Origin of the sequence: Lentzea fradiae (assembly GCF_900100955.1) — a bacterium.
GTDB lineage: Bacteria > Actinomycetota > Actinomycetes > Mycobacteriales > Pseudonocardiaceae > Lentzea > Lentzea fradiae.
Window position 1 is genome coordinate 1 of sequence record NZ_FNCC01000013.1, and the last position, 57,193, is coordinate 57,193.

The window sequence follows — 57,193 nt, forward strand, 5'->3', positions numbered from 1 at the left end:
TATCCGGTATTAGACCTCGTTTCCAAGGCTTATCCCAGAGTACAGGGCAGGTTACCCACGTGTTACTCACCCGTTCGCCGCTCGTGTACCCCGAAGGGCCTTACCGCTCGACTTGCATGTGTTAAGCACGCCGCCAGCGTTCGTCCTGAGCCAGGATCAAACTCTCCAATAAGGACTGTGTTTGATCGCTCCAGACGGAATATGTCTGGCAATCTGGTATTACTACTCAAAGGAATACTCCTGACGAGGAGTATTCATATTACTGGCTGTGTTTCGGCACGCTGTTGAGTTCTCAAAGAACACGCGCTCATCATCACGCTCCGCCATGCGGCGGCCCGATCCGAGGCTGTGTCGTACATAAGCTTGTGTTTGAAACTTCCGACGCCCTTGGCCTCTGAGCTCAGACGAGCTACCGGCTGGGTCTTCGTCGTTTCGAGGTTACCCACTCTACCACACTGGGTGGAAGCTTGGTTCGTGACCTCCGCCGCACTCCGTTCCGGTGTTCCCGGCCCGTTCCGCGCTGGCAGAGAGAAAGTTACACGCACGCCAACCCAGGGTCAAATCGGGGGCACCGCAGCCACCCGCGGCTAGAAAACCGCAGGTCAGCGGCCCCGTGCAGGACCCAGGACCACGCTATCGCAGCCCGAATCCCGGCACACTGTGACCGCCGTCACGTTCAGAAAGATCGAAGGCCGCCGAACCCGAGGGGGTTCGGCGGCCTTCAGCGACCGGTAGTCGCAGGTCAGGGCTGCACTCGCACGCCGGCGTTGTTGCGCTTGCCGCGGCGGAGCACCAGCCACTTGCCGTGGAGCAGGTCCGACGAGGACGGCTTCCACTCCTCGGAGGTCACCTTCTCGTTGTTCACGTAGGCACCCCCCTCGTTCACCGTCCGCCGGGCCGCGCCCCTGCTGTCGGCCAGGCCGGACGCGATCAGCAGGTCGACGATCGTCGGCTCGTCGGCCAGCCGGACCTCGCCGGTCGGCGCCTCGGCTAGTGCGGCCTCCAGGACCGGTGCGTCGAGGTCGCGCAGCTCGCCGCGGCCGAACAGCGCCGACGAGGCGAGGACGACCTGCTGCGTCGCGCGCTCGCCGTGGACCAAGTCCGTGAACTCCTGCGCGAGTCGCTTCTGCGCGGTGCGCAGGTGCGGCTTCTCCGCGGTCTCCTTCTCCAGCGCGTCGAGCTCCTCGCGGGAGAGGAACGTGAAGAGCCGCAGGTAGCGGAGCACGTCGGCGTCACCGACGTTCACGAAGTACTGGTACCAGGCGTACGGCGAGGTCATCTCCGGGTCGAGCCACACGTTGCCGCCGCCGGTGGACTTGCCGAACTTGCGGCCCTCGGCATCGGTGACCAGCGGTGCGGTCAGGGCGTGCACGTGCTTGCCCTCGACGCGGCGGATCAGGTCGACGCCGCCGACGATGTTGCCCCACTGGTCCGAGCCGCCGATCTGCAGCGCGGTGCCGTACTTGCGGTGCAGCTCCAGGTAGTCGTTGGACTGCAGGAGCAGGTAGCTGAACTCGGTGTAGGACATGCCGTCGGTCTGGAGGCGGCGCTTGACCGTCTCGCGCGACAGCATGACGTTGATCGAGAAGTGCTTGCCGACGTCGCGCAGGAACTCGAGCGCGGTGACCTGGCCGGTCCAGTTGAGGTTGTTCTCGACGACCGCGCCCGTGGGCGAGTCGTCGAACTCGACGAACCGCTCCAGTTGGCCGCGGATGCGCCCGGCCCACTCGGCGACGGTGTCCAGCGAGTTCAGCGTGCGCTCACCGGTGTCGCGCGGGTCGCCGATCATGCCCGTGGCACCGCCCGCCAGGACGATCGGCCGGTGGCCCGCCATCTGGAAGCGCTTGAGCATGAGCAGCGGGACCAGGTTGCCGGCGTGCAGCGAGGGCGCCGTCGGGTCGAAACCGCAATAGAGCGTGAGCGGGCCGGCGTCCAGGTCCTTCCGGAGTGCGTCGAGGTCGGTGGACGTCGCGATCAGGCCGCGCCAGGAGAGTTCGTCAAGGATGTGCTCGCTCACGACGGCCATTGTCCCCTACCTGGTCCAACGGGTTTCGGGAAGGTGTGCCGACGGGTACGTCCGTGGGCATGACGGACCCACGTGATGCCGAGTTACGGCGGCCCACCGAGCGCATGCCTCGCGTGAACGAGCCGGTCGTCGAGCAGGTGGTCGAGCGTGACGACGACTACCGCAGGGTGCGGACGGTGCGTGCCGTCTGCGCGGTGATTGATGTCGTGTGCTGGCTGTTCGCGATCGTGCTGTTCGTGCACATCTTCCTGGTGATCGCGGAGGCCAACGCGGGCAACGGGTTCTTCCAGTTCGTCTCGGGGTGGGCCGACGGCGTCACCCTGGGCCTGGACGGCCTGTTCACGCCGGACAACGACAAGGTGGCGACGCTGCTCAACGAGGGCCTGGCCGCGTTGCTGTGGCTGGTCATCGGTGCGTTGCTGACGAACCTGATCAGGCGGCTGGCGTTGCCGGTCGGTCATCGGCGCGCCTGGTACCGCAGGACGGTCCGGCCCTAGCAGAATCACGGGGTGCCGGAGTACGAGTTCGACGTCGCCCCGTCGTTCGCCGACGAGGACCGCGCCCGGGTCTTGCAGGTGGTCGACCGCCTGAAGGACCTGGGCGTATCGGTGTACTACGACGAGGACCAGGCCGTGGAGCGCTGGGGCTTGGACCTCGTCGAACACACCTCCGAAACCTACGGCAGTCGTGTCCGCTACGTGCTTCCGTTCGTCTCACAGCACTACGTCGACGAACGGTGGGCGCGTCTGCAACGCCGCGTGGCGAACGCACGCGCGTTGGAGCAACAAGCCGAGTTCCTGCTGCCGATCCGCATCGACGACACGGACGTGCCGGGACTACTTGCGAGCGTCGGCTACCTGGACGTGCGCGTGCACAGCACCGAGGTCATCGCACAGGCCGTGGTGCAGAAGCTCGCACAGCACCGCGCGTCGTTCACGTCGGCCACGCCGATCACGCCGCAGTCGGTGGCCGCGCTGGCACGGGAGAAGCCGCGCGGCTGGGAGTACCTGCTCTACGTCACCGTTGTGGCACAAGGACTTGCGGAGCTGGAGCAGAAGTACTGGGAGCACTTCCTGCGGTACGCGCCGCGCAACGGTTCCGTCGAACACGGCAACGGCATCTCGCTCATCCGGGACCGCAACGTGCTGCTCGGCGAGATCATCAAGGTCGCGGTGGACACGGTGTTCACGGCGGACACGCAGGAGGCCGCGTTCGGCGGGCCCGGAGTGCCGGGCGACCCCGAACGGATCGTGCACCTCGGTGAGCTGTTCGTGCGGACGTTCGACGAGATCCTGGAATGGGCGCGCGGAATCCACGGCACCAGCTACGCCGACGAACGCGCACGGGCCGCCGCACGCATCCAGGCCCAGTTCGCCGATCAGCAGCTGCGGGCGATGCACGAGGTCGCGCAGAACCTGCGGGAGGTGGCGGACACGCTGGTCGAGCGGTTGACGGCCGGGGAGCAGATCAACGTGACCGTGCCGCTGGTGTTCGAGGTGGATCCGGCTTTGGAGCGGGAGTTCAAGGCGGCGCTGGAGAAGCTGTCACGGTGACTTGCGGCGTTTGCCGCCCCGCTTGTACGTCGACACCGCCGGCGAGTCGATCCAGAACCGCCACGGCACGTCCATCGCCACCGCGACGCCCACCCGCGGCCCGGAGAACACCTCGCCCGCCGGCTCCCCCGCGTACAGGCGCACGGGCGAGTCGGGTGAGGTCAGGTCCACGCCGTTCTGGGTGCGGTCCAGGCCGAGGACCTTGCACAGCCTGGCCGGACCCTTGGCCAGTTCGGCGGCGGAGCGGGAGGCGGGGCGGCGGGAGAACGCGATGTCCTCGCCGGAGACGACCTCGCCTGCCCGGAGCAGTACGGCGCCGGCTACGCCGTCGGTCAGGGAGACGACGTTCGCGCAGAAGTGCATGCCGTAGACGAAGTAGACGTAGAGGTGGCCGGCTGGGCCGAACATCACCTCGTTGCGCGGGGTCTTGCCTCGGTAGCAGTGGGACGCGGGGTCGTCGCCGCCGCGGTACGCCTCCACCTCGACGACGCGGACGCGCACGTCGCCTGCCTCCAGGTACGAGCCGAGGAGGAGCTGGGCGGCATCGACCGGGTCGATGGCCAGCTCCTCCCTGGTCAGCAGCCTAGAAGTCACGTGCTGCCGCGGCCTTGGCCACGAGGGCGTCGAGCTGTTCGCGGACGCGGTCGGGGGCGGTGCCGCCGTGGGCGTTGCGCGAGGCGATGGAGCCTTCGACGGTCAGCACGGACCTCACCTCGGGGGTGAGGGCCGGGGAGATCGCGGCGAACTCCTCGTCGGTCAGGTCCTCCAGGCCGACGCCGCGGGACTCGGCGGTGCGGACGCACGCGCCCGCTGCCTCGTGGGCCACGCGGAACGGGACGCCCTGGCGCACCAGCCACTCGGCGATGTCCGTGGCCAGGGTGAAGCCGGCGGGGGCCAGGGAGGCCATGCGGTCGGTGTCGAACCTGAGGGTGGCGACCATGCCGGCGAAGGCGGGGAGCAGGATCTCCAGCTGCTCGACCGAGTCGAACAGCGGTTCCTTGTCCTCTTGCAGGTCGCGGTTGTACGCGAGCGGCTGGGCCTTCAGCGTGGCGAGCAGGCCCGCCAGGTTGCCGATCAGGCGGCCGGACTTGCCGCGGGCCAGCTCGGCGACGTCGGGGTTCTTCTTCTGCGGCATGATCGAGCTGCCGGTGGACCAGGCGTCGTCGAGGACCGCGAAGCGGAACTCGGCGGTGGTCCAGATGATGACCTCCTCGGCGATGCGCGAGAGGTTCACGCTGACCATCGCGAGGACGAACGCGATCTCGGCGGCGAAGTCGCGGGACGCGGTGCCGTCGATCGAGTTCTCGACCGGGGCGTAGAAGCCCAGGTCGGCGGCCACCTTCGCCGGGTCGAGGCCGAGCGAGGAGCCGGCCAGGGCGCCGGAGCCGTAGGGGGAGAACGCGGCGCGCTCGTCCCAGTCGTGCAGGCGGTCGACGTCGCGCAGCAGCGCGTGCGCGTGGGCCAGCAGGTGGTGCGAGAGCAGCACGGGCTGGGCGGACTGCAGGTGGGTGCGGCCCGGCATCACGGCGCCGAAGTGCGTCTCGGACTGCGCGGCCAGGGCGTCCACGACGTCCAGCACACCGGACGCGACGCGGCGGGCGGCGTCGCGCAGCCACATCCGGAACAGGGTCGCCACCTGGTCGTTGCGGGAACGGCCCGCGCGCAGCTTGCCGCCGAGCTCGGTGCCCGCGCGGTCGATCAGGCCGCGTTCCAGTGCGGTGTGGACGTCCTCGTCCTCCAGCACCGGGGTGAACGCGCCGGACTCGACGTCGGCGAGCAGCTCGTCCAGCGCCTTCTGCATGCCGGCCAGCTCGTCGTCCGTCAGCAGCCCGGCGGCGTGCAGCACGCGGGCGTGCGCGCGGGAACCGGCGATGTCGTACGGCGCGAGCCGCCAGTCGAAGTGCGTCGACAGCGACAGCCGGGCCATCGCCTCGGCCGGTCCCGACTCGAACCGGCCACCCCACAAAGAACTCATTACGGTGCAACTCTCATTTGGCGAACTCAGCTGGCGAAGTCGTAAAGCGATTCTTCCGAACGGGCTACCAGGCCGACCACGCGCCCCTCGTGGAGCGAGACGTCGACCTGGCCGCTGCCGGACGGCAGGGCCATCCGCGCGACCCTGACGGCGACCGATCCCAGGCTGGACCTGACGACGCCGGCGCGGAAGTTGAGCTCGCGGACGGCCTCGGCGACGGAGACGGTCTCGCCGTCCACCGCCACGGGCACGCCCGCGTCGAACGTCAGGACGGCGTGCACCGGTTCATTCATCGCCGGAACCCGTGGCCAGCGCGGCGATCCGCTCGGCCAGCCCGGCGCCGGTGAGCGGCTCGCGGGCCACGACCAGGATCGTGTCGTCGCCCGCGATGGTGCCGACGATCTCGGTCAGCGCCGCCCGGTCCAGGGCGGAGGCGAGGAACTGCGCCGCTCCCGGCGGGGTGCGCAGGACGGCGAGGTTGCCCGACGAGTCCGTGGACATGAGCAGCTCGCCGAGCACGCGGGCGAGCCGGGTGGTGCCGCCCTGGACGCCGCGCACGGGGCTGCCGTCCTCGGGGATGACGTAGACGGGCGCGCCGCCGTCGGGGCCGCGGAGCTTCACCGCGCCGAGCTCGTCCAGGTCGCGCGACAACGTGGCCTGGGTGACCTCGATGCCCTCGGCGGCGAGGAGCTTCGCGAGCTCGGACTGGCTGCGGATGACGAGCTGGCTGACCAGCTCGACGATGCGGCCCTGACGTGCGGTGCGGGTCATGACGAGTGCTCCAGCAACCACACGAGCAGCGCCTTCTGGGCGTGCAGGCGGTTCTCGGCCTCCTGCCACACGAGCGACTGCGGGCCGTCGAGCACGTCGTCGGTGATCTCCCAGCCGCGGTGGGCCGGCAGGCAGTGCAGGACCGTCGAGTCGGGCTTGCCGGTCGCGGCGAGCAGGTCGGCGTTCACCTGGTAGGGGCGGAACGGGCCGACGCGGTCCTTGCCGTCGTTCTCCTGGCCCATCGACGTCCACGTGTCGGTGACCAGCACGTCGGCGCCGTCGACGGACTCGCGCGGGTCGCTGATCAACGCCACCGAGCCGCCGGTCTCGGCGGCGCGCTTCTTGGCGTCCTCCAGGAACTGCGGGTTCGGCACGAAACCGGCGGGCGCGCCGACGCGGACGTGCATGCCCGCCGTGGCGCCGCCCAGCAGCAGCGAGTGCGCCATGTTGTTGGCGCCGTCACCGAGGTAGGTGAGCGTGAGTCCGGCGAGCTTGCCGTAGCGGCGGCGGATGGTCTGGAGGTCCGCGAGCACCTGGCAGGGGTGGAACTCGTCGGTCAGCGCGTTGACGACCGGGATGCGCGACACGGACGCCATCGCCTCCATGCGCGCCTGCGCGAACGTCCGCCAGACGACGGCGTCGACGTAGCCGGACAGGATGCGGGAGGTGTCCTCGATGGTCTCCTCGCGGCCGAGCTGCATCGAGCGGCCGTCGATGATCACCGGGTTGCCGCCGAGCTGGGCGATGCCGACCTCGAACGACAGGCGGGTGCGCGTCGAGTTCTTCTCGAAGATCACGGCGACGGACTTGGGGCCCGCCAGCGGCTTCGCGGTGAACCTGTCGGCCTTGTAGGCGTCGGCGAGGTCGAGGACGGCCGCCTGCTCCTCGGTGGTCAGGTCGTCGTCGCGCAGGAAGTGCCTCGGGTTCACGGCGTCTCCTCGAAGAAGGCGGGGAGCGCGGCGACGAATGCCTGCGCGTCGGAGGTGTCCAGCACGAGCGGCGGGGCGAGCCGCAGCACGTCGGGCTGGATCGGGTTGATCAGGTAGCCGGCCTTCTGCGCGGCCGCCGCGGCCTTCGCCGAGACCGCCTCGCGCAGCGTGACGCCGAGCAGCAGACCGGCTCCCCGCACTCCGGAGATCGCCGGGTGGTGCAGCGCCTCCACCCCGGCCGCGATCTCCTTGCCCACGGACGAGGCGTGCTCCAGCAGGCCCTCCGAGGCGATCGTGTCGAGCACCGCGAGGGCGGCCGCGCAGCACACCGGGTTCCCGCCGAACGTGGTGCCGTGCTGACCGGGGCGGAACAGCTCGGCCGCGGCGCCGAAGCCGATCGTGGCGCCCAGCGGCAGGCCGCCGCCGAGGCCCTTGGCGAGCGTCATGACGTCCGGGACGATCCCGGCCTGCTGGAAGGCGAACCACGTGCCGAGGCGGCCGATGCCGGTCTGCACCTCGTCGAGGATGAGCAGCGCGCCGTGCTCGGAGGTGATCCGGCGGGCCTCCTGGAGGTAGCCGGCGGGCGGGACGAGAACGCCCTGCTCGCCCTGGATCGGCTCGACGATGAAGGCGGCGGTGTCGTCGTCGATCGCGGCCTCCAGCGCGGCGACGTCACCGAACGGGATGTGCGAGACGCCGGGCACGAGCGGTTCGAACGGCGCCTTCTTGCCGGGCTGGCCGGTGAGGGAGAGCGCGCCCATCGTGCGGCCGTGGAAGCCGCCCTCGGTCGCGACGACCTTGGTGCGGCCGGTGCGGCGGGACATCTTGAGCGCCGCCTCGTTCGCCTCGGCGCCGGAGTTGCAGAAGAAGACCTTGCCGGGCTCCCCCGCGAGGTCGAGCAGGCGTTCGGCGAGCCGGAGCGCGGGCTCGTTGACGTAGAGGTTGGACGTGTGCCCGATCTTGGCGATCTGGGTCGTCACCGCCTCGACGACCTTCGGGTGCGCGTGCCCGAGCGCGTTGACCGCGATGCCGGTCAGCAGGTCGAGGTAGCGGTTGCCGTCGGTGTCCCAGACGTACGCGCCCTCGCCGCGGTCCAGCTGCAGCGACGGCGTGCCGTAGTTGTCCATCATGGACTCTTGCCAGCGCGTGGTCATTTCGTGTCCCCCAACACCATCGTTCCGATGCCCTGCGAGGTGAAGACTTCGAGCAGCACGCTGTGGGCCAGCCTGCCGTCGATCACGTGCGCCTGCGGGACGCCGCCGCGCACCGCGCGCAGGCAAGCCTCCATCTTCGGCACCATGCCGCTTTCCAGGCCCGGCATGATCTTCTCCAGCTCGGACGCGCGGATCTCGTTCAGCAGCGACGACTTGTCCGGCCAGTTCGCGTAGAGACCTTCGACGTCCGTGAGCACCACGAGCTTCTCGGCGCCGAGTGCGACCGCCAGAGCACCGGCCGCCGTGTCCGCGTTCACGTTGTGCGGCACGCCGTCGACGTCCGGAGCGACCGACGACACGACCGGGATGCGGCCCGCGCGCACGATGTCGAGCACGGCGTCGGGGTTGACCTCGGTGATGTCGCCGACGAGACCGATGTCGACCTCCTCGCCGTCGACCAGCGCGCCGCGGCGGGTGGCGGTGAACAGCTGGGCGTCCTCGCCGGAGATGCCGACGGCGTACGGGCCGTGCTGGTTGATCAGGCCGACGAGCTCGCGCCCGACCTGGCCGACGAGGACCATCCGCACGACGTCCATCGCCTCGGGCGTGGTGACGCGCAGGCCGCCGCGGAACTCGCTGTGGATGCCGAGCCGGTCCAGCATGGACTTGATCTGTGGGCCGCCGCCGTGGACGACGACCGGGCGCAGGCCGCACAGCCGCAGGAACACCATGTCCTCGGCGAACGCCTTCTTCAGCTCGTCGTCGACCATCGCGTTGCCGCCGTACTTGACGACGACGAGCGCGCCGCGGAAGCGCTGCAACCACGGCAGTGCCTCGACGAGGACGGCCGCCTTTTCCTGTGCGTTCATGAGGAGTACGCGCTGTTCTCTTCGACGTAGTCGTGGGACAGGTCCGTGGTGAGCACGGTGGCCTCGGCGTCGCCGACGTTGAGGTCGATGACGATCTCGACGTCACGGCCGGACAGGTCGGCTTCGGACCGGTCTCGGTCGCGGGTTCCGTTGCGGTACAACGAGACGCCGTTGATGATGATCTGCAGGACGTCCGGGTCGATCTCGGCGTCGGCGCGGCCGAGGGCCATCGCGATGCGGCCCCAGTTCGGGTCGCTGCCGAACAGCGCGGTCTTCACGAGGTTGTCCTCGGCGACCGTCCGTCCGACGAGGACGGCCTCGGCCTCGCTCGCGGCCTGCTTCACGGTGATGCTGATTTCCTTCGTCACGCCCTCGGCGTCGCCCTGCAGCTGCTTGACGAGGTCACCCGCGACCTCGGTGAGCAGCGCGGTGAAGTCGTCGAACGACGGCTCGACGCCGGACGCGCCGGAGGCGAGGACCAGCACGGTGTCGTTGGTGGACGTGCCGCCGTCGACGTCGAGGCGGTCGAACGTCCGCGACGTGGCGAGGCGCAGCGCCTTGTCGAGCTGCTCGCCGGAGATCTTGGCGTCGGTGGTGATCACCGACAGCATCGTGGCGAGGTTGGGGGCGAGCATGCCCGCGCCCTTCACGAACCCGCCGACGGACCAACCCTGTTCGGACGCCTTCCAGGACTGCTTGGGGCGGCTGTCCGTGGTCATCACGCCGGTGGCGGCACGCAGACCGGCCTCGACCGACGAGTCGAGCTCCTTCGCGGCGGTCTCGACGCCCGCGAGGACCTTGTCCATCGGCAGGCGCTCGCCGATCAGCCCGGTGGAGCACACCGCGACGTCGACGGCGCCGGTGCCGAGCACCTCGGCGACCTTCTCGGCGGTGGCGTGCGTGTCCTGGAAGCCCTCGGGGCCGGTGCACGCGTTGGCGCCGCCCGAGTTGAGCACGACGGCGGTGAGCCGGTGCGACTGGACGACCTGCTGTGACCAGAGCACGGGCGCGGCCTTCACCTTGTTGGTGGTGAAGACACCCGCGGCCGAGTCGGACGGGCCGTCGTTGACGACGAGCGTGAGGTCGAGCGCGCCGGATTCCTTGATCCCGGCGGCGATCCCGGCGGCGCGGAAGCCCTGCGGGCCGGTGACGCCCTTGGTGCGGTTCACGGAGCGACTCCAACGGTCGAGAGGCCGGAGGTCTCCGGCAGTCCGAGGGCGAGGTTCATGCACTGGACGGCGGCACCCGCGGTGCCCTTCGCCAGGTTGTCGACGGCGGCCACGACGACGAGCCGGTTCAGGTCGGCGTCGACGGCCACCTGCAGCTGGACGGCGTTCGAGCCCAGGACGGCGTTCGTCGTGGGCCAGAAGCCTTCGGGGAGCAGGTGCACGAACGGCTCGTCCGCGTACGCCTTCTCGTAGGCTTCGCGGACGTCCGCGCCGTCCTTGAGCTGGGCGGAGCAGGTCGCGAGGATGCCGCGCGACATCGGCGCGAGCACCGGCGTGAAGCTGACCGCGATCCGGCGGCCGGCCACGGCGCTCAGGTTCTGGCTGATCTCCGGCGTGTGCCGGTGGGCGCCGCCGACGCCGTACGCGCTGGCCGAGCCCATCACCTCGGACCCGAGCAGGTTCGGCTTGAGCGACTTGCCCGCGCCCGACGTGCCGGAGACGGCCACGACGACGACCTCGTCCTCGATGAGGCCGACGGCCGGTGCGAGCGCCAGCGACGAGACGGTCGGGTAGCAGCCGGGGACGGCCACGCGGCGGGCGCCGACGAGCGCGTCCCGCTGGCCGGGAAGCTCCGGCAGCCCGTACGGCCAGGAGCCCGCGTGCTCGCCGCCGTACCACCGCGTCCAGTCGTCCGCGCTGGTCAGCCGGTGGTCGGCGCCGCAGTCGACCACGACCACGTCGTCGCCGAGCTGCTCCGCGATGGCCGCCGAGTGACCGTGGGGAAGTGCGAGGAAGACCACGTCGTGGCCCCGGAGGACCTCGGCTGTGGTGTCCTGCAGGCGGCGGTCCGCGAGCGGCAGGAGGTGCGGCTGGTGCTTGAGCAGCAGGTCGCCGGCGCTGCTGTGCGCCGTCAACGCGCCGATCTCGACGTCCGGATGACCCAGTAGCAGGCGGAGCAGCTCGCCACCCGCGTATCCGCTGGCGCCCGCGACCGCGATCCTCACTGTCATGCGCATGATTATGCACGGTCATGCAAACTCACTCAACCGAGTGTGGCCACCTGTCCACCCGTTCAGGCCACCTGGCGCTGGGCGCCGTCACCACCGTCGACCATGATGATCAGCGTGAACGGGAAGGTGCGGGACGGTCTGTGGGCGGCGAGCGCCTTCCTGCTGTCCCTCGTGACGCTGGTGGCGCCGTTCGGCAAGCCCGTCCCCTGGTGGGTGGTCGTGGCCTCCGCGGTGTGGTCGGCCGCGCTGGTGCCGCTCAGCGAGCACCGGCCGAAGTGGGCGATCGTGCTCACCGCTCCCCTCAACGCGACCAACAACCTGCTGGCCATCGCACCGGCCGCGCTCGTGGTGTTCCGCGCCGCCCGGTCGGTCCGCTCGCAGGGACAGCTGTGGGCGCTGATCGGCGTCGCGGCGCCGCTGCAGGTGGGCTCCGGCGCCCTCTACTCCTGGTACGCGGCGGAGAGCCTGACCGACTACCTGCTCAACAACGGGTTCACCGTGGTCTTCCTGCTCATCTTCCCCGCCGTGGCCGGTGGGCTGATCGGCCGGCGCAAGCCGCTGACCCAGGTCCTGATGGAGCGCAACGACTACCTGGAGCACGCGCGGGTGCTGACCGCGAACACCGCCAGGTCCGCGACGCGCGCCCACATCGCGAGCGAGATGCACGACATGCTCAGCCACCGGCTCCGGCAGCTCACCGCGCACGCCGCCGCGCTGGAGCGGTCCGCCGCCGAGCAGGCTCCCGAGCTGCGGGAACAGGTCGAGCTGATCCGCAGGACATCCACCGTCGCGATGGAGGAGCTGCGCGAGATCCTGGGTGTCCTCGGCGGGTCGTCCGACGCCGACGAGGACGCGGGCACGCGCGTCGACGTCGAACGGCTCGTGGCGGCGTCGACCGCTGCGGGGCTGTCCGTCTTCCTGGACTGGTCGGGCGACGACCTGGCCGACGCCGACCGGCGGCTGCGCCGGGCGGTCCACCGGATCGTCCGCGAAGGACTCACGAACGTGCACAAGCACGCGCCGTCGGCACGGACCCGCGTCTCGGTGCACGTCGCGGACCGGGTGCGCGTCGAGGTGGCCAGCGACCTGAGCAGCGAACCGAGGGGCGCGGGTACCCGGCGCGGGCTCATCGGCCTGGAGGAACGGGTCGCGCTGATCGGCGGCACGTTCGACGCGCGGCCGTTCGGGGGCAAGTTCCGGGTCGCGGCCGACCTGCCGCTGCACCCGGTGGCGCAGGAGGAGACGGGCGGGCAGGGCGCGGTGACCGAGGCGCCTCCCCCGATCACCGCCGAGGTGCTGACCACGCCGCGCGCGGTGGGCGGCGGCTGTCTCGCCACGCTCTCGCTGGTCCCCGCGGTCCTGACGGCGTTCGTGCTGCTCGCCCTGGCGATCTTCGCCAGGGCCGACATGAGCCGGGAGGAGTTCGACGCGTTGCAGGTCTCCGTCGCGGACGAGGAGGAGGTCACCGACAGGTTCGGCTTCGGCAAGTCCTCCGCCGGTGACGGGTGCCTGCGCTACCGCGTGCGGGACGCGGACGACCTCGACTTCGAGCTGTGCTTCGACCGCGGCGGTGTGCTGACCACGAAGAAGGAGCTGCCGCGGTGAGGTTCGTCTGGCCCGTCCTCGCGTTCGTGACCGGCCTGGTGCCGCTGGTCGCGCCGCTGGCACCGGACCCCCACCCGGCGCTGACGGTCGCGACGGCGCTGTGGACCGCGGCGCTGGTGTGGCTGGCGCCGCGCAAGCCCGTGTGGGCACTGCTGCTGACCGCGCCGCTGTTCGCGGTGAACAACCTGTGGGCGCAGGCCATCACGACGTTCGTCGTCTTCGCCGCGTGCCGTCGCATCACGCCGCTGGGCAGGTTGTGGGCGCTGCTCGGGCTCGTGATCGCGCTGCAGAGCGCGTTCAGCCTGGTGCAGGACCACGGCCCCGGCATGTCCTTCGCGGAGACACTGCTCACCGCGGTCCTCAACTCGATGTTCTTCGTGCTCTTCCCCGCCGTCTCCGGCATGTTGCTGGGTCGCCGCCGTCCGATGGTCCGGGTCCTGCGCGAACGCAACGAGTACCTGGAACGCGCGAGGGCGCTGACCGCCGCGTCCGCCCGTACCGAGGAACGCGCGCACATCGCCGGCGAGATGCACGACATGCTCGGCCACCGGCTCAGCCTGGTCTCCATCCACGCGGGCGCGCTGGAGCTGGCGACCGCCACCAAGGCTCCCCAGCTGCACGACCAGGCCGAGCTGATCCGCACCACGTCGTCGCTCGCGATGGCCGAGCTGCGCGAGATCCTCGGCGTGCTGCGCACCAACCCCGAACCGGAGTCGCTCGACGAGGACACCGGCACCCGGTCCGACATCGCCGCGCTGGTCGAGAGCTCGGTGAACGCGGGGCTCACGGTGTCGCTCGACTGGTCGGGCGACGACCTGCACGACGCCGACCCGCGCACCCGCCGGGCCGTGCACCGCGTGGTCCGCGAGGCGCTGAGCAACGTCCACAAGCACGCCCCCGGCGCCCGTGCGCGGGTGCAGGTCTCGGCCGGCGGCGGACGGGTGCGGCTCCAGGTGCTCAACGGCCCGTCGGCCGCGACCCCCGGCACGGGCACCCGGCGCGGCCTGGTCGGCCTGGAGGAACGCGTCGGCCTGCTCGGCGGCTCGTTCACCGCCGGTCCCCCTGCCGAGGGCGGCTGGCGGGTGGCCGCGGACGTGCCCCTGCGTCCGGCCGCCGCGGCCGACCAGTCCGCGGCGGAGGTCGCCGAGGTGCCGCCCCCGCTCGCGGCCGAGGTGCTGACCGTGCCTCGCGTGCTCGGCGGCGGGTGCCTCGGCCTGTTCGCGTTGCTGCCGGTCACCGGCGCGCTCGTCGTGCTGCTGGTGTTCGCGCTCCTCAACCCGATGGAGATGAACGCGCCGTACTTCGACTCGCTGAAAGTGGGCGTGACCGGCGAGGAAGAGGTGATGAACGAGTTCGGGCCCGGACGGTTCGGCTCGGACGGCTGCACGCGGTACCGGACCTCGCACAACCCGGAGCTGTCCTACAAACTGTGCTTCCGGGACGGCAAGCTCGCCTCCAAGGAGCAGGAACGCACGTAGTCTGCCACCGTGATCCGAGTCCTCCTCGCCGATGACGAGACGTTGATGCGCGCGGGCATCCGCCTGATCCTCGAGAACGACCCCGGGATCACCGTGGTGGCCGAGGCGTCGGACGGCAACCAGGCCGTGGAGCTGGCCAGGAAGCACGACGTCGACGTGGCGCTGCTCGACATCCGCATGCCCGGCGGCGACGGCCTCAAGGCCGCGGAGCAGATCGCGAGGACCGCCCACGTCGTCATGCTCACGACGTTCGGCGAGGACTCCTACGTCGCCCAGGCCCTCAAGGTCGGCGCCACGGGGTTCCTGCTCAAGGACACCCCGCCCCAGGACCTGATCAACGCCGTGCGCAAGGCGGCGGGCGGCGAGCCGATCCTCGCCCCGCAGATCACCAAGCGCCTGATCGAGCGGCACCTCACCACCCCGGACCACGCCACGTCGGCGCGCCGCAAGATCGAGGCGCTCACCGAGACCGAGCGCACCGTGCTGGAGCTCGTCGGCGAAGGGCTGTCCAACACCGAGATCGGCGAGCGGCTCTACCTGGCGACCGGCACGGTGAAGGCGCACATCAGCCGGATCCTGCCCAAGCTGGAGGTCACCAACCGCGTGCAGGCCGCCATCGTCGCCCACGAGGCGGGGCTCACGAGGTCGTGAAGCGGTCCAGCGCCCTGATCTTGTTGGTGGCGTCCAGCGCCGCGACCTTGTACGCCTCGGACAGCGTCGGGTAGTTGAAGACCGTGTCGACGAGGTAGTCGACCGTGCCGCCGCAGCCCATCACGGCCTGTCCGATGTGCACGAGGTCCGTCGCGCCGGTGCCGAACACGTGCACACCGAGGATCTTGCGGTCCACAGTGGACACGAGCAGCTTCAGCATGCCGTACGCGTCACCGACGATCTGGCCGCGCGCCAGCTCGCGGTAGCGGGAGATGCCGACCTCGTACGGGACGGCCGACGACGTCAGCTCCGCCTCGGTGGCGCCGCAGTAGGAGATCTCCGGGATCGTGTAGATGCCGATCGGCTGCAACGCCGTCAGCTCGTGCACCGGCTCGCCGAACGCGTGGTACGCCGCCAGCCTGCCCTGGTCCATCGACGTCGCGGCCAGCGCCGGGAAGCCGATCACGTCGCCCACGGCGTAGATGTGCTCGACGGGCGTGCGGTAGTGCTCGTCGACGGTGAGCCGGCCGCGGCGGTCGGCCTCCAGCCCGGCGGCGCCCAGGTCGAGGTGCTCGGTGCAGCCCTGGCGGCCCGCCGAGTACATGACCGCGGCGGCCGGGATGCGCTTGCCGGAGGCCAGCGTCGTGATGGTGCCGGAGTTCGACACCGAGACGTCCACGACCTTCTCGTCGAAGCGGAACGTGACGGCGAGGTCGCGCAGGTGGAACTTCAGCGACTCGACGATCTCGGGGTCGCAGAAGTCCAGCATCCGCTCGCGCTGCTCGACGACCGTCACGCGGGTGCCGAGCGCGGCGAACATCGACGCGTACTCGATGCCGATCACGCCCGCGCCGACCACGACCAGCGACGACGGGATCTCGGTGAGCGCGAAGACCTCGTCGGAGTCGAGGATGCGCTCCTCGTCGAAGTCCACCTCGGACGGACGCGCGGGCGTCGTGCCCGTGGCGATGACGACGTACTCACCGGTGATCGTCGTCCGGTCGCCGCGGTGGGTTCCCTCCACGGAGACGGTGTGCGGGTCGACGAACCGCCCGAAGCCGTTGAGCAGGTCGATGCCGTTGCGGTGCAGCTGGGCGCGCACGACCTGGACCTCGCGGCCGATCACGTGCTGCGTGCGGGCCATCAGGTCGTTGATGGTGATGTCCTGCTTGACCCGGTAGCTCGCCCCGTACAGCTCGCGCTGGCTCATGCCCGTCAGGTACATGACGGCCTCGCGCAGGGTCTTCGACGGGATCGTGCCCGTGTTCGCGCAGACGCCGCCGATCATCTCCTGCTTGTCGATCACCGCGACGCGCTTGCCCAGTTTCGCACCCGCGATCGCCGCCTTCTGGCCGCCAGGACCAGAGCCGATGACGATCAGGTCGTAGTCGTACGACGTCATGGCGAGCAGCCTACTTCGGCTCGTCCGGTTCCACCCCGGAACGATCGAGAAACAACGGGATCACGGAACGCCCGCGCCGAACGGCACCAGCAGGTCGACCAGCCGGGCCGTGGCGCGGTAGTCGGCGACGCGCTCCGCGAACGGCCGCTGCACGATCCCGCGCACGGTGTCCGGCGACAGGCGCTCGTAGGCCGGGACCGTGTCGTTGCTCAGGAAGTCCCAGCGGTCCTCGCGGTCGGCGTAGTTGAACGCGGGCAGCGGGCCGCCGAGCAGCGGCCGGTACCGCGCGGGCGTCTTGCCGCCCGGCACCGGCATGGGCCCGGCCACGGTGATCGCGTAGGTGACGATCTCTCCGGGAGGCAGCAGCCGGGAGCGCATCCGGTCGAACTGGTCGGCGATCACCAGGTTCTGCTCGCGGAACGAGAACTCCATGACGGCCTGCGCCGGCTCCGCCCACGCCGCGGTGGTGTCCGGGTCGATGATCCCGGCGTCGCGCATCTCCTCGACGGCGGCGATCCCGCCGTGCAGGTAGGCGGCGTGCATCGCGCCGAGGTCCATGAAGATGTGCTTCTGCATCGACATCAGCATCGACGAGAACCAGCGCAGTTCCGGAACGGTGCCGAGATCGAGCATGCCCGCCGCGAACGCGGGCGCGCCGATGTTCGCGAATCCCATCCACCTCAGCGATTGCGGGTGGTCCAGGTAGAGCTTCGCGTAGAAGTCGTAGACCGCGAAGATCACCGAACGGTTCGAGTCGGCGCTGCGCTGCGGATCCCAGTCGGCCAGCCGCACTCCCGCGTCATCGGCGGCGCGCACTATCCAGTACTGCCACAACAACGCTTTGTAGCGCTGCGGGGCGAGGCCCTTCTCCCGGTACGAGACCAGCGCCTGCTCCAGGGCGGCACGGTCGTACGGCAGGTCGGGGTGGACGCCGCCCCGCCTCTCGCCGTTGCCGTTGACCAGCGGCAGATCCAGGTAGCCCACCGAGTCCGCCTTGGTGACACCCATGCTGCCGAGCACGAGCGCCGCCACCACCATAAGCACGCGCATGAACGCGAACTGTATCCGGAACGCGCGTGTTTCCCGTTCACACGTGCGGCGCGTCAAAGGATGCTATGCGAATTCGTTAGCAGTTATGACACGAATGGGGCCAATAATCTCAACAGCGCTACTCCTTATGGCTATACCGTGCGGGCGTGGCACTTGAGGTTCCCTTGATCAAAGCGGTTCGAGCCGGACTCCAGGAGCGCGCGGATTCACGCAAAGCCCCGGAGATGCAGGCGTACATGAAGTCCGCGATGCCGTTCCTCGGCGTGCGGAAACCGGCCCGCGCGGAGCTGCTGAAGACGCTGCCGGTGCCCGACGACCGGGACGAGTGGCTCGACGCCGTGCGGACGTTGTGGCGCGAGGCCACCTACCGCGAGGAGCGCTACGTCGCGCTGGCACTGAGCGGGGACCGGCGCTTCCAGTCACCCGACCTGCTGCCGTGGTTCGACGAGATGATCGTGACCGGCGCTTGGTGGGACTACGTGGACGAGATCGCGTCGAAGCGGATCGGGCCGCTGCTCAGGTCGCACCCGGAGGTCGTACGGCCGTTGATGCTGCGGTGGTCCACCGACGCCGACCGGTGGCGGCGCCGCACGTCGGTGATCTGCCAGCTCGGGGCCAAGGGCGCGACGGACGTGGAGCTGCTCGCGGAGTGCGTCGACGCGAACGTGGCCGATCCCGACTTCTTCCTGCGCAAGGGCATCGGGTGGGCGCTGCGGGAGCTCGCGAAGACCGAGCCCGGCTGGGTGCGGGCGTTCGTCGAGGCCAGGCCGCAGCTGTCACCGCTGTCGCGGCGCGAGGCGCTCAAGCACCTCTGACCGCCTCCCCCTCCGGCCCTCCCGAAGGTAACGCGGGAGTCCCTCGTTTCCTCGTGGGGAACGCGGAGGCCCCGCGTTCCCCACGGGGGAGTCGCAGCTCAGGCGTGCTTGGCGCGGCCGGAGTAGGTGAGCGGGAAGACGAGCTCCGCGCACTCGGCGGGGACGTCCTCCGCCACCTGCACCTGCATGGTCACCTCGACCGCCCCGCCCGCCGGGATCTCCACGACGTCGGTCAGCGGCACGACGGTCAGCACGCCGGCCGGGCACTCCTCGACGCGCTGCTGGGTGGCGTCCAGGGGCTGGCCGGGCACCGCGGAGAGGCTCTCGATGATGATCGCGACCGGGTTCGGGTTGGAGAGGCGGACCGTGCGCTCGCCCTCGGCACCCGGCAGGAGCTCCACGGGCGCGCCGGAGATGTCGTTGATCTCGAACGGCTTGAGCTGCTGCATGCCCGACTCGCCGCTGCTCACGGAGTACGCCATCGCGGGCAGCCGGGGTTCGGGCCAGGTGAGGTGCATGGCCGCCACGACAGCCGCGCCGACCATGAGAATCGTCAACGACACGGCGATCTCAAGGCGCGGACCCAGACTACGCATGGCGCAACTCTCCAGAGTTGTTGCTCCAGGCGGTGGGTTCGCCTCTAGCTCCCCACCGGACCGGCGACCATACTCGCCCGGCGGTTCATCGCTTCGCCCCTCGGCCCAGCGGGCCGCGCCGCCAATCTTGGAGAAGCTTCACCTACTGCGCAAGCGTCTGACGGGCGCCGATTTCCCCTTGTAATCAGGGACTTTCGGCACCTTGACAGCCACGCAGGGCCCTCACCTGCTGGTTTGATTCCAAATCCCGCGAGGCCGGGTTCACCCGAACGAGCGAACTTGACCTACCGAGGCCACTACCGTCCCCGGACGTGTGAAGGCCCGGAACCCGCGCGGGGTTCCGGGCCTTCGCGCAGCGTCACCGATCAGGCACGCAGTGCCGCGCCGAGCCGCTCACCGGCGGCGGCGACGGCGGCGTCACGGGCCGACGTGGCCTCCTCCACCGTCAGCGTCCGGTCCGGCGCGCGGAAGCGCAGCGAGTACGCCAGCGACTTCTTGCCCTCGCCCACCTGCTCGCCCGTGTAGACGTCGAACAGGCGGAGGTCCTCCAGCAGGTCGCCCGCGGACGCGCCCAAGACCTCCGTCACCGACTGCACCGGCACGGAGGCGTCCACGACGAGCGCCACGTCCAGCAGCACCGGCGGGTACGGGGACACGACGGGGGCCGGGCGGTGGTCGTCCAGCGGCAGCGCGTCCAGGTCGAGCTCGAACGCCACGGTCCGCTTGGGCAGGCCCAGCTTCTCGACGACCTTCGGGTGCAGCTCACCGGCGTGCCCGACGGGCCAGTCGCCCACCCGCAGCTCGGCGCACCGGCCGGGGTGCCACGGCAGCAGGTCCGACTGCACGACCCGCAGCGTGACGCCGTACGCCTGACCGACCCGGCGGGCCGCCTCGACGGCGTCCGGCCAGTCGGCCTGACGGCCCTTGCCCCACCAGCCGGCCAGCTCGCGGTGGCCCGTGAGCACACCGGCGACGTGCAGCGGCTGCTGCGGCAGCGCGGCGAGCATCGAGGCCACCTCTGCCTCCGTCGGGCGGCGTTCGACGCCGAGCGACGGGACCGGGACCTGCTGCGCGCGCGGCAGCGTCACCTGGGCGACGTTGTAGAGCGCGACGTCCTTCGCACCGCGGGCGAGGTTGCGCTGCAACGTCTCCAGCAGCCCGGGCAGCAGCGTCGTCGCCAGCGCGTTCTTGTCCGACTCCAGCGGGTTCAGCACGCCGACCGTGTTGCGGCGGACGTCGTCCTCCGCCAGGCCGAACGCGTCGAACACCGCCGGGTCGATGAACGGGAACGGCTTGACCTCGACGAACCCGTCCTCGGCCAGCGTGCGCCACACGGTGCGGCGGCGGCGCTGCTGCTCGGTCAGGCCGCGGCCCGCGGGGGCGGGCGGCAGCACCGAGGGGATCGTGTCGTACCCCTCCAGCCGCAGCACCTCCTCCACCAGGTCGGCGGGCTGCACGAGGTCAGCGCGCCACGTGGGCGGCACGGCCGTGACGATCGTCTGGCCGTCGTCGGAGGTCGTCACCGACACCTGGCAGCCGATCTGGCCCAGGCGGCGGGCCGTGACGCCCCGCGCGTAGCGGACGCCCGCGACGCGGTCGGGCAGGTCGATCGGCATCGACACCGGCTCCGGCAGCGTGGGGGCGCCGACGTCGGTGCGGCCGGGCTTGATCGAGCCCTCGGCGTAGTGGTTGAGCAGCTTCGCGGCCCGCTCCAGCGCGACCGGCGCGAGAGCGGGGTCGACGGTGCGCTCGAAGCGCTTCGCGGCCTCCGACGGCAGCTTGTGCCTGCGGACCGTGCGCGCGATCGACGCGGGGTCCCAGTTCGCGGCCTCCAGCAGGATGTCCGAGGAGTCGTCCCGGACCTCCGTGGAGGCGCTGCCCATGACACCGGCGAGCGAGATGACGCCGGAGTCGTCGGCGATCACGATGTCGTCGATGTCGAGCGCACGCACCGAGTCGTCCAGCGTCGTGAGCTTCTCCCCCGCCAGCGCGCGGCGCACCGTCAGCGCGCCGGAGAGGGCGGAGGCGTCGAACGCGTGCAGCGGCTGGCCCAGCTCGAGCATCACGTAGTTGGTGACGTCGACCGGCAGCGAGATCGACCGCATGCCCGCGAGCATCAGGCGGCGGCGCATCCACCACGGGGTGGGCGCGGTCGGGTCGACCCCGGTGACCCGGCGCGCGACGAACCGCGAGCACGCCGCGCGGTCCTCGATGTGGACGGGCCACGCCTCGCCCTCGGGCTCGGGGATCTCGACGACACCGGGGTCGCCGAACGGCACGTCGAGCGCGCAGGCGATCTCGCGAGCCAGGCCGCGCACCGAGAACGCGTAGCCGCGGTCGGGGGTCGGCGCCAGCTCGATGACGCTGTCGTTCAGGCCGAGCAGCTCCACGGCGTCGTCGCCGGGCTGCGCGGTGCCGGTGGGCAGCACCAGGATGCCGGAGTGGTCGTCGCCGATGCCGAGCTCGTCGGCGGCGCAGATCATGCCCTGCGACACGCGCCCGTACGTCTTGCGCTCAGCGATCGCGAAGTCGCCCGGCAGCACGGCGCCAGGCAGCGCGACGACGACCGAGTCGCCCTCGACGAAGTTCGTGGCACCGCAGATGATCTGGTTGACCTGCTCGGGGCCGACCTCGACCTTGCAGTAGCGGATCGGCTTCTTGAACTCGGTGAGCTCCTCGATCTCCACGACGCGACCGGCGACGATCGGGCCGGTCACGGGACCGAGCGGGCTCACCTCCTCGACCTCGATGCCGATGCGCGTGAACGCGTCGGCGAGCTCGTCGGGGGTGGGGACCTCGTCGAAACCGAGGTGTTCGACCAGCCAGCTGACCGGGACGCGCATCATGCCTCCGTTCCGAAGGGCTGGGTGAAGCGGACGTCGCCCTCGACCATGTCGCGCATGTCGGGCAGCCCGTTGCGGAACTGCAGCGTGCGCTCCAGGCCCATGCCGAACGCGAAGCCGGAGTAGACGTCCGGGTCGACGCCGGTGGCGCGCAGGACGTTGGGGTTGACCATGCCGCAGCCGCCCCACTCGACCCAGCCCGCGCCGCCCTTCTTCTCCGGGAACCACACGTCGACCTCGGCCGACGGCTCGGTGAAGGGGAAGAACGAGGGACGCAGGCGGGTCTTCGAGTCCTCGCCGAACATCGCGCGGGCGAACGCGTCGAGCGTGCCCTTGAGGTGGCCCATCGTGAGGCCCTTGTCGACCGCGAGACCCTCGACCTGGTGGAACACCGGGGTGTGGGTCGCGTCGAGCTCGTCGGTGCGGAACGTGCGGCCGGGGCACACCACGTACACCGGCAGGTCGCGCTCGAGCAGCGTGCGGGCCTGGACCGGGGAGGTGTGGGTGCGCAGGACCAGCTGCGAGTCGCCGGGCTCGATGTAGAAGGTGTCCTGCATCGAGCGGGCGGGGTGGTCCTTGCCGAAGTTCAGCGCGTCGAAGTTGAACCACTCGGTCTCGAGCTCCGGCCCCTCGGCGATCTCGTAGCCCATGGCCACGAAGACGTCGCCGATGCGCTCGGCGAGGGTGGTGATCGGGTGGCGCGCGCCGCGCGGGAAGCGGTCCCACGGCAGCGTGACGTCGACGGACTCCTCGCGCAGCACCCGCTCGTCGCGCTCGGCCTGGAGCACGGCGAAGCGCTCGTCGAACGCGGTCTTGATCGCGGACTGCGCCTGGTTGACCCGCTTGCCGGCCTCCGCCTTCGCCTTGGGGGGAAGGGCACCGATCTCGCGGCGGGCGAGCAGCACGGGCGAGCGGTCACCGAGGTGACCCGGCTTGACCGAGGCGAGCGCCTCGAGGTCGGCCGCGCCGGCGAACGCCTCGCGCGCCTTCCGGACGGCCGCGTCGAGGTTCTCGGCCGACAGCGCCGCGACCTCCTTGGGGTCGTACGGGTCGTTGGCTCCGGACATGGTGGTAGGACAGCTCCCGTCACGGACTTCGGTAGTGAACAGGCCGATCGTAGTAGGTGCGGCGGCCAGCGCTTCCGGACGTTCGGTTAAACGGGGGCGTCGAGCGCTCCTCCGTCTTTAGGATGTCGGCATCATGTCGCACACCTTCCGCGTCGACCTGCGCGGCATCATCGACCTGCTGAGCCACCACCTGTACAGCAGCCCGCGCGTCTACGTGCGGGAACTGCTCCAGAACGCCGTGGACGCGATCACCGCCAGGCGCGAGCTCGACCCCGCCTGCCCGGCCGGCGTGACGATCACCTGCGGCCGCACGCTGACGATCACCGACACCGGTGTCGGACTCACCGAGCAGGAGGTGCACGAGCTGCTCTCGACGCTCGGCCGCACCTCCAAGCGCGACGAGCTGGGCTTCGCCCGCGACGGGTTCCTCGGCCAGTTCGGCGTCGGGATGCTGTCGTGCTTCCTGGTCGCCTCGTCGGTGACCGTCGTCACGCGGTCGGCCCGCGGCGGGCCGGGCGTGCGGTGGGAGGCGGACTCCTCCGGCAACTACACCGTGTCCGCTGTGGACGGTGACGTGCCGGTCGGCACCACGGTCGTGCTGACCGCCTCGCGGGGCAACGAGCACTGGCTCGAAGCCGACGTGGTGGGGCCGCTGGTGAAGGACTACGGAGACCTGCTGCCCGCGGCCGTGACGCTGGACGGCGCGGTGGTCACCCGCGGCGAGCGGCCGTGGGACGACGAGGACGCCGACCTGTCCGCCTACTGCGAGCAGGTGATGGGGTTCACGCCGTTCGAGGCGATCCCGATCGAGGTCGAGGCGGCGGGGCTGACCGGTGTCGCGTTCGTGCTGCCGTCGGGTGTCCACCCGGGAACGCGGCAGACGCACCGGGTGTACCTGAAGCGAATGCTCGTCGGCGACAACGTCGAGGGCCTGCTGCCGGACTGGGCGTACTTCGTGCGGTGCGTGGTCGACGCGTCGTCGGTCAGGCCGACGGCGTCGCGCGAGTCGCTGTACCAGGACGAGATGCTGATGGCGGTGCGCGAGGAGCTGGGCGAGCAGATCCGCGACTGGCTGATCAGGCTGGACGCGATCGAGCCGCGCCGCGCGGGCGAGCTGCTGGCCGCGCACCACCTCGGCATCAAGTCGCTCGCGCGTTCGGACGACGAGATGCTGCGGCTGGTCGAGCGCTGGCTGCCGTTCGAGACCACGGACGGCCCGGTCCCGTTGCGGCAGTTCAAGCGCAAGCACGGCGCGATCCTCTACATCCCCGACGTCGACGAGTTCCACCAGCTCGCCCCGGTCGCCGCCGCGCAGGGCCTCGGCCTGGTGAACGCCGGCTACGCCTACGACCTGGAGCTGCTCAACCGCCTCGGCGCGCTCGACGGCCCGTCCGTCGCGCGCCGGGTGGCGCCGTCGGAGCTGCTGGCCGCGCTCGCCGACCCGGAACCGGACGTCGAGGCGGCGTTGCGGCTGCGGCTGTCCGAGGGCGCCGCGGCGCTCGACCGGCACGACTGCGACGCGGTGGTCCGCGACTTCGACCCCGTCTCGCTGCCCGCGCTGCTGATCACCAACGCCGAGCAGCAGCGCAAGCTCGACACCGAGCAGACCGCGGAGGAGACGACCGACCCGCTGTGGGCGGAGCTGCTCGGCCAGCTGACGGCGGGCTCCTCGTCGTCGCGGGCGGAGCAGCTGGTGCTCAACTGCCGCAACCCGCTGGTGCAGCGGCTGGCGAGGCTGACCGACCCGGCGCTCGTCGAGCTGACCCTCGAATCTCTGTACGTGCACGCCGTGCTCCAGGCACGGCGTGCGATGCGACCGAAGGACACGGCGGCGCTCAACCGCTCGTTCCTGGAACTGCTGGACCGCGCCGTTGGGGGCAAGTGAGCATGGCCGACTTCACCGCGCAGGACGCCGAGCAGGCGTTCCTCGACGCGTACAACATGCCGACGGGCATGCCGAAGCACGAGGCGCTGGAGCGGGTGGCGCGCATGGCCGACGCGCTCGGGCACCTGCCGCTCGGCGTGTCGTGCCGGATCGCGATGATCGACTCCGCGTACTACCTCTCGCGCTACGACCTGATGCTCGCGCCGTTCGCGTGGGCGCGGGCCGCGGAGGAGAAGGACCCGGAGGCGTTCAACGAGTACGAGGTCCACTCGCTGAACTGGTCGCACAAGTGGATCGCCACGGGTCTGCGGCGCGACCCGCGGTTCTCGCTGGAGCAGGTCGAGGCCGTGATCGGGCAGCTCGCGGATCGCTACGGGCGCCTGGGTTTCTCGGCCCAGCCGGTGCACGGCGCGCGGGCGGAGCTCGCCTACCACGTCGGTGACACGACCGGCCTCGCCGAGCACCTCGGCCGCTACCTCGCCACCGAGCGCGGCCCGATGGCCGACTGCGAGGCGTGCGTGGTCGAGGAGCAGGTCTGGATGCTGTCGCGGCTGGGCAGGCACCAGGAGGCCGCCGCGCACGGCTGGGAGGGCCTGTCCGGCCAGACCGGCTGCGCCACCCAGCCGCAGGGCATCCTGTCGGCGTTGCTGTGGCCGTTGCTGGAGATCGGTGACCTGGAACGGGCCGCGCACGCGCACACGACGGCGTACCGGTTGATCAAGGACGACGAGATCACCTCGTACGTGCACGAGCACATCCGGTTCTGCGCGCTCACCGGCAACGTGGCGCGCGGCGAGGAGATCCTGCGGCGGTCGCTGCACAAGGTGACCGCGACCCAGCTGCCCGCCGACGAGATGTCGTTCGCCGAGTCCGCTTCGGTTCTGCTGCGACGGCTCCCGCCCGACGTCGTCTTCGACGTGCCGCAGGTCGGCTCCCTCACCGCGGCCGAGCTGCTCGACCGGTTGTCGGCGCGGGCGCGAGAGCTCGCGAAGGCGTTCGACGAGCGCAACGGCACACCGGCGTGGGAAGGACGGGTGGCTCAGGCGCTGGCGCAGCCCGACTACCCGCACGTCGAGCTGGCCGTGCCCGCCGCGCCGGTGGCCGCGCCCACCGGCGAACCGCTCGTGTCCGGCGACCCGGTGGAGATCGCCGAGTCGATGGTGGCGCTCTACGAGCAGGGCGACTTCGTGACGGCGCGGCGGATGCTCGACTCGCTGCCCGCCGACATGGACCCGTTGCTGCCGCCCGACCTCGCGGCGCACGCGGGCATCCGGCGGATGACGACGGGGCTGGTGCCGTTCGACCTGGAGGCGTTCGACGAGCTGGCGGCGGTGCTGCCGCACGACCTCGCGCTGCGGTACCGGGCCCGCCTCGCGATCGGCCTCGAAGGCGGTCTGGAGCTGGCCGAGCGGTGCCTCGCCGAGGCGACGTCCGACTACACCAGGACGGTCGCGGCACTGACGCTGGCCGAGCTGTACGACCGCACCGAGGCGCACGAGCGGGCGGCGGAGATGATCGCGCTCGTGTCCTCTTTGGACGTTGCGGACCTGCGCGGCAGGGTCGCCGTGGAGACGGCGGAACACCGTGCCCGGCAACAGGACCTCGACGGCGCGCTCACCGAGATCACGGCGGTGATGGCAGGCGAGCTGCCGTTGAACGCGCGGTTCGAGGGCTACCGGCTCAAGCTGCGGCTGGAGACGCTGCTGCGGCGCGTGCCGGAAGCCGTGGCGACGGCGCGGGAGTTCGTGGCCGCGTTCCCGCCGCCGGAGTCCGCGGAGGCGCGCTGGTACCAGGTCGCGGCCATCCAGGAGCTGGACCAGGAAGGTGCCTGCCTGGCCGACCTGCGCGAGGCCGTGGCGATCTCGCGCGCGCACCTGTCCCCCGGCCACACCGCGCACTTCTGCTTCGCGCTGAGCGGTGGCTACGTCCAGACCGACAGGTTCGTCGAGGCGGCCGAGGTGCTGGAGGAGGCGCTGCGGCTGGTGCAGGAGGGCCAGGAAGACCTGCGGCTGCAGATCGTCTTCCGGCTCGGGCAGGTGTGCCGCAAGCTCGGCGAGCTGCCCGCCGCCGAACGGCACCTGCGCGAGGCGGCGGAGCTGCTGCCCGCCGAGGAGACCGCGCGCAGGGCGTTCCTGCTCGACGCGCTCGCGTCCGTGCAGGGCAGGCTGGACAAGCACGACGAGGCGACGGCGTCCTGGCGGGCGGCCGCCGCGCTGTGGCAGCAGGAGGGCGACGTCTCGGAGGCGATCGGCTCGCTGGTCGAGCTGGCGTCGACCCTGCCCGACGACGAGGTGGCCGAGACGACCTCCGCCATCGACGAGGCCGAGGCGCTGCTCGCGTCGCTCGACGACCCGGCGGAGGTGACGCGGCGGCAGGCCGAGATCCTCGCGATCCGCGCGTGGGTGCACACGCAGGCGGGCGAGTTCCCGCTGGCGATGAAGCACTACCGCGACACCGAGGCCCTCGTGACGTCGCTGGGCGACCACAACTGGCGGGTGTTCGTGGTGCTGCGGGCCGCGCAGGTGCTGCTGGGCGCCGACGACGCGGAGGGCGCCGAGGCCGAGGCACGCAGGGCCGCGTCACTGCTGCCCGACGACGCCCAGGTGGGCAACGTGCTCTCGGTGCTGTCGGAAGCGTTGCACCGTCAGAACAAGCCGTCCGGCACGGACCCGTTGGTGCGGGAGCTGACGGCCAGGCTGGACTAGCGTTTCCGCCTGTCGCGCGACGCGCGCAGGTAGCCCATCACCAACGACTCCAGGTCGGGTGCCACCTCCGCCCAGCCAGGTGGCACCGGCCCGGCGTCGCGCAGCAGCACCGTGGCCTGGCGCTGCGTGCGGGTCGCACTGACGCGCGCACCCTCCAGTTCGGACTCACCGGTGACCGGGCCGAGGAGTATCCGGTGCCGTGCCAGCACTTCCTCGACGTCGCCCTCGATCTGCACCCGGCCGGCGTCGACCAGGAGGAGGTGGTCGCACACCTCGCGCAGGTCGGTGAGCAGGTGCGAGGACATCACCACCGTCGTGCCCCGGTCGGCGACCTCCGCCATGAGGATGCGCAACGTCTCGTCGCGGGCCAGCGGGTCGAGGTCGGACAGCGGTTCGTCCAGGAGCAGCAGCCGGGGCAGCCTGCCCAGCGCCAGCGCGATGGCCACCTGGGTGCGGGCCCCCGCGGACAGGGTGCGGATCTCGGCGTTCTCGTCCACCCCGGCCTGCAACGCGAGCACCTCCTCGACCCTGCCGGTGGACCAGCGGTCGTTCATGGACGCGCCGAGACGCGCCATCTCCCGCACCGTGAGGTTGCCGTAGAGCGGCCGGTCCTGCGCCAGGAACGACACGTCCGGGTGGATGCGCCCGCGCACCGGCGTGCCGAACACCCGCAGCTCACCGGTGGTCGGGCGGACGAGACCCGCCGCCATGCGCAGCAGGGTGCTCTTGCCCGCGCCGTTCGGGCCGACCAGGGCGACGACCTTGCCCTCGGGAACCGAGAAGGTGCAGTCTCGGACCGCCCAGCGAGCGCGGTACCGCTTGCCCACGGCCGTGGCGGCCAACGGAGTCATGGTCGTTCCTCGACGGGGTAGTGCTCGTCGCGGACCGCGGAGTACAGGGCGTCGACGTCCTCGACGTCGAGACCGCCCTCCCGCGCGCGGCCCATCCAGCGAGCCAGTTCCTTGCGCAACGGCGCGTCGTCCCCCGCGGTCGCCTCGGAGGACAGCGACTTGGTCACGTAGGTGCCCAGGCCGCGACGGCCCTCCACGAGCCCTTCGCGTTCGAGCTCGCGGTACGCCTTGAGCACGGTGTTGGGGTTGACGGCGGTCGCCTCGACCACCTCCCGCGCCGCTGGCAGCCGGTCACCGGGGGCCAGCAGTCCCAGCCGCAGGGCTTGCTTGACCTGCTTGACGATCTGCATGTAGGTGGAGACCCCCGAGTGCCGGTCGATCCGGAACTCGATCACGTCGGCCAGCATAGGTGCTGCGGTCGCGGGCCCGCTCAGCCTTGCCGGCGCAGGGCCCACACGGTGCCCGCCAGCAGCAGGACCGCGAGCCCTCCGTAGAGCGCCGCGTCGTAGACGTGCGCCAGCCAGGCGCTGCCGTCAGGGATGACGGTCAGGTAGCTCTTCACCGAGCCCTTCTCCGCCAGGCACGCCGTGAAGACGTCCTGCGCGTCCGGCCCTTCCGGGGCCGACGCCTTGCAGGCGTCGATCACCGCGAGGGACTCCCCCTTCGGCACCGGCCGCCCCGCGGCGTCGAGCATGCCCGACTCCAGCTCCAGGCCGCCGTCCGCGCGCAGGTTCACGTCCGAGGTCACCGGGGCCTCCCGCCGCTCGGACGGCACCCACCTGCTCGCCACCCCGGACAGGACGACGCGCAGCGCGACGAACGCGGTGAGTCCCGCGGTCATCGCCACAAGGGTGCGGCGGGTCACGGCGCCGAGGAAGGCACCGAGCAGGAAGGCGACGAGCGCGTACGCTGCCGGGGAGACGTGGTCGATGCCGAAGTTGAAGGGGTTGAACGGACCGTTCAACCGCGGCCCCAGCACGCCGGCGGCGGTCAGCCACCACCACACCAGGTACTGCAGCAAGACCAGCACCACCAGTGCGGGCACCAGTGCGACGACCAGCTTGACGAACATCCACCGGGTGCGGCTCACGGACTGGGTGAAGGCCAGCACGTGGGTGCCCTGCTCCAGTTCCGCGGCGAACAGCGGCGCGCCGAGGAACACGCCGATCAGGGCGGGCAGCACGATGATCAGGAAACGGGCGGCTTCGAAGAGATAGTCCCACTCCGTCACGAACGCCTTCACCGCACCGTCCGGCGCGGGACACTCGTCGAGCGTCGTGACGCACTGCGTGAGCTGCGCGGAGGCGAGCGCGTCGAGCATGTTCGACCGCAGCAGGACGATGACGCCCGCACCGACGACGAGCGCTCCGATGAGCACGAGCAACTGAAGGCGCTGCAACCGCAGCGTGGCCCAGATCATGCCGCTTCCTCCTGTGCCGCCGCGCGCATGTGGTGGAGGACGAGCTGACCGAGCGGGGTGCCGTCGGCGCTGAGCCGGTTCACATCTCCCGCCAGCACGATCCGTCCACTGTGGAGCAGCACGAGATGGTCGCACACCCCTTCGAGCTCCGCCAGCACGTGCGAGGACAGCACGACCGTGATGCCTTGGGTCCTCGCCTCGGCCAGCAACGCGCGCAACACCGCCTCGCGGGCGAGCGGGTCCAGGTCCGCCAGCGGCTCGTCGAGCAGCAGCAGCCGCGGGCGCTTGCCCAGCGCCAGCGCCAGCGCGACGCGGGTGCGCTGACCGCCGGACAGCGTGCCCACCTTCGCGTTCATCGGCACTTTCGCCTGCTCCACCAGGCGCTCGGCGTACCGCTGGTCCCAGGCGGGGTTCGTCCGCGCGCCGAACTCCAGCGTCTCGGCCACGGTGAGCTGCTTGTACAACGGCTTCTGCTGCGCCAGGTACGACACCGCCGGGTGCAGTCCCCTCCCCGTCGGCCGGTCACCGAAGACGGTGATCGACCCGGCCGTGGGACGCGACATCCCGGTGACCAGGCCCATCAGCGTGCTCTTGCCGGCACCGTTCGGACCGACCAGCGCCACGACGCGGTTGTGCGGGATGACCAGGGACACCGGCCGCAACGCCCAGCCCCTGCGGTACTTCTTGCCCACGCCGTCGGTGTGGACGGGAAGCGCCGGTCCGGAGTGACTTCGGGTGCTCACCGCCACCTCCTTTCGAGATCGAGGACAGCACCGTAACACCTTTCACTATTTCACTAGTGAAAGGTGTTACCCATGCCTCCCGGAGGCAACCCCGGCGGTGGGTGCGGCGTCCTACCGCGCGGTCACACCATGCCCTCGCGCAGGAGACGACCGCTCGCGTCGTACGCCCGGCCCACCATCGTCAGGTTCCTGAGGTCGTCCGAATAGGCGCAGAGGTAGACGTCGCCGTGCAGCTCGGCCTTGACCACCTCGCCATCGGCCAGCCGGAACTCCAGAACGGCGACCTCGGGACCGACCCGTCCGACGCCGACGACGCTGTCGTCGGGCAGGAGGACCCCCACACCGCCCGCGAAGTAGCGGTCGTCCGGCGGTCCCACCTTCGCCTTGCTGGTCGTCCAGGCCCCGGTGACCCGGTAGGTGCAACTGACGAGCTCGTCATCGGTGACGCCCACCTCCAGCACCTGGCCCTCCAGCATCCGCAGGACGTGGCGGCGGTAGTCCGGCGGACGCTCGCACCCGTCGCCCATGATCGTCTCGATCGACGGCGCCGTCGGCGTCCCGGCGATGGCATGGACGCCACCCACGCCGTAACCGAAGGCCAGCGTGGCGACCACCGCGAGCCCGACTGGCACGAACCCGGTGATTTTCATGTCTCCTACCAATGCCGGAGGTCCAGGGCGACGACCGCCCGCCGGGGAGAGATCACGCGATGGCCGCGACCGCCTTCTCGTAGGCGACGTCGAACGCCTCGCCGGCCGGGACCGCGATGTCCGGGACCACGCCGACGCCCTCCCAGTTGGTGCCGGAGACCGGGTTGACCGCGCGGCCGTTCGGGATGGACGACTTGAGGTGCGGGCCGACGCGGTAGCGGCTGCCGGGGTGCGCGCCGCCCTTGGTGGTCTCACCGACGAGCGTGGCACGCCCGTTCTGCTGGAGGTCGTAGCTCAGCTCCTCCGCGCCGGAGAACGTGCGGGCGCTGGTGAGGACGTAGACCGGCTTCGTGCCGCCGAACTTCGGGCCCGGGACGTGCGGCAGAGTCCAGAACTGCCTCGTGGAGTCGTCCGGGCGGTTGTAGATGTCGTTGAGGTGCACGGGTTCGTCGAACAGGTAGCTGCAGACGAGCGCGACCGTGTTCGGGTCACCGCCGCCGTTCTCGCGCAGGTCGATGATCAACGCTTTGGTGTGGGCCAGGATGGTCATCGCGGCGATGAAGGCCGGGGTGGCGAACTCGGCCGGGTGCAGGAGGCTCAGCTCCAGCAGGCCGATGTTGCCCTCCAGGCGCTCGACCCTGCGGATGCCGAACGCGTCCTGCTCGGCCGCCCTCCGGTACTCCTCCGGGTCCCACGCCTCGTCCTCACCGGTCTCCGGCACCTCCTCCTCGCTGTGCAGCAACCGGAGGTGCTTGTCCCCGTTGACCGTCTGCATGTCCTCGGTCACGAGCTTGGCGAACCCCTGGTCGTCCAGACCGGAGTAGACGCCCTCGGCGTGCCGGGCGCGCAGGACCTTCGCGACCTCGTCGGCCACGTCGGGGAACACGTAGTAGGAAGCGAGCTGGGAGCAGAGGAGTTCTAGTTCGCGTTCACGCACCGGACGTACGGTAATCGCGCGTCCGGTACGCGTCAGCTCAATTCCGCTGGTCCCGCGCGGAGGCGTAGAGGCACACCGCGGCGGCCGTCGCGAGGTTCAGGCTCTCGGCCGCCCCGTACAGCGGCACCTTCAGCGACGTGTCGAGCTTCGCGACCACGTCGTCGGGCAGGCCGTGCGCCTCGCTGCCGAACACCCACGCCGTGGGCCGGCTCAGCTCACCCTGCGCGGAGGCCGCGACCAGGTCCTGCTCCGCGTAGCCGTCGGCGGCCACGAGCCGCAGACCGGCCCGGCGGCACGCGGCGAAGACCTCGTCCGCGTCGCGGGAGCGGGCGATCGGCAGGTGGAAGAGCGAGCCCGTGGAGGCGCGCACGCACTTGCCGTTGTGCGGGTCGACCGTGTCGCCGGCGAAGATCACCGCGTCCGCGCCCGCCGCGTCCGCCACGCGCGTGACGGTGCCCGCGTTGCCCGGGTCGGAGACCCCGTGCAGCACGGCGACGAGCCGGGGCGTGCCCCCCAGCGCGACGTCGAGGGGCTGCGGCACGACGTCGCAGACCGCGACGAGACCCTGCGGCGTGACCGTCTCCGACAGGGACGCTGCCGCCTTGTCGTCGACGTCGCTGATCCGGACGCCCTGCGACCTCGCCGCCTGCAACAGCTCGGCGTTGCGCTCGGCGGCCGTGGCGGTGACGAACAGCTCGTGCACCGCGCCGCCGGTCCAGGCGAGTGCCTCGCGCACGGCCTGGGCTCCCTCGACGAGGAAACGCCCTGCCTTGTCACGACCCTGGCGGCGCGTCAGGTGGCGAGCAGCAACGACCCGAGGCGTCCGTTCGGTGAACGGAGCTGCCTCGGGTCGGTGTGCTCGGGCGTGCTGGCTCAGGCCCTGTCCCCGGCCGGAGCGTTCACGTCGGCCGGGAGCGCGCCGCGCGCGATCTCGACCAGCGCCGCGAAGGCGGTGGCGTCGGTGACGGCGAGGTCCGCGAGGATCTTGCGGTCGACCTCGACGCCGCCCAGGCGCAGACCCTGGATCAGGCGGTTGTAGGTCATGCCGTTCGCGCGGGCGGCGGCGTTGATCCGCTGGATCCACAGCTTGCGGAAGTCGCCCTTGCGCGCACGCCGGTCGCGGTACGCGTAGTTGAGCGAGTGGAGCACCTGCTCCTTGGCCTTGCGGTACAGCCTCGAGCGCTGGCCGCGGTAACCGCTGGCGAGCTCGAGGGTGGTACGGCGCTTCTTCTGGGCGTTCACAGCCCGCTTGACGCGTGCCACGGGTCCATCCTGTCGATCTCATGGGGAGCGAGGGGTCGGGGCCCTCGCCCCCGAGTTAGCTAGGGGGTGTCGAAGCGGGTCAGAGACCGAGCAGCTTCTTGATGCGCGGCGCGTCGTTGTCCGACACGACGGCGGTGCCGGTCATGCGACGCGTCACCTTGCTGGACTTCTTCTCCAGGATGTGGCGCTTGCCGGCCTTCTCCCGGAGGATCTTGCCGCTGCCGGTGACCTTGAACCGCTTCGAGGTCCCGCTGTGCGTCTTGTTCTTCGGCATTTCCGTCCTCGTCTCGTGCTACCCACCGGGTCGGGGGCGGCCATGCGTCCGGTTCTACTCGGCGGCGGTCTCGGCGCCGTCGGTGTCGACGGCGTCGTCCTGCTTGACCGAACGCGGCTTGATGTTCTTGTGCGGCGCCAACACCATGATCATGTTGCGGCCGTCCTGCTTGGGGTTGGACTCGACGAAGCCCAGCTCCGCGACGTCCTCCGCCAGCCTCTGCAGCAACCGGTAACCGAGCTCGGGGCGCGACTGCTCTCGTCCGCGGAACATGATGGTCACCTTGACCTTGTTCCCGTGGGAGAGGAAGCGGGCCACGTGGCCCTTCTTCGTCTGGTAGTCGTGCGGGTCGATCTTCGGCCGGAGCTTCTGCTCCTTGATGACGGTCAGCTGCTGGTTACGGCGAGACTCACGAGCCTTCTGAGCGGTCTCGTACTTGAACTTGCCGTAGTCCATGAGCTTGCAGACCGGAGGTCGAGCCTGCGCGGCGACCTCGACGAGGTCCAGATCCGCTTCCTGCGCGAGTCGGAGTGCGTCCTCGATGCGAACGATCCCGACCTGCTCGCCGTTCGGTCCGACCAGACGGACCTCGGGCACGCGGATTCGGTCGTTGATGCGCGGCTCGGTGCTCACAGGAGCACCTCGGTTCGAGGGACTTGTCATTCACGTCCTTTGAGACTCGTTTGCGCCAAAGACAAGAGCCCCGTCGTCGATGTCGACGACAGGGCCCGCTTCCGACCGATCGCAAACCTGTCCCTCGGACGCCCGTGCGCCCTGAGCCAGGAGGACCGGACCCGGCCACCTCAAGAAGCGGTGATCGCGGGTGGGAGCGGGGCTCCACTTGCCGCTCTCGCACTAACGAGAGCTGGTCGCGTCGGAAATACTACCAGACGCCGCTGTCAACCCCCGAATCGCGGTCCCGCGACCTCGGCTTGCTTGAATGGGCGGGTGACCGATCCGCTTGACGAAAGCATCCGCGACCTCGGCGACGTCCCCAGCATCGAGGTGATCAGCCGGGCCGCCGTGATGCTGCTGTCCGCCGCCGCGGAGCGCCTGGGCCTCGCCGACCCGGACCCCGACAACTCCCCGCGCCGCGACCTGGACGAGGCCCGCCGCCTGATCACGGGCCTGGCCGGCCTGGTGACGGCGACCTCGGAGTACCTCGGCCCGCACGCGGCCCCGCTCAAGGACGGCCTGCAGTCGGTCCAGCGGGCGTTCCGCGAGGCGTCCGCCGTGCCGGACGAGCCCGGCCAGGGCCCCGGCGAGAAGTACACCGGCCCCGTCTACTGACCTACTGGTCCGCCCTGACCACCACGGGCTCCCACGGCTCCGCCTTGATCTGGAACACCGCGCTGGCCCGCTGGCCGGTCGCGGCCCGGAACGTGACGGCGGAGCCGTTGTGGAGCGGCCCGACGTCGAGGTGCTCCGACGGCGGCTCGTCGTACTGCGAGAGCCCCAGCACCCTGCTGCCCGGCACCACCGAGACGGTGAGCCGCTCGATCACGGCGGGCCCGCCGAAGTAGCTGAGCCGGAACTCGTCCGGCGCGGCCGGCGTGATCGCGAACGTCGGCATCCCGCGCCGCTGCCGCTCGGCCGCGAGCACCTCGGCGATCTCGTTGATCTGCACCGCCGCCTGCTGGGCACTGGCCTGCGCCTCGTCCGCCAGCAGCCGAGCGGCCCCGGCGGCCTCCTCGGCCTTCGCGGTCGCCTGCCGGGCCTCTTCGACGGCGTTCTTGGCCTGCAACGCGCTGGACGTGGCCTGCTCGACGGCCTTGCGCGCCGCCCGCGCCTCGTCCATCGCCTTCTCGGCGGCGTCCTGGGCCTTGCCCGCGGCCTGCGTGGCCTTCTTCGCCTCCCGCGCCTGCCACAACGCGACGGCCGTCGCGCACAGCGCCACGACCGCGGCGACCACCGCGACGGCGTTCACGCCCGCACCCCCAGCGCCAGGAGCTGGCGGCGGGCCAGCTCGTCGATGACGTCGGTGTCGCCCGTCCGCCACGCCACGGCGGGATCGCCGTCGAACTTCGCCAGCTGCCGCGGGCTGAGGCTGGTGAGCGCCCGCAACGCGAGCAGGTCCGGCTTGTCCCTGAGCTTCAGGGTGTTGCCCGCCTTGCGCGCGTAGTGCAGCCGCACCGGCAACCAGGTGATCAGCAGGAACAGGACGGGCACCGCCACGATCGCGGTGGCCAGCCAGAACGCGGAGTCCTGCACGACCGCGATCTGCGCGTTGCCCGCGCTGGTGAGCGTCTCCCCCGCCCTGGTGCCGTTGCCCAGGGCACCGGCCAGGTCACCGCCGACGAGCGGCAGGCCCCTGGCCTTGTCGGCGGCGTTGGTGAAGACGTCGCGAATGCTGCCGCCCGCGTTGACCAGGCCGTCGCCGGGGGCTCGCAGCTCCAGGACCCAGTCGTGGACGGTGGTGGCCACCCAGATCCACACCGCCACCCACGCCACGGCCGAGAGGTCGGCGATCACCTGCCCGGCGAGCCTGACCGGTCTGTCCGCGTACCACTTCATACCGGGGATCGTGCCATGAGGGGGACGGGCGGCCGTGCGAGCGGGGTGCCTCGCCGCCGTGCCGAGTCCACCCGGACGGGAAACAGGCACCCCCGGACCCGAGAGTGCCCGTTTCCCGTTGTGCGGCAATCAGTCGACGACGGCCAGCGCGTCGATCTCCACCAGCAGACCGGCGGGCAGACCGACGTAGACGGTGGTGCGCGCGGGTGCCGGGTCCGTCACGAACTCGCCGTAGACCTCGTTGAGCTCCGCGAAGTGCGCGGTGTCGGTGAGGTAGACGCGGATCATCACGACGTCGTCGATCGACGCGCCACCGGCGGCGAGGACGGCGTTGAGGTTCGCGAACGTCTGGCGGGTCTGCTCGGCGACGGTGGTGCCGACGACCTCGCCGGTCTTGGGGTCGAACGCGACCTGTCCCGCCACCTGCAGGATGTTGCCCTTGCGCACACCCTGCGAGAAGCGGGCCACCGGCTGCGGGGCGTCGGCGGTCTTGATCTCAACCTTGGACAACGGGAACTCCCTCATCTCGGAACATAACCGCATTCGACTGATGCAGCTTCGGCGGTGGCGAGCAGGTCCGGCAGGTGGGCCAGCAGGCCGTCGTAGTCGAGCAGCACCTTCGGCACCGACATCGAGACGGCCGCGAGGACCTCGCCGCGGGCGCCCCTGATCGGGGCGGCGATGCAGTGGATGAAGTCCTCGTGCTCGGAGTTGTCGACGGCGTAGCCGTTGGCGCGCACGCGGTTCAGCTCTGCCAGGTAACCGTCGGGGCCGGTGATGGTGTTCTCGGTGAGCCGCGGGAACTCCATGCGGGCCAGCACCTTCTGCAGCGCCGCGGCGGACAGGTCGGCCAGCAGCACCTTCGCGACGGCCGTGCAGTGCAACGGCGCGCGGCGGCCGATGCGCGAGTACATGCGCATCTGGTGCCGTGACTCGTACTTGTCGATGTAGATGACCTCACCGTCCTCATAGGACGCGAGGTGGACGGTGTGGCCGAGGCGGGAGTTCAGCTCGCGCAACGCCGGTTCGGCGGCGCGGCGGACGTCCCGTTCCTCCAGGGCGCGGTTGGCGAGGTCGAACAGGGCGGTGCCGAGCCGGTAGTGGTGGACGCCGTCGCGTTGCACGAAGCGGTGCGACTCCAGGGTGCGCAGGAGGCGGAGGGCCGTGGACTTGTGCACGCCGATCACGCCGGACAGCTCGTCCAGCGTCTTCGGGCCCGTCGCGAGCTGGCTCACGAGTGTGAGCGCGCGGTCGAGGCTCTGGCTCATCTACACCTCCAGGCGGGCGGACGCCCAGGTCCGCGGGTCGGCGTGCAGCAGCGGACCCGACACGTCGTCGGGCACAGGATCGCCGACGTCCTCCGCGGTGAGCAAAGCGGAGGCCGCCTGCAGGTGGCCCGCGCGCAGCCGGACGGACGGCGTCTGCCCGGCCAGGGTGGCGGCGAGGAACCCCGCCGCGAACGCGTCGCCCGCGCCGACCGGCTCGACGACCTCGACGCGCAGCGCGGGCTCGAAGTGCGACTCGCCGTCCTCCAGCAGCGTCGCGCCCTCGGCGCCCTGCTTGACCACGAGGGACGCCGGGCCGGGCAGCAGCTCCCGCAGCCGTCGCGGGTCGCCGGTCCCCCACACCAGCTCCGCCTCGTCCGCGCCGGCGAGCACGACGTCGGCCTGGTCGGCCAGCTCGCGCAGCACGGCGGGGTCGCGGTCCGCCCACAGCGCGGGGCGCCAGTTCAGGTCGAACGAGATCCGGAAGCCGTGCCGCGGCCTGCGCAGGAGCTCGCGCAGCAGCGCGAGGCACGAGTCGGACAGCGCGGCCGTGATGCCGCTGAGGTGCACCAGCTCCACCTGACCGAGGCCGAGCCGGTCGATCATCTCGACGCCCATGCCGGAGGCGGCCGAGCCGCGGCGGTAGTAGCGCACCGGGCTGCCCTGCGGCGACGCCTCCTTGACGTAGAGGCCGGTCGGTCGGTCCCGGTCGACCCGCACCGCCGAGACGTCGACGCCGAACCCGCCCACCGCGTCGAGGACGGCACGCCCGAACGCGTCGTCGCCGACAGCGCTCGCCCACGACGACCGCACGCCGAGGCGCGCGAGGTGGCAGGCGACGTTGGACTCGGCGCCTCCGACGGCACGGTGCCAGGTGCGCACCAGATGCACGGGACCGGGTTCTGCCGGAACCATCACCACCATGGTCTCGCCGAGGCACACGACACCGCCGACGTGTTCGAACCGCATGCGTGCTCCAGGGGTGTTCGTTGACCGGTGGCGCACCCGAATGCTACACACTCCAGCATCACATCGCGCAATGGGAGTTGCAAAATATGCAACAACTGATGGAGATGGACCTCGCGGCCGTCGCCGGCATCCGCTCCGAACAGGTGAACTGGCGGTTCAAGGGACTGCCGTCGAGCACGTTCGGCAGGACCGTCGGCGAGGTCGCGGACGAGCGCCTCGACCTCTTCGCCGACGAGTTCGTCGGACCGCTCGTCGTGCTGGACGAGGACGCGCTGGCGCACAACCTGACGACCATGGCCGCGTGGTGTGAGGGGCACGGCGTCCGGCTCGCGCCGCACGGCAAGACGACGATGGCGCCGCAGCTGTTCCAGCGGCAGGCCGAGCACGGCGCGTGGGGCATCACCGCGGCCAACGCGTCCCAGGTGCGCGTCTACCGCGCGTTCGGCGTCTCCCGCGTGCTGCTCGCGAACCAGCTGCTCGACCCGGCCGCGCTGCGCTGGCTCGTCACCGAGCTGGACTCCGACCCGCGCTTCGAGTTCAGCTGCTGGGCCGACTCGGAGGCGGGCGTCGCGCTGATGAGCGAGACGCTGCAGGAGCTCCAGCCGGGCAGGCCGGTCGACGTGCTGGTCGAGCTGGGCGCCCCCGGCGGGCGGACCGGCGCGCGCGACCTGGAGACGGCGCTGGCCGTGGCACGGGCGGTGGACCAGAGCCCGGTGCTGCGCCTGGCGGGAGCAGCCGGGTACGAGGGCGCGCTCGCGCACGACGCCTCCACGTCCTCCCAGGCCGTCATCGACGGCTACCTGGCGGACCTGCGCACGCTCGTGCTGCGGCTGGCCGACGCCGGGATGCTCGACGAGCTGGACTCGGCGATCGTCACGGCGGGTGGCAGCGCCTACTTCGACCAGGTCGCGGCGACGCTGGCGCAGCCGTGGCCGTTGCCGGTGACGCCCGTGCTGCGCAGCGGCGCGTACATCACGCACGACGACGGCTTCTACCGCGGGATCTCGCCGTTCGCGCGGATCGAGGGCGTGCAGCCGTTCCGGCCGGCGCTGCGGGCGTGGGCCCAGGTGACGTCACGGCCGCAACGCGACCTGGCGCTGCTGACGATCGGCAAGCGCGACGCGTCGTTCGACGAGGGCCTGCCGGAACCTCAGCTGCTGCGCCGCCGCGACGGCGCGGTCGCCCCGCTGACCCAGGCGACCGTCACCGCGCTCAACGACCAGCACGCGTTCCTGAAGCTCGGTCCCGAGGCCACGGTCCGGGTCGGCGACTGGGTCGGGCTGGGGCTCTCCCACCCGTGCACGGTCTTCGACAAGTGGCAGCTCATCCCGGTCGTGCGCGGCACGACCGTCGTCGACCTGATCCGCACCTACTTCTGATCGGAGCGCACCGATGGACGACGTAGTCCTCCGCGGACCGCTGATCGCCGACGGCACGGGAGCGCCCGCGTACCGGGCAGACGTGTCGATCAAGGACGGCGTCATCGCGTCCATCGGCGGGAACCCGAGCGCCACCAGGACCGTCGACGCGGACGGCCTGGTGCTCGCACCGGGGTTCATCGACATGCACTCGCACTCCGACCTGCGCGTGCTCGCCGAGCCGGACCACCTGGCGAAGGTCTCGCAGGGCGTCACGACCGAGGTGCTCGGCCAGGACGGCCTGTCGTACGCGCCGGTCGACGACGAGGTGCTCGCGACGCTGCGCGGCCAGCTCGCCGGGTGGAACGACGACCCGCCCGGCTTCGACTGGGACTGGCGCACGGTCGGCGAGTACCTCGACCGGCTCGACCGGGGCATCGCGGTCAACGCCGTGTACCTGGTGCCGCAAGGGACGCTGCGGATGCTCGTCGTCGGCTGGGACGACCGGCCGGCCACCGAGTCCGAAGTGGACAGGATGAGGGCCGTGCTCGCGCAATCGCTTGCGGAGGGCGCGATGGGCATGTCGTCGGGCCTGACCTACACGCCGGGCATGTACGCGGACACGTCGGAGCTGGTCCGGCTCTGCGAGGTCGTGGCGCGGCACGGCGGGTTCTACAGCCCGCACCACCGCAGCTACGGCGCGGGCGCGCTGGAGGCGTACGCGGAGATGGTGGACGTGTCGAAGCGCTCGGGCTGCGCCCTGCACCTCGCGCACGCGACGATGAACTTCCCGGTCAACGAAGGCCGCGCGCCCGAGCTGCTGGCGTTGCTGGACGAGGCCATCGCCGGTGGCGCCGACATCTCGCTCGACACCTACCCGTACCTGCCGGGCGCGACCTACCTGTCCGCGCTGCTGCCGTCGTGGGCGACCGAGGGCGGGCCGGAACGGGCGCTGGCCAGGTTGTCCGATGTGGACACCCGCGAGCGCGTCCGCGCCGAGATCGAGGAGACCGGGTCGGACGGGTGCCACGGCGTGCCGGTCGACTGGGACGCCATCGAGATCAACGGCGTCCGCGCCGAGCGCAACGCCCACCTCGTCGGCGCCAGCGTCGCGGCCTCCGCTCGCCGCCTCGGGCGGACGCCCGCAGACCTGTACTTCGACGTGTTGGTCGACGAACGGCTGGGTACCTCCTGCCTCATGCACGTGGGCCACGAGGAGAACGTGCAGGCGATCATGAGACACCCGGCACACACGGGCGGCAGTGACGGCCTGCTCGTCGGCGACCGGCCGCACCCGCGCGCGTGGGGCACGTTCCCCCGCTACTTCGCGCGCTACGTCCGCGAGCTGGGCGTGCTGAGCCTGGAGGAGTGCGTCGAGCACCTCACCGGCCGTGCCGCCAAGCGCTTGCGGCTCACCGACCGGGGTCTGGTCCGCGAGGGCTTCGCGGCCGACCTGGTGCTGTTCGACCCGGCGGAGATCACCGACACGGCGACCTTCGACGAACCCCGGCAGCAGGCCGCCGGCATCCCGTACGTGTTCTGCAACGGGGTCCCGGTGATCGACGACGGAACCGCCACCGGCGCGCTGCCGGGGCACTCACTCAGGAGCCGCACGTGATCGACTGGTTGCAACACACGTCAGGGGGCCTGATCACCCTCGCGGTGCTCAGCATCGCGGTGCTGCTGCTCCTCATCATCAAGGTGAAGGTCGAGCCGTTCATCGCGCTGATCATCGTCGCGCTGCTGGTGGCGCTGGTCGCGGGCGTGCCGGTGAGCGATCTCGTCGGGTCGGCGCAGAAGACCTCGGACTCGTTGCTGGAGAAGGGCTTCGGCTCGATCCTCGGCCACATCGCCGCGATCATCGGCCTCGGCACGCTGCTCGGCGCGATCCTGGAGGCGTCCGGCGGCGCGCAGGTGCTGATGGACAAGCTGATGACCGCGTTCGGCGAGAAGCGCGCCCCGGTCGCGATCGGCCTGGCCGGTCTCATCTTCGGCGTGCCGGTCTTCTTCGACATCGGCATCTTCGTGCTGGCGCCGCTGGTCTACGTGGCGGCCAAGCGCAGCGGCAAGTCGATCGTGCTGTTCAGCATGCCGCTGCTCGCGGGCCTGTCGGTCATGCACGCGTTCATGCCGCCCCACCCGGGACCGGTGGCGGCGGCCGGTCTGCTCGGGGTGTCGCTCGGCTGGATCATCATCATGGGTCTCGCGGTGGCGATCCCGTCGTGGTTCGTCGGCGGTGTCCTGTACTCGTACTGGATCGGCAAGCGCATCGACGTGCCCGTGCCCGAGGAGATGCTGGCCGCGGCCGAGCAGGCGCGCGAGGAGAACGGCGACCGCGAGCCGCCGTCGCTCGGCCTGGTGCTCGGGATCATCGGCCTGCCGCTGGTGCTGATCCTCGCCGGCACGTTCGGCTCGATCCTGCTCCAGCAGGGCTCGCGTCCCTACTCGGTGGCGACGTTCTTCGGCACGCCCGCGGTCGCGCTGACGATCTCGGTGCTGCTCGCGTTCTGGCTGCTGGGCATGCGCCGCGGCATGACCAGGGAGAAGATCGCCGAGCTGTCCGGCGCCTCGCTGAAGCCGGTGGCGATGATCCTGCTCGTGGTCGGCGCCGGTGGCTTCTTCGGCGCCGTGCTGGCGGCGACGGGCATCGGCAAGACGCTGGCGACCGAGCTGTCCGGCCTCGGCCTGCCGGTCATCGCGCTCGCCTACGTGATCAGCTGCGTCATCCGCGTCGCGCAGGGCTCGGCGACGGTCGCGATCGTGACGACCGCGGGCATCGTGGCACCGGTGCTGTCGGACCTGAACTACTCGCAGCCGCAGCTCGCGCTCGTCGTCATGGCCATCGCGTCGGGGTCGATCATCGCCTCGCACGTCAACGACGGCGGGTTCTGGATCGTGTCGCGCTACTTCGGCCTGTCGGTGAAGGAGACGCTGCAGTCGTGGACGGTCGTCGAGACCATCCTCTCGGTCGTCGGTTTCGTGGTCGCGGCACTGCTCAGCTTGGTCGTCTGATCAGACAAAATCCAACAATTTCACACGCTTGACAGTGCGGACCCCGTGACTGAGGATCGGCCCGATGTTCATTCGTGTTCGATGTGAACGGGGTCCGCATGAGCAACCCGGAGGTCGTGCACCTGCACGACGGCATCTCCAGCGTCGTCATCACCCTCCAGGGCACCGACCTCCCGGTCGTGGCGCACTGGGGACGCACCCTCGGGGACGTCGGCCAGGACGCGTTGCGCGGCCTCGTCGAGGTCGTGTCGTGGACCAACCCGAACAACGCGCCGGACGTCCCCGTGCCGCTGGCGCTGCTGCCCGACGCGGGCGCCGGGTACTCCGGCCGTCCCGGTCTGCGCGGGCACCGCGGCGGCGAGCACTTCGCCCCGGCGCTCGCCGTGACGTCGTCCACCGTCGAAGGCCGGACCTTCCGGTACACGGCGACGGACGAGGCCGCACAGATCACCGTCACCGGCACCGTCGAGCTGCTGGACTCCGGCATGCTCCGGGTCCGGCACGCCGTCCGCAACGACGGCACGACGCCGTACGCGCTGGAGGGCCTCGAGACCGCGCTGCCCGTCCCCGCGCACGCCGGTGAGCTGCTCGACTTCACCGGCCGCTGGGCCCGCGAGCGGGAGCCGCAGCGGCAGGCGTTCCGGTTCGGCTCGTGGGTGCGCGAGAGCCGCCGGGGCCGCACCGGCCACGACGCGACGATCGGGTTGCTGGCGGGCACGCCGGGGTTCTCGTTCCGCGGCGGCGAGGTGTGGGCCGTGCACGTGGCCTGGAGCGGCAACCACGTGACGTACGCGGAGAACCAGGTCGACGGCTCGCCCGTGCTGGGTGGCGGCGAGCTGCTGCTGCCGGGTGAGATCACGCTCGCGCCCGGCGAGGAGTACGAGTCGCCGTGGCTCTACGCCGCCTACTCGGCCGAGGGCATCGACGGCATCAGCGCGGCGTTCCACCGCCGACTGCGGGAACGCGCGCTGCGCCCTCGGCCGGTCGTGCTGAACACGTGGGAGGCCGTCTACTTCGACCACGACCTGGCGCGGCTGACGTCGCTCGCCGACACCGCCGCCGCGATCGGCGTCGAGCGGTTCGTGCTGGACGACGGCTGGTTCCGGCACCGCCGCGACGACACGGCGGGCCTCGGCGACTGGTACGTGGACGAGACGGTGTGGCCGGACGGCCTCACGCCGTTGATCAAGCACGTCCGGGCGCTCGGCATGGAGTTCGGCCTCTGGTTCGAGCCGGAGATGGTCAACCCCGACTCCGACCTCTACCGCGCCCACCCGGACTGGGTGCTCGGGCCGCGTCCCGGCGTGCTGCCGCCGCCGTCGCGCTACCAGCAGGTGCTGAACATCGCGCACCCCGACGCCTACGCGTACATCCTCGACCGCGTCTCATCGGTGTTGTCGGACAACGAGATCGCGTTCGTGAAGTGGGACCACAACCGCGACCTGATCGGCTCGCGCGTGCACGCCCAGACCGCCGCGTACTACCGGCTGCTCGACGAGCTGCGGCGGCGGCACCCGCACGTGGAGATCGAGAGCTGCTCGTCCGGCGGCGGGCGGATCGACCTCGGCGTGCTCGACCGCACCGACCGGGTGTGGACGTCGGACTGCAACGACGCCCTGGAACGGCAGCTGATCCAGCGCTGGACCGGCGTGTTCCTGCCGCCGGAGCTGATGGGCGCGCACGTCGGTCCCACGAAGTCGCACACCACCGGACGAACGCACGACCTGTCGTTCCGCGTCGCCACGGCGTTGTTCGGGCACTTCGGGATCGAGTGGGACATCAACTCCGCCACCGACGAGGAACGCGCCGGGCTGCAAGCCGCGATCGAGTACTACAAGGACGTGCGGACGTTGGCGCACACCGGTGTCGTCGTGCGGTCCGACCACCCGGACCCCTCGGCCTGGGTGCACGGGATCGTCGCCGCCGACCGGTCCGAGGCGTTGTTCTGCTACGCGCAGCTCACGACGCCGGTGCAGAACAAGCCGCGCCGGGTGCGGCTGCCGGGACTCGACCCGAAGCGCACGTACCGGCTCTCGTTCGACGCCCCGGCGGGCAGGCCGCGGCTGACGCAGCGGCAGCAACCCTCCTGGGAACCGGTGGAGCTGCCCGGTTCGGTGCTGACCGAGGCGGGGGTGCAGCTGCCGGTGCTGGAACCGGAGCAGGCGGTGCTGCTGCGCCTGAGGTGAGGTGGGAAGAGCCCCGGCGGTGGTCCCGCCGGGGCTCCCCTCCCCCTGTCACCGGCCGGCGCGACCTCCGTCGGCCTTGGTCGCCCACCACTTGCCGTCGACGCCCTGCCCGTTGGCGTCACCGCAGACCTCGTCCCCCGCGAACAGGTACTGCGGCCATCCGGCGATGGTGAGCTGCTGCTTGCCGTCCCGGTCGATCGTGCCGACCAGCGCGGCGTCCACGCCCTGCACCTGGAAGCCCTCGCTGACGAACACGGGCGGCCACTGCCGGGCGCACTCCTCCGTGCAGGTGCTGGCGGACGGGTCGGCGGAGTCGTCGTCGAACCGGTAGAGCGTCATGCCGTCCCGGTCGGTGGCGACGACACCGAGGCCCGCGACCGTGGCGCTAGTGAGCGCGATGGCCTGGTTCTGCTGGGCCTTCTTGCCGTCGACCGCCGTCGCGAACCACTTCGGCACCGTGACGCCCTTGGCCTCACCGGGCTTGGTGTCGTTCTTGAACGTGTACTGCGGCCAGTTCGCGACCGTGAGCTGCTTGCGGCCGTCCGCGCGGGTGATGGTGCCGAGCAGGGCCGGGTCGACGCCCTTCACCCGCGGCTGCTCCCCCTCGACGTAGACGGGCGGCCAGGTTTCGGCGCAACCACCGTCGCAATTGGACACAGAAGGCTGGGCCGTGTCGCCGTCGAACCGGTAGAGCGTGAGGCCCGCGTTGTTGGTCAGGACCGCGCCGAGACCGGAGATCACGCCCGTGCGGGCGGTGAGCTGGGTGCGTTCGCCCTGCTTCCCGGTGACGAACCACTTGCCCTGCAAGCCCTGCCCCTTGGTCTCACCGGGCTTCGCGTCCTTGGCGAACCGGTACTGCGGCATGCCGTCGACCGTGAGCTGACGGCTGCCGTCCTCACGCACGAAGCTGCCGACGAGCCGCTGGTCCACCCCCTCGACCGAGAACCCGTCCGCCTCGACGGTGGCCGGTGGCCAGGTGGCGGCGCACTCACCGTCGCAAGTGGACTTGTCCGGTGCGTCGCCGTCGAACCGGTAGAGCGTGAAGCCCTCCGCGTCCGTGACGACCGGCCCGAGGTCCTCGACCTCGGCGATCTTCAGTGCCACAACGCTTTCCCGCTGCTGCGCCACCGGCTCGCTCGCGGGTGTCGTCGTGCACGCGGCCAGGGAGACCATCCCCAGTACGACTGCCGCGGCGCTCTTGCGGATCATCCCCCACCTCCTGGCTCGTGTCCTCCGACGCCTCCCACACGTACGGCGAGCCAGAACGGTTCAAACGAATTTTTAGAACATCGCGCGCTTCAGCGCGGGCACCGCCGACGCCGTCCTGAGCACCGTCCGGAACAGCGTCCTCACCAGCGGACTTCCGTCCGCGAACTGCTTGGCGGCACGTAGCGAGTCACGCACGGCGGCGAACCCGTACTCGTACATCTGCTCCTCGTAGGCGCTGATGCCGCCACCCGTGGTCAGTTCGCGCGCGAGCACCCGTGCGTCGCGCAACGCGATGTTGGCACCGATACCGCGCATCGGTGCCATGGCGTGGATCGCGTCACCGAGCAATGTGACGTTCGTGCTCGGCCAACGGTCGATCGGCTTCGACGACCGGATGCGCCACTCGCTGACCGTCTCCGGGTGCGACGACGCGACGATCCGCCGGAGGTCCGGGCTCCACCCGCCGATCCGGCGCAGCACCGCCTCCCGCAGGCTCCCGCTCAGGTCGAGGTCGTTCGCCGCGAACGCCCACATCAGGTACGGGCGCACGTTGTCGAACAGCAGACCGTCGGTGTCGGTGTACCCGAGCCCGTCGTGACTGGCGAGGAACATGCCGCACCTGCTCGTCGGGACGACCGTGTTGGCCCGGTCGAGGAGCGCGCGGGGAACCCAGTCGTTCTCGTCCAGGAAGAGCTTTCCCGCCACCGCCACCACACCGACTTCCTCGGTGCCCGCGTGCGGCAGGTACTGCGCGCGCACGCGAGACCGTATGCCGTCGGCGCCCACGAGCACGTCGCACTCCGCGGTGCCGCCGTCCTCGAAGTGCAGCGTGATGGCACCGTTTTGCTCGTAGCGCTCGAACTTCTTGCCGAACTGCACGTCCAACCCGTCGAGCAGCACCTGCCGCAACGTGATCCGACTGGCCGAGTAGTGCTTCTCCTCGTCCTGGTCGAGCACGAGCAAGGGCTTGAGCTGTTCGGTCAGGAAGCCGAACCCGTTGCCGTCACTGCCCGCTGTCTCCTCGAACCGCGCCCAGTTCGCCGCCGGCAGGCACTCCCGCAACGCGTCCGCACCGTCCTCGTTGATGTGCACCCGGTAGCCCTGCAGGCGGTCCGTGCGCGAGAGGTCGCGCTCGTACACCGCCACGTCCGCTCCCGCCTTGCGCAACCCGTGCGCCAGGCACAACCCGCCGATTCCCCCACCCACCACAGCGATTCTCATGCCGCCGAGTTTCAACCAATCGGTTGATTAAGTCAACCATCTGGTTGATAAACCTGGTCGGCTACCGTGTGCCGGTGGATCGACGTCGTTCTCCCGATGCCTCCGAACGCAAGCGCGACCCGGAACGCACGCGGGCCCTGCTGCTGGAAGCCGCCGTCGCGGAGTTCGGGGCGAAGGGCTACGCGGCCACGCGCACGTCGGACATCGCGGCACGGGCGGGCGTGAACAAGCAGCTGATCTCGTACTACTTCGGCGGCAAGGAGGGCCTCTACAAGGAGGTCGCGACGAGCTGGCACGACTCGGCCGCCGAGATGGCGGACACCGGGCAGCCGCTCGAGAAGGTGCTGGCGGGGTTCGTGCACACCACCCTCACCGACCACGGCCGGCTGTGGGCGTGGTCGAACCTGGCCGGCGACAGCCCGCCCACCGACGAGGCGTTCCTGCGCACCCAGGTCGACCTGCTGCGCGAGCGCCAGGACGCGGGCGAGCTCCCGGCCGACCTCGACCCCGGCTTCCTGCTGCTGGCGCTGATGGCCGCGGCGGCCGCACCGCTGACCCTGCGCCACACCGCCCGCCAGATCACCGGCGAGGACCCGGCCACACCCGAGTTCGCGACGAGGTACGCCGAGCAGCTCGCCGCGCTGGTGCGGCACCTGTCGGGAAGTGACTGAGCGCGAGATCGGCGCGGCGGACTAGGAGTCGCGCCGGCGGACCGGCCTCTCCTCCAGCGCCTGCTTGAGGCCCTTGAACCCGCCGCGCATCATCAGGTCGTGGTTGCCGCGGAAGAACGGCTTGGCGATCAGCGCCAGCCGCCGCAGCAGGGCCTTGTTGACGACGACCTCCTGGTCGAACATCAGGTCGGTCCCGCCGTCCCTGCCGATGATCTCCCAGGTCGCGACCCCTTCGATGTCACCGGACAACGACGCGCGCAGCAACCCCGCCTGCTGGTTGCGGATGCTGCGGCGGACCTGGATCACCAGGTCGAACGGCAGGAACGAACGGCAGCGGAGCTCACCGGTCTCGTCGTCGATCCTGGTGGCCGAACGGATCTCCCGCCACCAGCTCGGGTAGTTCGCGAGGTCGGACAGCACCTCGTACACAGCGCATGGAGACGCGTCGACGTGCCACACGCTGTGGAAGCGATAGCGGTTGAGTGACACGGCGACCATCATCCCGGATCACTCGTCCGAGTGACAGGCACTCGACAGAATTCACAGACCACAGCGAATGACACATCGGTTGTACTGCGGCTCTAGTGGAAATCGAGCGTCCCACTAGGCCGCGGGTGTTCACTTGGCGGTGAGCTGAGGAAACCGTTCCAGGGTCCGCAACCAACCGACAGCCGCGACGCGGCGGAGTGCCTGCTCCGACGAGTCGAGCACCTCTGCGAGGCTGAAGGGGTACACCGCGGGCTCGCCGCGCGACGCCTGGAGGGCGCGCTCGCGGTGGGCCAGCGCATCGAGTGGGATCATCACCCTGCTGCCGACACCTCCTCGTTCTGGAGCACCTGCAGCAAGAACTGCCCCGTGTAGCTCTTCTCGACCTCGGAGATCTGCTCGGGTGTGCCCTCTGCCACGACCATACCTCCGCCGGAGCCCCCTTCGGGACCCATGTCGACGATCCAGTCGGACGTCTTGATGACGTCGAGGTTGTGCTCGATGACGATGACGGTGTTCCCCTTGTCCACCAGGCCGTTGATCACGCCCAGCAGCTTGCGGATGTCCTCGAAGTGCAGGCCCGTCGTGGGCTCGTCGAGGATGTAGACCGTCTTGCCCGTCGACCGCTTCTGCAGCTCCGACGCGAGCTTCACACGCTGCGCCTCACCACCGGACAGCGTCGGCGCCGGCTGGCCGAGCCGCACGTAGCCGAGACCGACGTCGACCAGCGTCCGCAGGTGGCGGTGGATCGCGTTGATCGGCTCGAAGAACGTCGCGGCCTCCTCGATCGGCATGTCGAGGACCTCGGAGATGGTCTTGCCCTTGTAGTGCACCTCCAGCGTCTCGCGGTTGTACCGCGCGCCCTTGCAGACCTCGCAGGGGACGTAGACGTCCGGGAGGAAGTTCATCTCGATCTTGATCGTGCCGTCGCCCGCGCACGCCTCGCAGCGGCCGCCCTTGACGTTGAACGAGAACCGGCCCGGCTGGTAGCCGCGCACCTTCGCCTCGGTCGTGGCCGCGAACAGCTTGCGGATGTGGTCGAACACGCCCGTGTAGGTGGCCGGGTTGGACCGCGGCGTGCGGCCGATCGGCGACTGGTCGACCTGCACGAGCTTGTCGACCTGGTCGAGGCCCTTGATCCGGGTGTGCCTGCCGGGCACCTGGCGCGCGCCGTTGAGCTTGTTCGCGAGCACCGTGGCCAGGATGTCGTTGACCAGCGTCGACTTGCCGGAGCCGGACACGCCCGTGACGGACGTGAGCGTGCCGAGCGGGAACGACACGTCGATGCCGCGCAGGTTGTGCTCGCGGGCGCCGACGACCGTCAGCTGGCGCTTCTTGTCGACCTTGCGGCGCTTCGCGGGCATCGGGATCGACTTGCGGCCCGACAGGTACGCGCCGGTCATCGACTCCTTGTTGCTCAGCAGCTTCTTGTACGGGCCGCTGTGCACGACCTTGCCGCCGTGCTCGCCCGCGCCGGGGCCGATGTCGACCACCCAGTCGGACGTGCGGATCGTGTCCTCGTCGTGCTCGACGACGATCAGGGTGTTGCCCAGGTCGCGCAGCCGCGTCAGCGTCTCGATCAGCCGGTGGTTGTCGCGCTGGTGCAGGCCGATCGACGGCTCGTCCAGCACGTACAGCACGCCCACCAGGCCGGAGCCGATCTGCGTGGCGAGCCGGATGCGCTGCGCCTCGCCGCCGGACAGCGTGCCCGACGCGCGGTCGAGCGACAGGTAGTCGAGGCCCACGTCGAGCAGGAAGTGCAGGCGGGCCTGGATCTCCTTGAGCACCGCGCCCGCGATCATGGACTCGCGCTTGGCGAGCTTGAGGCCGTCGAGGAACTCCGAGCACTCCGCGACGCTCATCGCGCAGACCTCGGCGATCGACCTGTCGCCCTTCTTGCCGTGGTGCAGCGTCACCGCGAGGATCTCGGGCTTGAGCCTGGTGCCGGAACACGCGGGGCACGGGACCTCGCGCATGTAGCCCTCGTACTTCTCCCGCATGTACTCGGACTCGGTCTGCTCCTGACGCCGTTCGAGGAACGGGATCACGCCCTCGTAGTTGGCGTAGTAGGAGCGCTCGCGGCCGTAGCGGTTGCGGTAGCGGACGTGCACCTGCTCGTCGATGCCGTGCAGGATCGCCTTCTGCGCCTTGGCGGGCAGCAGCCGCCACTGCTGGTCCATGCGGAAGCCGATGGTCTCGCCGAGCGACTGCAGCAGGCGGGTGAAGTACTCCGCCGTCTGCCCGCCCGCCCACGGCGCGATGGCGCCCTCTTCGAGCGTCAGCTCGTCGTCGGGGACCACCAGCTCCGGGTCGACCTCCTTGCGCACGCCGATGCCCGTGCAGACCGTGCACGCGCCGTACGGCGAGTTGAAGGAGAACGACCGCGGCTCCAGGTCCTCGATCGCGAGCGGGTGGCCGTTGGGGCACGCCAGGTTCTCGGAAAAGCCCCTGACCCGGTTCGGGTCGGTCTCCGGCAGGTCGACGAACTCGAGCTCGACCAGGCCGTCCGCGAGCCGCAGCGCCGTCTCGACCGAGTCGGTGAGGCGCTGCTTGGACGACGCCTTGACGCTCAGCCGGTCGATGACGACCGCGATGTGGTGCTTCTCCTGCTTCTTGAGCTTGGGCACCTCGCCGAGCGCGTAGACGACCCCGTCGACCTTCGCGCGCGAGTAGCCCTGCGACTGCAGGTTCTGGAACAGGTCGACGTACTCGCCCTTGCGGCCCCGGATGACCGGCGCGAGCACCTGGAACTTGGTGCCCTGCTCCATCGCGAGCACCTGGTCGACGATCTCCTGCGGCGTCTGCTTGCCGATCGCCTCCCCGCACTGCGGGCAGTGCGGCTTGCCGGCGCGGGCGTAGAGCAGGCGCAGGTAGTCGTAGACCTCGGTGATGGTGCCCACGGTCGAGCGCGGGTTGCGGCTCGTGGACTTCTGGTCGATCGAGACCGCAGGCGAGAGGCCCTCGATGAAGTCGACGTCGGGCTTGTCCATCTGGCCGAGGAACTGGCGCGCGTACGCCGAGAGCGACTCGACGTAACGCCGCTGGCCCTCGGCGAAGATCGTGTCGAACGCGAGACTCGACTTGCCGGAGCCGGACAGCCCCGTGAAGACGATGAGGCTGTCCCGCGGCAGGTCGAGGTCGACGCCGCGCAGGTTGTGTTCACGAGCGCCGCGAACGACAAGACGGTCTGCCACTGGGGTCCCTTCGGGTGTGATCGGCGGGTCACTCACGCCACACTCTTCCGAACAAGCGTTCGAAGCGTACTAGCACCGGCACGGAGATGGCGACCGACCCGCCACCCATGCTAGGTGCCTCCACCGACAAAAACGGATCGGAGCGCTTCCGCATTCCCCTGAGCAGGCTCAACTCACTAGGCTGGGTCCTTCGATCAGGGCCTCAACGTCGGGGAGAGGCAGCACACATGACCTACACGCCGTCCACGCAGCACACGTCCGTGCCCTCGCCGCGAGGTGTGCCCGACCGGCACATCGACGCCGTCCGGCAGGCGACGGACGTGCTGTACGAGGTCGTCGAGGAGCTGGACGAGTCCGCCGTGCGGGGCGACAGCCTGCTTCCCGGCTGGTCCCGCGGGCACGTCATCACCCACCTCGCGCGCAACGCCGACGCGCTGGTGAACCTGCTCACCTGGGCGCGGACCGGGGTCGAGCACCAGGCGTACACCTCGCGGACCGACCGCGACGCGGACATCGAGGAGGGCGCCCACCGGCTCCTCCAGGTGATCAGGGCGGACCTGGACTCGGCCTGCCAGCGGTTCGACACCGCGTGCCGCGAGCTGCCCGCCCACGCCTGGCGCGCCGAGGTCTCGGCCCCGAAGGGCCAGCCGATCCCGGCGGCCAAGGTGCCGCTGCTGCGGCTGCGCGAGATCTGGATCCACCTCATCGACCTGGACGCGGGCATCGGCTTCGACGACCTGCCCGCGGACTTCGTGCGGGAGTTCCTCGACGACGCCGTCGAGCAGTTCGCGGGCAGGGTCGACCCGTTCGCCATCGAGGTGACCCTGCCCGACGGGACTCAGCGCGGCTGGACCGTGAACGGCCCGGACAGCCGCGGCTCGGTGAGCGGGTCCGCGAGCGCCGTGCTCGGCTGGCTGACCGGCAGGACCGACGGTTCCGGGCTGCGCGGCGAGCTGCCGGAGCTGCCCGACTGGATCTGAGTCAGCAGCCGGTACGCGGGCCGTTCGACGAACTTCGTCATCGCCCAGCCCAGCACCAGCGCCGAGGTGAGGAACGCCACCAGCAGCCACCAGGAACCGAACCCGGCGGCGCTGACGCGGTCCATCACCACGGTGCCGATCTGCTGGTGCACCAGGTACACCCCGTAGGAGATGCCGGCCAGCCAGGTCACCGGCCTGGCGACCGGCTTGAAGTACACCCAGTCGGGGCCCGCGGCCGCCGCGCACACGAGGAGCAACAAGAAACCGAACCCGACCGTGGACCCGTACTCGGTCGTGTGAACCGCCTGCGCGAAGAGCGTCGCGAAGAGCAACCCGATCAGCTGCGGGGTCCCCAGCCTGTCCTTGTGCCACAACCAGATCGCGATGCCGGCGGCGAACAGCTGCGCCCGGTGCATCGCGAACCCGTTGTAGACCGCGAAGAGCGTCTCCGAGTGGTCCAGCAACGGCCGCAGCAGCAACGGCGTGAGCACCAACGCCCACAGGAACACCCGCAGTTTCGTCCCCCTGAGGACCTTCACGAGTGCCGCGGCCGCGATGAACGCCACGATCTGCACCGGGATCGTCCAGTACGCGAAGTCGACGATGTTGACGTCCGGGAACCACTGGTTGAGCAGCAGCAGGTTGTAGACGACGTCCCTGACGTCGAGCTGGTTCCACCCCTCCGGCGCGATCCAGCGCTGCACGGCGTAGGTGAGCACCACGGCCGCCATGTACGCGGGCAGCAAACGTGCCATCCGCCTCCACAGGAACTGGCCCGGTCTACCGCTGTTCAGCGTCGCGCAGGCGAAGAACGCCGAAACGACCATCAGGGTGCTCGCGCCCATCGACATCGGGAAGGTGAACGGCAGCGACCCCAGGTGCGGGTGGCTGCTGACACTCGTGAGCGTGCCGTGGTGGAGCAACACGCACCCGATGGCGACGACGCGCAGGACGTCCCAGCTGACCTTGCGGGCAGACCTGGGCTTTTCTGTTTGCGCTGAGATCACGATTAGGCAGGGGCTCTCGTCTTCGGTGCTGACTGCGTACGCACGGATCGAGGCTCGATCCTTCCTTACACTATGAGTGAGACCTGTATGCAACCTGAAGGTGTGCGTGCCGCCGCACGGACCGACTACCGTCTGCCACCGTGGACGTACTCGAGAACTACACCGGTCACGTCGAGCCGGGCGGCCCCGCGGCCCGCCGCACCCTGGCCGCGCTGACCATCACGAAGGTCTCCGTCGGACCGATGGACAACAACGCCTACCTGCTGGTCTGCCGTTCCACCAACGAGGCGCTGCTCATCGACGCGGCCAACGACCACGACCGCCTCTCCGACCTCCTCGGCCACACCAGCACCCGTCCGCAGCTGCGCACGATCGTCACCACCCACCAGCACGCGGACCACTGGCAGGCACTGGGAGCCCTCGCCGGCTCCCAAGGAGCGAACACAGTCGCCCACGAACTGGACGCCGCCGTCCTCCCCGTCCCGCCCGACACCCTCGTCGAGCACGGCGACACCATCACGGTGGGCGAGGTCCCGCTCTCGATCATCCACCTGCGCGGCCACACGCCGGGCTCCATCGCCGTGCTCTACGACGACCCGGACGGCCACCCGCACCTGTTCACCGGCGACTCCCTGTTCCCCGGTGGCGTGGGCAAGACCACGTCCCCGGACAACTTCGCGTCCCTGATCAACGACGTCGAGGACCGGCTGTTCGCGGTGCTGCCCGACGACACGTGGTTCTACCCCGGCCACGGCGACGACTCGACGCTCGGCAAGGAACGCCCGTCGCTCGCGGAGTGGCGCGCACGCGGCTGGTAACACATGTGCGTTATGACCACCTTCAGCAATTGAACGTGAACGACGAAGTCGAACGCGGCGAAGGTGGTCTTAGCGCCGTTCGTGCATGACCGTGCGACGCAGCTGAGCCGTACCGTAGGCCGCGACTGCTGTTACACCTGAGACCAGTGTTCTTATGTTGAATCTCAAGACACCTGAATGGGGCAGTCAGAGGATTCGACTGGTCGTACGGTGCCATCGCGCAGACAAGTGAGTTGCAGACATCTTCAACTCCCCAACTCACCGAGCGGAGGGGCCAACCGGAAGGCTGGGCGCCTGCTTGGCGAAAGGTTCCACAGAACTGGCGTCCAGACCGCCATCACCATGACGTCCAGATGACCACACGGATACCGACCAGATGACCACTCTTACCCTGGCCAGATGACCACTGATCTTGCTTGTACGGCACACTGGATCCATGCCTGACACGTCCCGCCTGGTCCCCCGTCGCGCCGAGTCGCTGGTTCATGAGGCGCTTGAGGACACGCGTGTTGTCCTGGTCAACGGTGCTCGGCAGGTGGGCAAGAGCACGCTGACCAGGCTCGCCACAGATCGTCAGCCCACAGTGCTACGTCTTCTCGACGACCCGGCGACGCTACGCGCTGCCAAGGACGACCCCACCGGGTTCGTCGAGCACGACAGTCTGATGGTCATCGACGAGATCCAGCTGGTTCCGGAGCTTCTGCAGCCGATCAAGGTGTCCGTGGATCTGGATCCCACTCCAGGCCGCTACCTCTTGACGGGCTCATCACGGATCCTCGCCATGCGAACCCTCCCGGACGCACTACCCGGACGTATGGAGGTAATCGAGCTTTGGCCATTCTCCCAGGGAGAGATGCATGGCTCTCCTGACCGATTCATAGACGCCGCGTTCCGGCATGGCCCTCGAATCGACCACTCGTCGGAACTGCGGCGCCGGGACTACCTCGAACGTCTCGTTGTCGGTGGCTTCCCGGAAGCCACGCGTCGCACCCCTCGCCGGCGGACAGCCTTCTTCGACTCCTACCTGTCCACCTTGATCGAACGTGACGTCCTGGAGCTCGCAAGCATCGAGCGCCGGGGCGACTTGCTCAAACTGGTCGCCCTGCTGGCCGGGCGCGCTGGCGGCCTGTTGGAGCCGACCGTTCTCGCCTCTCAATCCGGTATCCCGCGGACCACTCTGATCCGCTATCTGGAGTTGCTGGCGTCGGTCTTTCTCATCAAGAGCATCCCCGCATGGTCGTCCGGTCAGACACGCCGTGCCGTGGGCACACCCAAACTCGCGCTCGTGGACACCGGGATCGCGTGTCACCTCATCGGTCAAGATCCTGTACGACTCGGTGAGCCGGGCGGAGCCGCAGGATCCATGATGGAGAACTTCGTAGTCATGGAACTCGCTCGCCAACTCACATGGTCCGAAGAGCGTGGACGGCTTTATCACTACCGCACCAAGGAGAAGCAGGAGGTTGACGCTGTCATCGAGACACCGGACGGCCGAGTGATCGGGGTTGAGGTCAAAGCCGGGGCGACCGTGCGCACTGAGGACCTCACCGGCCTGCGAAATCTGGCCAACCACTTGGGAGATCGGTTCGTCGCTGGATATGTGCTCTACGCCGGCCAGCAGACCCTGCCGTTCGGCGAGAAGATCAGGGCCCTGCCACTTGACGCGCTGTGGCGCCTCTCCCCGTAGGACATCTGACGCTGATGTTCACCGCTAGCGAGGACCGGCTGTTCGCGGTGCTGCCCGACGAGACGTGGTTCTACCCCGGCCACTGCGACGACTCGACGCTCGGCAAGGAACGCCCGTCGCTCGCGGAGTGGCGCGCACGCAGCTGGTGACGCGAACCGGGAGCCCGCCGATGCGGGCTCCCGCAGAACGTTCAGCTACGACCGCGCTCCCACGGGTCCGAGTCGCCCACGCGATCCTCGTCACCGAAGAACTCATCGGCCTCCTGGCGCATGCGGACGTAATCGACCGGGGTCAGGTCCTTGTGTCGTTCGGCGATCTCAACACCGTTCCGCGTCACGTCTCACCGCTTCCTTGACCGTATCTTCGAGCACTTCATCGCACGTCTCAGCGATCGAGGGCGTCCAGCAGGTCCAGGTAGCCGGTCGTCGTCCGCCACAACGCGTCCGCGTGCGGCGTCAGCTTCCCCGGACTCCACCGCTTGTCGGTGTACACCTGGTTCACCCGGCGCAGCGCCGCCAGGCTCACGGCCAGCTCGTCCTCCAGCCGTGCGCGCAGCTCCTCCGGTGAGGGCTCCGGCAGCCGGACCAGCTCGGCGGTGCCGTCGCTGATGGCGACCAGCGCCTCCTCGGAGACGCCACCGGCCCGGCTCCACACCAGGGCGGGCCGGGTGATCTCGTGGTTCCACACGGGGGCGTGGGCTGAGCGCCAGCGGGCGATGATCGGGTTGCGCGACATCCGCGTGGAGTTCGCCCAGTGTTCGGCGCCGACCGGCTCGGTGCGCCAGGGGACCTCGTCGACCGGGACGTCCGCGACCACGGCCACCTCGATGGCGTCCAGGTCGCGCGGCACGCCGAGCAGGTCGCCGAACGCCCACAGCTCGACCACGTCGAAGCGGAAGACGGGGCTGGGCGGCTCCGCGCACTTC

The 57,193-nt window shown here is 70.3% G+C and carries 54 protein-coding genes, 1 rRNA gene and 2 pseudogenes (1 of these 57 cut by a window edge); 18 read left to right on the forward strand and 39 right to left on the reverse strand.

Annotated elements, in window-relative coordinates; all coding sequences use genetic code 11:
- Together BLT23_RS28405 and tyrS are read right to left on the reverse strand one after the other, a co-directional pair.
- Positions 1-172, reverse strand: a 16S ribosomal RNA gene (locus BLT23_RS28405); the annotation flags it as partial.
- Positions 173-742: 570 nt separating this feature from the next.
- Positions 743-2,017, reverse strand: coding sequence for a tyrosine--tRNA ligase (gene tyrS / locus BLT23_RS28410; RefSeq protein WP_090054812.1), 1,275 nt, complete (start codon positions 2,015-2,017; stop codon positions 743-745).
- Positions 2,018-2,130: 113 nt separating this feature from the next.
- Here tyrS and BLT23_RS28415 point away from each other — a divergent pair, with 113 nt between their 5' ends.
- The gene (locus BLT23_RS28415) at positions 2,131-2,523 is read left to right on the forward strand and encodes a hypothetical protein (RefSeq protein ID WP_176946965.1); all 393 of its coding nucleotides are present in this window, start codon (positions 2,131-2,133) and stop codon (positions 2,521-2,523) included.
- 12 nt (positions 2,524-2,535) lie between these two features.
- Positions 2,536-3,579: a toll/interleukin-1 receptor domain-containing protein gene (locus BLT23_RS41005; protein WP_090054340.1), complete on the forward strand. Its 1,044-nt coding sequence runs from the start codon at positions 2,536-2,538 to the stop codon at positions 3,577-3,579.
- Here BLT23_RS41005 and BLT23_RS28425 read toward each other — a convergent pair.
- From BLT23_RS28425 to argC, 9 genes are read right to left on the reverse strand one after another with little or no spacing between them, the layout of a single operon-like run.
- Positions 3,571-4,173 (reverse strand): DNA-3-methyladenine glycosylase, encoded by a 603-nt coding sequence (locus BLT23_RS28425; RefSeq protein ID WP_245744278.1) that lies wholly within the window; start codon positions 4,171-4,173, stop codon positions 3,571-3,573. The genes BLT23_RS41005 and BLT23_RS28425 overlap by 9 nt on opposite strands.
- Positions 4,163-5,554 carry an argininosuccinate lyase gene (gene argH / locus BLT23_RS28430; protein ID WP_090054342.1) on the reverse strand — a complete coding sequence of 464 codons (1,392 nt, stop codon included), beginning with the start codon at positions 5,552-5,554 and terminating at the stop codon, positions 4,163-4,165. Before argH ends, BLT23_RS28425 begins: the two co-directional genes overlap by 11 nt.
- 26 nt (positions 5,555-5,580) lie before the next feature.
- Positions 5,581-5,847 carry an argininosuccinate synthase gene (locus BLT23_RS41820; protein ID WP_245744279.1) on the reverse strand — a complete coding sequence of 89 codons (267 nt, stop codon included), beginning with the start codon at positions 5,845-5,847 and terminating at the stop codon, positions 5,581-5,583.
- Positions 5,840-6,325: an arginine repressor gene (locus BLT23_RS28440; RefSeq protein WP_090054344.1), complete on the reverse strand. Its 486-nt coding sequence runs from the start codon at positions 6,323-6,325 to the stop codon at positions 5,840-5,842. The genes BLT23_RS41820 and BLT23_RS28440 overlap by 8 nt, the downstream gene beginning before the upstream one ends.
- Complete coding sequence (gene argF, locus BLT23_RS28445; protein ID WP_090054346.1) at positions 6,322-7,254, reverse strand: ornithine carbamoyltransferase; 933 nt, start codon at positions 7,252-7,254, stop codon at positions 6,322-6,324. The genes BLT23_RS28440 and argF overlap by 4 nt, the downstream gene beginning before the upstream one ends.
- Complete coding sequence (locus tag BLT23_RS28450; RefSeq protein WP_090054348.1) at positions 7,251-8,408, reverse strand: acetylornithine transaminase; 1,158 nt, start codon at positions 8,406-8,408, stop codon at positions 7,251-7,253. The genes argF and BLT23_RS28450 overlap by 4 nt, the downstream gene beginning before the upstream one ends.
- The gene (argB, locus tag BLT23_RS28455; RefSeq protein ID WP_090054350.1) at positions 8,405-9,277 is read right to left on the reverse strand and encodes an acetylglutamate kinase; all 873 of its coding nucleotides are present in this window, start codon (positions 9,275-9,277) and stop codon (positions 8,405-8,407) included. Before argB ends, BLT23_RS28450 begins: the two co-directional genes overlap by 4 nt.
- On the reverse strand, positions 9,274-10,446 hold the full coding sequence (gene argJ / locus BLT23_RS41825) for a bifunctional glutamate N-acetyltransferase/amino-acid acetyltransferase ArgJ (protein WP_090054353.1): 1,173 nt from the start codon (positions 10,444-10,446) through the stop codon (positions 9,274-9,276). The genes argB and argJ overlap by 4 nt, the downstream gene beginning before the upstream one ends.
- On the reverse strand, positions 10,443-11,456 hold the full coding sequence (gene argC, locus BLT23_RS41830) for an N-acetyl-gamma-glutamyl-phosphate reductase (RefSeq protein ID WP_090054814.1): 1,014 nt from the start codon (positions 11,454-11,456) through the stop codon (positions 10,443-10,445). Before argC ends, argJ begins: the two co-directional genes overlap by 4 nt.
- Positions 11,457-11,570: 114 nt before the next feature.
- Between argC and BLT23_RS28470 the strand changes: the two genes are divergently transcribed.
- The 3 genes from BLT23_RS28470 to BLT23_RS28480 are packed head-to-tail and all read left to right on the forward strand — an operon-like array spanning position 11,571 to position 15,190.
- A complete protein-coding gene (locus tag BLT23_RS28470) occupies positions 11,571-13,061 on the forward strand; it encodes a sensor histidine kinase (protein WP_176946966.1) in 1,491 nt (496 codons plus the stop codon).
- A complete protein-coding gene (locus BLT23_RS28475) occupies positions 13,058-14,539 on the forward strand; it encodes a sensor histidine kinase (RefSeq protein ID WP_090054356.1) in 1,482 nt (493 codons plus the stop codon). The genes BLT23_RS28470 and BLT23_RS28475 overlap by 4 nt, the downstream gene beginning before the upstream one ends.
- A 9-nt stretch (positions 14,540-14,548) precedes the next feature.
- Positions 14,549-15,190 (forward strand): response regulator, encoded by a 642-nt coding sequence (locus tag BLT23_RS28480; RefSeq protein WP_090054358.1) that lies wholly within the window; start codon positions 14,549-14,551, stop codon positions 15,188-15,190.
- Here the strand turns inward: BLT23_RS28480 and sthA are convergent.
- Both sthA and BLT23_RS28490 read right to left on the reverse strand, forming a co-directional pair.
- The gene (gene sthA / locus BLT23_RS28485) at positions 15,177-16,592 is read right to left on the reverse strand and encodes a Si-specific NAD(P)(+) transhydrogenase (RefSeq protein ID WP_090054361.1); all 1,416 of its coding nucleotides are present in this window, start codon (positions 16,590-16,592) and stop codon (positions 15,177-15,179) included. The two genes, BLT23_RS28480 and sthA, sit on opposite strands and share 14 nt — an antisense overlap.
- A 60-nt stretch (positions 16,593-16,652) precedes the next feature.
- Positions 16,653-17,642, reverse strand: coding sequence for a hypothetical protein (locus BLT23_RS28490; protein WP_143036076.1), 990 nt, complete (start codon positions 17,640-17,642; stop codon positions 16,653-16,655).
- A 146-nt stretch (positions 17,643-17,788) separates the two neighbouring features.
- Between BLT23_RS28490 and BLT23_RS28495 the strand changes: the two genes are divergently transcribed.
- Positions 17,789-18,457 carry a DNA alkylation repair protein gene (locus BLT23_RS28495; protein WP_090054366.1) on the forward strand — a complete coding sequence of 223 codons (669 nt, stop codon included), beginning with the start codon at positions 17,789-17,791 and terminating at the stop codon, positions 18,455-18,457.
- A gap of 98 nt (positions 18,458-18,555) precedes the next feature.
- On the opposite strand, the gene BLT23_RS28500 is transcribed toward BLT23_RS28495, so the two are convergent.
- From BLT23_RS28500 to pheS, 3 genes are all read right to left on the reverse strand, one after another.
- Entirely contained in the window at positions 18,556-19,053 is a 498-nt protein-coding gene (locus tag BLT23_RS28500; RefSeq protein ID WP_090054367.1) for a hypothetical protein, read from the reverse strand.
- Between the two features lie 365 nt (positions 19,054-19,418).
- A complete protein-coding gene (pheT, locus tag BLT23_RS28505) occupies positions 19,419-21,896 on the reverse strand; it encodes a phenylalanine--tRNA ligase subunit beta (RefSeq protein WP_090054369.1) in 2,478 nt (825 codons plus the stop codon).
- A complete protein-coding gene (gene pheS / locus BLT23_RS28510) occupies positions 21,896-22,963 on the reverse strand; it encodes a phenylalanine--tRNA ligase subunit alpha (protein ID WP_090054371.1) in 1,068 nt (355 codons plus the stop codon). The genes pheT and pheS overlap by 1 nt, the downstream gene beginning before the upstream one ends.
- Before the next feature lie 133 nt (positions 22,964-23,096).
- On the opposite strand from pheS, the gene BLT23_RS28515 reads away from it, so the two are divergent.
- Both BLT23_RS28515 and BLT23_RS28520 read left to right on the forward strand, forming a co-directional pair.
- Positions 23,097-24,848, forward strand: coding sequence for an HSP90 family protein (locus BLT23_RS28515; protein WP_090054373.1), 1,752 nt, complete (start codon positions 23,097-23,099; stop codon positions 24,846-24,848).
- Between the two features lie 2 nt (positions 24,849-24,850).
- The gene (locus BLT23_RS28520) at positions 24,851-27,553 is read left to right on the forward strand and encodes a tetratricopeptide repeat protein (protein WP_090054375.1); all 2,703 of its coding nucleotides are present in this window, start codon (positions 24,851-24,853) and stop codon (positions 27,551-27,553) included.
- Here the strand turns inward: BLT23_RS28520 and BLT23_RS28525 are convergent.
- From BLT23_RS28525 to infC, 10 genes are all read right to left on the reverse strand, one after another.
- On the reverse strand, positions 27,550-28,404 hold the full coding sequence (locus BLT23_RS28525) for an ATP-binding cassette domain-containing protein (RefSeq protein WP_090054377.1): 855 nt from the start codon (positions 28,402-28,404) through the stop codon (positions 27,550-27,552). The genes BLT23_RS28520 and BLT23_RS28525 overlap by 4 nt on opposite strands.
- Positions 28,401-28,799 (reverse strand): GntR family transcriptional regulator, encoded by a 399-nt coding sequence (locus tag BLT23_RS28530; RefSeq protein ID WP_218133926.1) that lies wholly within the window; start codon positions 28,797-28,799, stop codon positions 28,401-28,403. The genes BLT23_RS28525 and BLT23_RS28530 overlap by 4 nt, the downstream gene beginning before the upstream one ends.
- A 35-nt stretch (positions 28,800-28,834) precedes the next feature.
- Entirely contained in the window at positions 28,835-29,824 is a 990-nt protein-coding gene (locus BLT23_RS28535) for an ABC transporter permease subunit (protein ID WP_090054381.1), read from the reverse strand.
- A complete protein-coding gene (locus BLT23_RS28540; RefSeq protein WP_218133927.1) occupies positions 29,821-30,567 on the reverse strand; it encodes an ABC transporter ATP-binding protein in 747 nt (248 codons plus the stop codon). Before BLT23_RS28540 ends, BLT23_RS28535 begins: the two co-directional genes overlap by 4 nt.
- Positions 30,568-30,689: 122 nt before the next feature.
- Complete coding sequence (locus tag BLT23_RS28545; protein ID WP_090054385.1) at positions 30,690-31,217, reverse strand: hypothetical protein; 528 nt, start codon at positions 31,215-31,217, stop codon at positions 30,690-30,692.
- A 52-nt stretch (positions 31,218-31,269) separates the two neighbouring features.
- Positions 31,270-32,154 carry a S41 family peptidase gene (locus BLT23_RS28550; RefSeq protein WP_090054387.1) on the reverse strand — a complete coding sequence of 295 codons (885 nt, stop codon included), beginning with the start codon at positions 32,152-32,154 and terminating at the stop codon, positions 31,270-31,272.
- A gap of 37 nt (positions 32,155-32,191) precedes the next feature.
- The gene (locus tag BLT23_RS28555) at positions 32,192-33,031 is read right to left on the reverse strand and encodes a TrmH family RNA methyltransferase (protein ID WP_090054815.1); all 840 of its coding nucleotides are present in this window, start codon (positions 33,029-33,031) and stop codon (positions 32,192-32,194) included.
- On the reverse strand, positions 33,028-33,417 hold the full coding sequence (gene rplT, locus BLT23_RS28560; protein WP_090054389.1) for a 50S ribosomal protein L20: 390 nt from the start codon (positions 33,415-33,417) through the stop codon (positions 33,028-33,030). The genes BLT23_RS28555 and rplT overlap by 4 nt, the downstream gene beginning before the upstream one ends.
- Before the next feature lie 79 nt (positions 33,418-33,496).
- Positions 33,497-33,691, reverse strand: coding sequence for a 50S ribosomal protein L35 (gene rpmI / locus BLT23_RS28565; protein ID WP_090054391.1), 195 nt, complete (start codon positions 33,689-33,691; stop codon positions 33,497-33,499).
- 54 nt (positions 33,692-33,745) lie between these two features.
- Complete coding sequence (infC, locus tag BLT23_RS28570; RefSeq protein ID WP_090054393.1) at positions 33,746-34,354, reverse strand: translation initiation factor IF-3; 609 nt, start codon at positions 34,352-34,354, stop codon at positions 33,746-33,748.
- A gap of 285 nt (positions 34,355-34,639) precedes the next feature.
- Between infC and BLT23_RS28575 the strand changes: the two genes are divergently transcribed.
- On the forward strand, positions 34,640-34,981 hold the full coding sequence (locus BLT23_RS28575) for a DUF1844 domain-containing protein (RefSeq protein WP_090054395.1): 342 nt from the start codon (positions 34,640-34,642) through the stop codon (positions 34,979-34,981).
- Position 34,982: 1 nt separating this feature from the next.
- Here the strand turns inward: BLT23_RS28575 and BLT23_RS28580 are convergent, their stop codons facing one another.
- The 5 genes from BLT23_RS28580 to BLT23_RS28600 all read right to left on the reverse strand — a co-directional run bounded on the left by BLT23_RS28580 (position 34,983) and on the right by BLT23_RS28600 (position 38,439).
- On the reverse strand, positions 34,983-35,618 hold the full coding sequence (locus BLT23_RS28580) for a hypothetical protein (RefSeq protein ID WP_090054398.1): 636 nt from the start codon (positions 35,616-35,618) through the stop codon (positions 34,983-34,985).
- Entirely contained in the window at positions 35,615-36,205 is a 591-nt protein-coding gene (locus BLT23_RS28585) for a hypothetical protein (protein WP_090054400.1), read from the reverse strand. Before BLT23_RS28585 ends, BLT23_RS28580 begins: the two co-directional genes overlap by 4 nt.
- 129 nt (positions 36,206-36,334) lie before the next feature.
- A complete protein-coding gene (locus BLT23_RS28590; RefSeq protein WP_090054816.1) occupies positions 36,335-36,715 on the reverse strand; it encodes a RidA family protein in 381 nt (126 codons plus the stop codon).
- An 11-nt stretch (positions 36,716-36,726) separates the two neighbouring features.
- Positions 36,727-37,473: an IclR family transcriptional regulator gene (locus BLT23_RS28595; protein WP_090054402.1), complete on the reverse strand. Its 747-nt coding sequence runs from the start codon at positions 37,471-37,473 to the stop codon at positions 36,727-36,729.
- On the reverse strand, positions 37,474-38,439 hold the full coding sequence (locus BLT23_RS28600) for a sugar kinase (RefSeq protein ID WP_090054404.1): 966 nt from the start codon (positions 38,437-38,439) through the stop codon (positions 37,474-37,476). It lies immediately after the preceding gene.
- Between the two features lie 86 nt (positions 38,440-38,525).
- On the opposite strand from BLT23_RS28600, the gene BLT23_RS28605 reads away from it, so the two are divergent.
- From BLT23_RS28605 to BLT23_RS28620, 4 genes are all read left to right on the forward strand, one after another.
- The gene (locus BLT23_RS28605) at positions 38,526-39,818 is read left to right on the forward strand and encodes an amino acid deaminase (protein WP_090054406.1); all 1,293 of its coding nucleotides are present in this window, start codon (positions 38,526-38,528) and stop codon (positions 39,816-39,818) included.
- Positions 39,819-39,831: 13 nt separating this feature from the next.
- Positions 39,832-41,415, forward strand: coding sequence for an N-acyl-D-amino-acid deacylase family protein (locus BLT23_RS28610; RefSeq protein WP_090054408.1), 1,584 nt, complete (start codon positions 39,832-39,834; stop codon positions 41,413-41,415).
- Positions 41,412-42,809: a GntP family permease gene (locus tag BLT23_RS28615; RefSeq protein ID WP_090054410.1), complete on the forward strand. Its 1,398-nt coding sequence runs from the start codon at positions 41,412-41,414 to the stop codon at positions 42,807-42,809. Before BLT23_RS28610 ends, BLT23_RS28615 begins: the two co-directional genes overlap by 4 nt.
- A 98-nt stretch (positions 42,810-42,907) precedes the next feature.
- Positions 42,908-44,995, forward strand: coding sequence for an alpha-galactosidase (locus BLT23_RS28620; protein ID WP_090054817.1), 2,088 nt, complete (start codon positions 42,908-42,910; stop codon positions 44,993-44,995).
- Between the two features lie 48 nt (positions 44,996-45,043).
- Here the strand turns inward: BLT23_RS28620 and BLT23_RS28625 are convergent, their stop codons facing one another.
- Complete coding sequence (locus BLT23_RS28625; protein WP_090054412.1) at positions 45,044-46,204, reverse strand: hypothetical protein; 1,161 nt, start codon at positions 46,202-46,204, stop codon at positions 45,044-45,046.
- Positions 46,205-46,276: 72 nt separating this feature from the next.
- On the reverse strand, positions 46,277-47,425 hold the full coding sequence (locus BLT23_RS28630) for an FAD-dependent oxidoreductase (RefSeq protein WP_090054414.1): 1,149 nt from the start codon (positions 47,423-47,425) through the stop codon (positions 46,277-46,279).
- 74 nt (positions 47,426-47,499) lie between these two features.
- Here BLT23_RS28630 and BLT23_RS28635 point away from each other — a divergent pair, with 74 nt between their 5' ends.
- Positions 47,500-48,096: a TetR/AcrR family transcriptional regulator gene (locus BLT23_RS28635; RefSeq protein ID WP_245744281.1), complete on the forward strand. Its 597-nt coding sequence runs from the start codon at positions 47,500-47,502 to the stop codon at positions 48,094-48,096.
- 21 nt (positions 48,097-48,117) lie between these two features.
- On the opposite strand, the gene BLT23_RS28640 is transcribed toward BLT23_RS28635, so the two are convergent.
- The 3 genes from BLT23_RS28640 to uvrA all read right to left on the reverse strand — a co-directional run bounded on the left by BLT23_RS28640 (position 48,118) and on the right by uvrA (position 51,776).
- Entirely contained in the window at positions 48,118-48,585 is a 468-nt protein-coding gene (locus tag BLT23_RS28640; RefSeq protein WP_090054818.1) for an SRPBCC family protein, read from the reverse strand.
- Positions 48,586-48,714: 129 nt separating this feature from the next.
- The gene (locus tag BLT23_RS28645) at positions 48,715-48,897 is read right to left on the reverse strand and encodes a hypothetical protein (RefSeq protein WP_143036077.1); all 183 of its coding nucleotides are present in this window, start codon (positions 48,895-48,897) and stop codon (positions 48,715-48,717) included.
- Positions 48,897-51,776, reverse strand: a complete 2,880-nt coding sequence (gene uvrA, locus BLT23_RS28650) for an excinuclease ABC subunit UvrA (protein ID WP_090054420.1) — start codon at positions 51,774-51,776, stop codon at positions 48,897-48,899. The genes BLT23_RS28645 and uvrA overlap by 1 nt, the downstream gene beginning before the upstream one ends.
- Before the next feature lie 227 nt (positions 51,777-52,003).
- Between uvrA and BLT23_RS28655 the strand changes: the two genes are divergently transcribed.
- Entirely contained in the window at positions 52,004-52,756 is a 753-nt protein-coding gene (locus BLT23_RS28655) for a maleylpyruvate isomerase family mycothiol-dependent enzyme (RefSeq protein WP_090054422.1), read from the forward strand.
- A 47-nt stretch (positions 52,757-52,803) separates the two neighbouring features.
- On the opposite strand, the pseudogene BLT23_RS28660 reads toward BLT23_RS28655, so the two are convergent.
- Positions 52,804-53,763 (reverse strand): annotated as a pseudogene (locus BLT23_RS28660) (acyltransferase family protein); the annotation flags it as partial.
- A gap of 140 nt (positions 53,764-53,903) precedes the next feature.
- On the opposite strand from BLT23_RS28660, the gene BLT23_RS28665 reads away from it, so the two are divergent.
- From BLT23_RS28665 to BLT23_RS40235, 3 genes and pseudogenes are all read left to right on the forward strand, one after another.
- The gene (locus tag BLT23_RS28665; protein WP_090054424.1) at positions 53,904-54,581 is read left to right on the forward strand and encodes an MBL fold metallo-hydrolase; all 678 of its coding nucleotides are present in this window, start codon (positions 53,904-53,906) and stop codon (positions 54,579-54,581) included.
- A gap of 436 nt (positions 54,582-55,017) precedes the next feature.
- A complete protein-coding gene (locus BLT23_RS28670; RefSeq protein ID WP_090054426.1) occupies positions 55,018-56,268 on the forward strand; it encodes an ATP-binding protein in 1,251 nt (416 codons plus the stop codon).
- 29 nt (positions 56,269-56,297) lie between these two features.
- Positions 56,298-56,417 (forward strand): annotated as a pseudogene (locus tag BLT23_RS40235) (MBL fold metallo-hydrolase); the annotation flags it as partial.
- Between the two features lie 41 nt (positions 56,418-56,458).
- Here the strand turns inward: BLT23_RS40235 and BLT23_RS41385 are convergent.
- On the reverse strand, positions 56,459-56,605 hold the full coding sequence (locus tag BLT23_RS41385) for a hypothetical protein (protein ID WP_218133928.1): 147 nt from the start codon (positions 56,603-56,605) through the stop codon (positions 56,459-56,461).
- A 47-nt stretch (positions 56,606-56,652) separates the two neighbouring features.
- Positions 56,653-57,193, reverse strand: the 3' portion of a protein-coding gene (locus BLT23_RS28680; protein ID WP_143036078.1) for a DUF7711 family protein. Its footprint extends 44 nt past the window's final position; the window shows 541 of its 585 coding nt (coding positions 45-585); its start codon lies off the right edge, out of view; its stop codon occupies positions 56,653-56,655.

Coding starts and splice junctions, on each gene's coding strand:
- BLT23_RS28600 (WP_090054404.1), bottom strand. CDS start 38,439: ATGCGGTTCGAACACGTCGGCGGTGTCGTGTGCCTCGGCGAGACCATG.
- BLT23_RS28645 (WP_143036077.1), bottom strand. CDS start 48,897: ATGATCCCACTCGATGCGCTGGCCCACCGCGAGCGCGCCCTCCAGGCG.
- rpmI (WP_090054391.1), bottom strand. CDS start 33,691: ATGCCGAAGAACAAGACGCACAGCGGGACCTCGAAGCGGTTCAAGGTC.
- BLT23_RS41820 (WP_245744279.1), bottom strand. CDS start 5,847: ATGAATGAACCGGTGCACGCCGTCCTGACGTTCGACGCGGGCGTGCCC.
- BLT23_RS28525 (WP_090054377.1), bottom strand. CDS start 28,404: ATGACTCCGTTGGCCGCCACGGCCGTGGGCAAGCGGTACCGCGCTCGC.
- BLT23_RS28605 (WP_090054406.1), top strand. CDS start 38,526: ATGCAACAACTGATGGAGATGGACCTCGCGGCCGTCGCCGGCATCCGC.
- BLT23_RS28415 (WP_176946965.1), top strand. CDS start 2,131: ATGCCTCGCGTGAACGAGCCGGTCGTCGAGCAGGTGGTCGAGCGTGAC.
- BLT23_RS28440 (WP_090054344.1), bottom strand. CDS start 6,325: ATGACCCGCACCGCACGTCAGGGCCGCATCGTCGAGCTGGTCAGCCAG.
- pheS (WP_090054371.1), bottom strand. CDS start 22,963: ATGTCCGGAGCCAACGACCCGTACGACCCCAAGGAGGTCGCGGCGCTG.
- BLT23_RS28670 (WP_090054426.1), top strand. CDS start 55,018: ATGCCTGACACGTCCCGCCTGGTCCCCCGTCGCGCCGAGTCGCTGGTT.
- argC (WP_090054814.1), bottom strand. CDS start 11,456: ATGACAGTGAGGATCGCGGTCGCGGGCGCCAGCGGATACGCGGGTGGC.
- infC (WP_090054393.1), bottom strand. CDS start 34,354: ATGACAAGTCCCTCGAACCGAGGTGCTCCTGTGAGCACCGAGCCGCGC.
- BLT23_RS28515 (WP_090054373.1), top strand. CDS start 23,097: ATGTCGCACACCTTCCGCGTCGACCTGCGCGGCATCATCGACCTGCTG.
- pheT (WP_090054369.1), bottom strand. CDS start 21,896: ATGCGCGTCCCGGTCAGCTGGCTGGTCGAACACCTCGGTTTCGACGAG.
- BLT23_RS28620 (WP_090054817.1), top strand. CDS start 42,908: ATGAGCAACCCGGAGGTCGTGCACCTGCACGACGGCATCTCCAGCGTC.
- BLT23_RS28585 (WP_090054400.1), bottom strand. CDS start 36,205: ATGAAGTGGTACGCGGACAGACCGGTCAGGCTCGCCGGGCAGGTGATC.
- sthA (WP_090054361.1), bottom strand. CDS start 16,592: ATGACGTCGTACGACTACGACCTGATCGTCATCGGCTCTGGTCCTGGC.
- BLT23_RS28520 (WP_090054375.1), top strand. CDS start 24,851: ATGGCCGACTTCACCGCGCAGGACGCCGAGCAGGCGTTCCTCGACGCG.
- argH (WP_090054342.1), bottom strand. CDS start 5,554: ATGAGTTCTTTGTGGGGTGGCCGGTTCGAGTCGGGACCGGCCGAGGCG.
- BLT23_RS28595 (WP_090054402.1), bottom strand. CDS start 37,473: ATGAGCCAGAGCCTCGACCGCGCGCTCACACTCGTGAGCCAGCTCGCG.
- BLT23_RS28655 (WP_090054422.1), top strand. CDS start 52,004: ATGACCTACACGCCGTCCACGCAGCACACGTCCGTGCCCTCGCCGCGA.
- BLT23_RS28630 (WP_090054414.1), bottom strand. CDS start 47,425: ATGAGAATCGCTGTGGTGGGTGGGGGAATCGGCGGGTTGTGCCTGGCG.
- BLT23_RS28545 (WP_090054385.1), bottom strand. CDS start 31,217: ATGAAAATCACCGGGTTCGTGCCAGTCGGGCTCGCGGTGGTCGCCACG.
- BLT23_RS28610 (WP_090054408.1), top strand. CDS start 39,832: ATGGACGACGTAGTCCTCCGCGGACCGCTGATCGCCGACGGCACGGGA.
- BLT23_RS28500 (WP_090054367.1), bottom strand. CDS start 19,053: ATGCGTAGTCTGGGTCCGCGCCTTGAGATCGCCGTGTCGTTGACGATT.
- BLT23_RS28535 (WP_090054381.1), bottom strand. CDS start 29,824: ATGATCTGGGCCACGCTGCGGTTGCAGCGCCTTCAGTTGCTCGTGCTC.
- BLT23_RS28625 (WP_090054412.1), bottom strand. CDS start 46,204: ATGATCCGCAAGAGCGCCGCGGCAGTCGTACTGGGGATGGTCTCCCTG.
- argB (WP_090054350.1), bottom strand. CDS start 9,277: ATGAACGCACAGGAAAAGGCGGCCGTCCTCGTCGAGGCACTGCCGTGG.
- BLT23_RS28450 (WP_090054348.1), bottom strand. CDS start 8,408: ATGACCACGCGCTGGCAAGAGTCCATGATGGACAACTACGGCACGCCG.
- BLT23_RS28490 (WP_143036076.1), bottom strand. CDS start 17,642: ATGCGCGTGCTTATGGTGGTGGCGGCGCTCGTGCTCGGCAGCATGGGT.